Source organism: Chrysosporum bergii ANA360D, assembly GCF_029891735.1.
Taxonomy (GTDB): Bacteria; Cyanobacteriota; Cyanobacteriia; order Cyanobacteriales; family Nostocaceae; genus Umezakia; species Umezakia bergii.
Map to the genome: position 1 here is coordinate 1 of NZ_JANQDH010000078.1, position 57,671 is coordinate 57,671.

General features: G+C 41.4%; 47 protein-coding genes, 1 tRNA gene and 1 pseudogene (1 of these 49 running past the window's edge). 19 read left to right on the forward strand and 30 right to left on the reverse strand.

Going from position 1 to position 57,671, the window contains the following annotated elements; translation table 11 throughout:
* From NWP17_RS11715 to NWP17_RS11740, 6 genes are all read left to right on the forward strand, one after another.
* Nucleotides 1-462: VWA domain-containing protein (locus tag NWP17_RS11715; RefSeq protein ID WP_280655087.1), on the forward strand; the 462-nt coding region annotated here is incomplete at its 5' end.
* Between the two features lie 83 nt (nucleotides 463-545).
* Nucleotides 546-941 carry a salt stress protein, Slr1339 family gene (locus NWP17_RS11720; protein ID WP_280655088.1) on the forward strand — a complete coding sequence of 132 codons (396 nt, stop codon included), beginning with the start codon at nucleotides 546-548 and terminating at the stop codon, nucleotides 939-941.
* A gap of 109 nt (nucleotides 942-1,050) precedes the next feature.
* Nucleotides 1,051-1,554, forward strand: coding sequence for a 2TM domain-containing protein (locus tag NWP17_RS11725; RefSeq protein ID WP_280655089.1), 504 nt, complete (start codon nucleotides 1,051-1,053; stop codon nucleotides 1,552-1,554).
* A gap of 72 nt (nucleotides 1,555-1,626) precedes the next feature.
* The gene (locus NWP17_RS11730) at nucleotides 1,627-1,860 is read left to right on the forward strand and encodes an SDR family oxidoreductase (protein ID WP_280655090.1); all 234 of its coding nucleotides are present in this window, start codon (nucleotides 1,627-1,629) and stop codon (nucleotides 1,858-1,860) included.
* Nucleotides 1,861-1,963: 103 nt separating this feature from the next.
* A complete protein-coding gene (gene purH / locus NWP17_RS11735) occupies nucleotides 1,964-3,502 on the forward strand; it encodes a bifunctional phosphoribosylaminoimidazolecarboxamide formyltransferase/IMP cyclohydrolase (protein ID WP_280655091.1) in 1,539 nt (512 codons plus the stop codon).
* 239 nt (nucleotides 3,503-3,741) lie between these two features.
* The gene (locus tag NWP17_RS11740; protein ID WP_280655092.1) at nucleotides 3,742-4,500 is read left to right on the forward strand and encodes a thioesterase II family protein; all 759 of its coding nucleotides are present in this window, start codon (nucleotides 3,742-3,744) and stop codon (nucleotides 4,498-4,500) included.
* 72 nt (nucleotides 4,501-4,572) lie between these two features.
* Here the strand turns inward: NWP17_RS11740 and NWP17_RS11745 are convergent, their stop codons facing one another.
* The 3 genes from NWP17_RS11745 to NWP17_RS11755 form a co-directional block, all read right to left on the reverse strand.
* Entirely contained in the window at nucleotides 4,573-5,259 is a 687-nt protein-coding gene (locus NWP17_RS11745) for a manganese catalase family protein (protein ID WP_280655093.1), read from the reverse strand.
* A 213-nt stretch (nucleotides 5,260-5,472) separates the two neighbouring features.
* A complete protein-coding gene (gene hemN, locus NWP17_RS11750; protein WP_280655136.1) occupies nucleotides 5,473-6,855 on the reverse strand; it encodes an oxygen-independent coproporphyrinogen III oxidase in 1,383 nt (460 codons plus the stop codon).
* Between the two features lie 361 nt (nucleotides 6,856-7,216).
* On the reverse strand, nucleotides 7,217-8,059 hold the full coding sequence (locus tag NWP17_RS11755) for a DNA adenine methylase (RefSeq protein WP_280655094.1): 843 nt from the start codon (nucleotides 8,057-8,059) through the stop codon (nucleotides 7,217-7,219).
* A gap of 196 nt (nucleotides 8,060-8,255) precedes the next feature.
* Between NWP17_RS11755 and acsF the strand changes: the two genes are divergently transcribed.
* Both acsF and NWP17_RS11765 read left to right on the forward strand, forming a co-directional pair.
* The gene (gene acsF / locus NWP17_RS11760; protein WP_280655095.1) at nucleotides 8,256-9,332 is read left to right on the forward strand and encodes a magnesium-protoporphyrin IX monomethyl ester (oxidative) cyclase; all 1,077 of its coding nucleotides are present in this window, start codon (nucleotides 8,256-8,258) and stop codon (nucleotides 9,330-9,332) included.
* Between the two features lie 137 nt (nucleotides 9,333-9,469).
* A complete protein-coding gene (locus NWP17_RS11765; RefSeq protein WP_280655096.1) occupies nucleotides 9,470-11,503 on the forward strand; it encodes a monovalent cation:proton antiporter family protein in 2,034 nt (677 codons plus the stop codon).
* Here the strand turns inward: NWP17_RS11765 and NWP17_RS11770 are convergent.
* A complete protein-coding gene (locus tag NWP17_RS11770; RefSeq protein WP_280655097.1) occupies nucleotides 11,495-11,710 on the reverse strand; it encodes an Hfq-related RNA-binding protein in 216 nt (71 codons plus the stop codon). The two genes, NWP17_RS11765 and NWP17_RS11770, sit on opposite strands and share 9 nt — an antisense overlap.
* A 144-nt stretch (nucleotides 11,711-11,854) precedes the next feature.
* On the opposite strand from NWP17_RS11770, the gene dapF reads away from it, so the two are divergent.
* Nucleotides 11,855-12,694 (forward strand): diaminopimelate epimerase, encoded by an 840-nt coding sequence (dapF, locus tag NWP17_RS11775; protein WP_280655137.1) that lies wholly within the window; start codon nucleotides 11,855-11,857, stop codon nucleotides 12,692-12,694.
* A 147-nt stretch (nucleotides 12,695-12,841) separates the two neighbouring features.
* Here dapF and ychF read toward each other — a convergent pair whose 3' ends face one another.
* The 8 genes and pseudogenes from ychF to NWP17_RS11815 form a co-directional block, all read right to left on the reverse strand.
* A complete protein-coding gene (gene ychF / locus NWP17_RS11780; protein WP_280655098.1) occupies nucleotides 12,842-13,933 on the reverse strand; it encodes a redox-regulated ATPase YchF in 1,092 nt (363 codons plus the stop codon).
* Between the two features lie 215 nt (nucleotides 13,934-14,148).
* Nucleotides 14,149-14,760, reverse strand: a pseudogene (locus tag NWP17_RS11785) (hypothetical protein).
* 96 nt (nucleotides 14,761-14,856) lie between these two features.
* On the reverse strand, nucleotides 14,857-16,260 hold the full coding sequence (locus NWP17_RS11790; RefSeq protein ID WP_280655099.1) for a serine hydrolase: 1,404 nt from the start codon (nucleotides 16,258-16,260) through the stop codon (nucleotides 14,857-14,859).
* Between the two features lie 193 nt (nucleotides 16,261-16,453).
* Nucleotides 16,454-17,194, reverse strand: coding sequence for an RNA methyltransferase (locus NWP17_RS11795; protein ID WP_280655138.1), 741 nt, complete (start codon nucleotides 17,192-17,194; stop codon nucleotides 16,454-16,456).
* A 224-nt stretch (nucleotides 17,195-17,418) separates the two neighbouring features.
* Nucleotides 17,419-17,850, reverse strand: a complete 432-nt coding sequence (locus NWP17_RS11800; RefSeq protein WP_280655100.1) for a thioesterase domain-containing protein — start codon at nucleotides 17,848-17,850, stop codon at nucleotides 17,419-17,421.
* A 221-nt stretch (nucleotides 17,851-18,071) separates the two neighbouring features.
* Nucleotides 18,072-19,067, reverse strand: coding sequence for a DnaJ C-terminal domain-containing protein (locus tag NWP17_RS11805; protein WP_280655101.1), 996 nt, complete (start codon nucleotides 19,065-19,067; stop codon nucleotides 18,072-18,074).
* A 70-nt stretch (nucleotides 19,068-19,137) separates the two neighbouring features.
* Nucleotides 19,138-21,219 (reverse strand): molecular chaperone DnaK, encoded by a 2,082-nt coding sequence (dnaK, locus tag NWP17_RS11810; RefSeq protein ID WP_280655102.1) that lies wholly within the window; start codon nucleotides 21,217-21,219, stop codon nucleotides 19,138-19,140.
* A gap of 532 nt (nucleotides 21,220-21,751) precedes the next feature.
* Nucleotides 21,752-22,807 carry an NAD(P)/FAD-dependent oxidoreductase gene (locus tag NWP17_RS11815; protein WP_280655103.1) on the reverse strand — a complete coding sequence of 352 codons (1,056 nt, stop codon included), beginning with the start codon at nucleotides 22,805-22,807 and terminating at the stop codon, nucleotides 21,752-21,754.
* A gap of 113 nt (nucleotides 22,808-22,920) precedes the next feature.
* Here NWP17_RS11815 and NWP17_RS11820 point away from each other — a divergent pair, with 113 nt between their 5' ends.
* From NWP17_RS11820 to NWP17_RS11830, 3 genes are all read left to right on the forward strand, one after another.
* A complete protein-coding gene (locus NWP17_RS11820; protein WP_280655139.1) occupies nucleotides 22,921-23,763 on the forward strand; it encodes a YaaW family protein in 843 nt (280 codons plus the stop codon).
* Complete coding sequence (locus NWP17_RS11825; RefSeq protein WP_280655104.1) at nucleotides 23,760-25,064, forward strand: O-antigen ligase family protein; 1,305 nt, start codon at nucleotides 23,760-23,762, stop codon at nucleotides 25,062-25,064. The genes NWP17_RS11820 and NWP17_RS11825 overlap by 4 nt, the downstream gene beginning before the upstream one ends.
* A gap of 233 nt (nucleotides 25,065-25,297) precedes the next feature.
* Nucleotides 25,298-25,969 (forward strand): hypothetical protein, encoded by a 672-nt coding sequence (locus NWP17_RS11830; protein ID WP_280655105.1) that lies wholly within the window; start codon nucleotides 25,298-25,300, stop codon nucleotides 25,967-25,969.
* 434 nt (nucleotides 25,970-26,403) lie between these two features.
* Here NWP17_RS11830 and NWP17_RS11835 read toward each other — a convergent pair whose 3' ends face one another.
* From NWP17_RS11835 to NWP17_RS11850, 4 genes are all read right to left on the reverse strand, one after another.
* Nucleotides 26,404-28,296: a hybrid sensor histidine kinase/response regulator gene (locus tag NWP17_RS11835; RefSeq protein WP_280655106.1), complete on the reverse strand. Its 1,893-nt coding sequence runs from the start codon at nucleotides 28,294-28,296 to the stop codon at nucleotides 26,404-26,406.
* Nucleotides 28,297-28,751: 455 nt separating this feature from the next.
* On the reverse strand, nucleotides 28,752-29,297 hold the full coding sequence (gene pyrR, locus NWP17_RS11840; RefSeq protein WP_280655107.1) for a bifunctional pyr operon transcriptional regulator/uracil phosphoribosyltransferase PyrR: 546 nt from the start codon (nucleotides 29,295-29,297) through the stop codon (nucleotides 28,752-28,754).
* Nucleotides 29,298-29,313: 16 nt separating this feature from the next.
* On the reverse strand, nucleotides 29,314-30,285 hold the full coding sequence (cbiB, locus tag NWP17_RS11845) for an adenosylcobinamide-phosphate synthase CbiB (RefSeq protein WP_280655108.1): 972 nt from the start codon (nucleotides 30,283-30,285) through the stop codon (nucleotides 29,314-29,316).
* A 45-nt stretch (nucleotides 30,286-30,330) separates the two neighbouring features.
* Nucleotides 30,331-30,774, reverse strand: a complete 444-nt coding sequence (locus NWP17_RS11850; RefSeq protein ID WP_280655109.1) for an Rrf2 family transcriptional regulator — start codon at nucleotides 30,772-30,774, stop codon at nucleotides 30,331-30,333.
* A 473-nt stretch (nucleotides 30,775-31,247) separates the two neighbouring features.
* Here NWP17_RS11850 and NWP17_RS11855 point away from each other — a divergent pair, with 473 nt between their 5' ends.
* Both NWP17_RS11855 and NWP17_RS11860 read left to right on the forward strand, forming a co-directional pair.
* On the forward strand, nucleotides 31,248-31,661 hold the full coding sequence (locus tag NWP17_RS11855; protein WP_280655110.1) for an AbrB family transcriptional regulator: 414 nt from the start codon (nucleotides 31,248-31,250) through the stop codon (nucleotides 31,659-31,661).
* 194 nt (nucleotides 31,662-31,855) lie between these two features.
* The gene (locus NWP17_RS11860; protein WP_280655111.1) at nucleotides 31,856-32,227 is read left to right on the forward strand and encodes a hypothetical protein; all 372 of its coding nucleotides are present in this window, start codon (nucleotides 31,856-31,858) and stop codon (nucleotides 32,225-32,227) included.
* A 300-nt stretch (nucleotides 32,228-32,527) separates the two neighbouring features.
* Here the strand turns inward: NWP17_RS11860 and NWP17_RS11865 are convergent, their stop codons facing one another.
* From NWP17_RS11865 to NWP17_RS11875, 3 genes are all read right to left on the reverse strand, one after another.
* Nucleotides 32,528-32,821, reverse strand: coding sequence for a HigA family addiction module antitoxin (locus NWP17_RS11865; RefSeq protein WP_280655112.1), 294 nt, complete (start codon nucleotides 32,819-32,821; stop codon nucleotides 32,528-32,530).
* The gene (locus tag NWP17_RS11870) at nucleotides 32,814-33,143 is read right to left on the reverse strand and encodes a type II toxin-antitoxin system RelE/ParE family toxin (RefSeq protein WP_280655113.1); all 330 of its coding nucleotides are present in this window, start codon (nucleotides 33,141-33,143) and stop codon (nucleotides 32,814-32,816) included. Before NWP17_RS11870 ends, NWP17_RS11865 begins: the two co-directional genes overlap by 8 nt.
* 403 nt (nucleotides 33,144-33,546) lie before the next feature.
* Nucleotides 33,547-33,618 (reverse strand) — tRNA-Cys (locus NWP17_RS11875).
* 511 nt (nucleotides 33,619-34,129) lie between these two features.
* Between NWP17_RS11875 and NWP17_RS11880 the strand changes: the two genes are divergently transcribed.
* Complete coding sequence (locus NWP17_RS11880; protein WP_280655114.1) at nucleotides 34,130-34,927, forward strand: phosphodiesterase; 798 nt, start codon at nucleotides 34,130-34,132, stop codon at nucleotides 34,925-34,927.
* A gap of 4 nt (nucleotides 34,928-34,931) precedes the next feature.
* Here NWP17_RS11880 and NWP17_RS11885 read toward each other — a convergent pair whose 3' ends face one another.
* On the reverse strand, nucleotides 34,932-35,522 hold the full coding sequence (locus NWP17_RS11885) for a chromophore lyase CpcT/CpeT (RefSeq protein WP_280655115.1): 591 nt from the start codon (nucleotides 35,520-35,522) through the stop codon (nucleotides 34,932-34,934).
* Nucleotides 35,523-35,661: 139 nt separating this feature from the next.
* On the opposite strand from NWP17_RS11885, the gene NWP17_RS11890 reads away from it, so the two are divergent.
* Nucleotides 35,662-36,867 (forward strand): tetratricopeptide repeat protein, encoded by a 1,206-nt coding sequence (locus tag NWP17_RS11890; protein WP_280655116.1) that lies wholly within the window; start codon nucleotides 35,662-35,664, stop codon nucleotides 36,865-36,867.
* Between the two features lie 7 nt (nucleotides 36,868-36,874).
* On the opposite strand, the gene NWP17_RS11895 is transcribed toward NWP17_RS11890, so the two are convergent.
* The 4 genes from NWP17_RS11895 to NWP17_RS11910 form a co-directional block, all read right to left on the reverse strand.
* Nucleotides 36,875-37,246, reverse strand: a complete 372-nt coding sequence (locus NWP17_RS11895; protein WP_280655117.1) for a type I restriction endonuclease — start codon at nucleotides 37,244-37,246, stop codon at nucleotides 36,875-36,877.
* 250 nt (nucleotides 37,247-37,496) lie between these two features.
* Nucleotides 37,497-40,139, reverse strand: a complete 2,643-nt coding sequence (alaS, locus tag NWP17_RS11900) for an alanine--tRNA ligase (protein ID WP_280655118.1) — start codon at nucleotides 40,137-40,139, stop codon at nucleotides 37,497-37,499.
* Between the two features lie 415 nt (nucleotides 40,140-40,554).
* Nucleotides 40,555-43,635, reverse strand: a complete 3,081-nt coding sequence (gene ppc, locus NWP17_RS11905) for a phosphoenolpyruvate carboxylase (protein ID WP_280655119.1) — start codon at nucleotides 43,633-43,635, stop codon at nucleotides 40,555-40,557.
* A gap of 77 nt (nucleotides 43,636-43,712) precedes the next feature.
* Nucleotides 43,713-43,979, reverse strand: coding sequence for a hypothetical protein (locus NWP17_RS11910; RefSeq protein WP_280655140.1), 267 nt, complete (start codon nucleotides 43,977-43,979; stop codon nucleotides 43,713-43,715).
* 271 nt (nucleotides 43,980-44,250) lie between these two features.
* Here NWP17_RS11910 and NWP17_RS11915 point away from each other — a divergent pair, with 271 nt between their 5' ends.
* Both NWP17_RS11915 and NWP17_RS11920 read left to right on the forward strand, forming a co-directional pair.
* A complete protein-coding gene (locus tag NWP17_RS11915; RefSeq protein WP_280655120.1) occupies nucleotides 44,251-47,277 on the forward strand; it encodes a DUF1574 domain-containing protein in 3,027 nt (1,008 codons plus the stop codon).
* Between the two features lie 15 nt (nucleotides 47,278-47,292).
* Entirely contained in the window at nucleotides 47,293-48,798 is a 1,506-nt protein-coding gene (locus NWP17_RS11920; RefSeq protein WP_280655121.1) for an MBOAT family O-acyltransferase, read from the forward strand.
* 37 nt (nucleotides 48,799-48,835) lie between these two features.
* Here the strand turns inward: NWP17_RS11920 and NWP17_RS11925 are convergent, their stop codons facing one another.
* From NWP17_RS11925 to NWP17_RS11945, 5 genes are all read right to left on the reverse strand, one after another.
* Nucleotides 48,836-49,576: a cobalt-precorrin-6A reductase gene (locus NWP17_RS11925; protein ID WP_280655122.1), complete on the reverse strand. Its 741-nt coding sequence runs from the start codon at nucleotides 49,574-49,576 to the stop codon at nucleotides 48,836-48,838.
* Between the two features lie 28 nt (nucleotides 49,577-49,604).
* On the reverse strand, nucleotides 49,605-50,612 hold the full coding sequence (gene hemB, locus NWP17_RS11930; protein ID WP_280655123.1) for a porphobilinogen synthase: 1,008 nt from the start codon (nucleotides 50,610-50,612) through the stop codon (nucleotides 49,605-49,607).
* 101 nt (nucleotides 50,613-50,713) lie between these two features.
* Nucleotides 50,714-51,208 carry a hypothetical protein gene (locus tag NWP17_RS11935; protein WP_280655124.1) on the reverse strand — a complete coding sequence of 165 codons (495 nt, stop codon included), beginning with the start codon at nucleotides 51,206-51,208 and terminating at the stop codon, nucleotides 50,714-50,716.
* A 102-nt stretch (nucleotides 51,209-51,310) separates the two neighbouring features.
* A complete protein-coding gene (locus NWP17_RS11940; RefSeq protein ID WP_280655125.1) occupies nucleotides 51,311-53,458 on the reverse strand; it encodes a pentapeptide repeat-containing protein in 2,148 nt (715 codons plus the stop codon).
* A 65-nt stretch (nucleotides 53,459-53,523) separates the two neighbouring features.
* The gene (locus NWP17_RS11945; RefSeq protein WP_280655126.1) at nucleotides 53,524-53,868 is read right to left on the reverse strand and encodes a hypothetical protein; all 345 of its coding nucleotides are present in this window, start codon (nucleotides 53,866-53,868) and stop codon (nucleotides 53,524-53,526) included.
* A gap of 164 nt (nucleotides 53,869-54,032) precedes the next feature.
* Here NWP17_RS11945 and NWP17_RS11950 point away from each other — a divergent pair, with 164 nt between their 5' ends.
* Nucleotides 54,033-54,473: a hypothetical protein gene (locus NWP17_RS11950; RefSeq protein ID WP_280655127.1), complete on the forward strand. Its 441-nt coding sequence runs from the start codon at nucleotides 54,033-54,035 to the stop codon at nucleotides 54,471-54,473.
* 186 nt (nucleotides 54,474-54,659) lie between these two features.
* On the opposite strand, the gene NWP17_RS11955 is transcribed toward NWP17_RS11950, so the two are convergent.
* Nucleotides 54,660-57,671: the 3' portion of a PAS domain S-box protein gene (locus tag NWP17_RS11955; protein WP_280655128.1), read on the reverse strand. Its footprint extends 474 nt past the window's final position; 3,012 of the gene's 3,486 nt are visible here — the last part of the coding sequence; its start codon lies beyond the right edge, outside the window; it ends in the stop codon at nucleotides 54,660-54,662.

Consider the following 57,671-nt stretch of genomic DNA (forward strand, 5'->3'; position numbering starts at 1 on the left):
GACGGCATAACAGTATATTTATTTTCCGGCAGATTCAAACGTTATGACAACGTTACATCTCATAAAGTAACACAGATATTTCAAGAAAACGACCCATCAGGTTCCACAGACCTAGCATCCGTCTTGCAAAATGCAACCGATAATTACTTTCAACGCAAAAGCGCCGGTCAAACTAAGCCTAATGGTGAAATCATCTTAGTAGTCACTGATGGCGAACCAGACGATCGCAAAGCCGTCATGAAAGTAATTATTGAAGCTTCCCGCCGCATTGATCAAGAAGAAGAACTAGGTATTTCCTTCATTCAAGTAGGTACAGACCCACAAGCTACCCGCTTTTTAAAACTCTTAGACGACGAACTGCAAAGCGCAGGCGCTAAATTTGACATATGCGATACAGTCACCATGGACGATATGGAAGACATGACTTTAACCGACGTGCTACGTAATGCCATTACGGACTAGCAAGGGCTTTTTTAGTAGTAGGATTTTGAACTTTTTTAATTTTTATCGCTCCCCATTTACACCGTGACTCACTAGTAAAAAAAATGGATTCTGTAGATAAGCTGCTAGAACAAATCAAAGCTGAATATGGTCAGCCCCAAGCCGCAAAAACACAGCCTGAGAAAAACGCAGCCAAGTCATTTAGTCCGCAACCAGCTAAATCTTCATCTATAGTAGATAGCCTTTTGGCAGAAGTTGCAGCAGATTTTGCAGCACAAGATGAAAAAGAAGAATTAAGAAAACAGCAAAAACTAGAACAGGAAAGAATTAGACAGGCGGAAATTAAAGCCGAACAATTAAAAGCTTTGAAAATGCAAGCAGAAGCATGGTTAAAGAAATTAGATCCGTTTTCTGCGGAAGGTCTTTGGTTTGAAAAATTTGCCCAAACTTACCCATCAAAATTAGATGCAGCTGTTGAATATTTACAAAGCAACCAGTAAGAGCGGGTAAGATGGCCAATTGATCAGAAAAACGACAATTTTTCTGATCACCAAACCCAATCTGAATAATAATCTAAAATCTAAAATCTAAAATCTAAAATCTAAAATTATGACACCATTAGAACCGCAAAACCTTAGTTACTATAGCCAAGAAGATGTGCAGCGAATTCTACAATTAGCGATCGCTCGTCAAGTTAATGAGCAAAATAAGGAATTTTCTTATGAGCAACTGTTGGAAATTGCCAAAGAATTAGATATATCACCCCAGGATGTAAATATAGCAGAAAATGAGTGGCGATCGCAGCATAGCGAAATACAACAGAAACAAGCTTTTAATGCTTACCGCCTGGGAAAATTTAAAAAACGTGTGGGCAATTATGCAATTATTAACAGTTTTTTGATGCTACTGGATCTAGTGGGTGGTGGTGGGCTTACTTGGTCATTGTATTTTTTACTATTGTGTGGATTGACACTAGGCCTAGATATTTGGAATACATTTGAAACTAAAGGTGAAGAATACGAAATAGCTTTTAAAAAATGGCATCGTCAACATCAAATTAAACAAACCATTAACACAGTAATAAACAAATGGTTTAAAGCCTTACAAATTTGAAGTAGAAAAATTGTTTTACAAATGTAAATGATCGTCTTGTAGCATAAAAGAAGAGGCTAAGGGTAATTAACCATGCAACTAAAGCCAATTAATCAACGTACTGATGAGGCGAAGTCAGCAGATGCACCAGACAATGTTTTTACAGCCGTTACGGATTATGACAAAATAGAGGGGGATTTTAAAAACCTAACAGTACCCAGTTTCTTGGATTGGTGGGATATGAATCCTAAATTTAAATGGGGGGCTGTGGTCCTGGGGGTTTTGAGTGTTGCAGTGTTTCTGGCTGGGGGGCGAAGGATTAGCTAATGAACTACAGTTTTTTAGTTGATTGTTTGGTCTTGAAGTGAACCCGTCCTTGTGTAAAACTGGGGATCTTTCGCTTCACAGGTAATATTTGAGGAAGTAAAACATGGCGCGTCTAGCACTGCTGAGTGTATCTAATAAAATTGGTATTGTTGACCTAGCTCGTTGCTTGGTGGAAGAATTTGACTTTGAATTAATCAGCAGTGGGGGAACTGCCCAAATTCTCAAGGATGGAGGGCTACCAGTGACGAAAGTGGCTGATTACACAGGTTCACCGGAAATTTTAGGTGGTCGAGTCAAAACTTTACATCCTCGCATTCATGGGGGAATTTTAGCCCGGAGGGATGTTAGCGAAGATTTGACAGATTTAGAAAATAACCAAATTCGCCCAATTGATTTAGTGGTAGTTAATCTTTATCCGTTTGAGGAAACTATTACTAAACCAGGGGTAACATTATCTGAGGCTGTGGAACAAATTGATATTGGTGGACCGGCCATGTTACGGGCTGCATCGAAAAATTTTACCCATCTGACTATGTTGTGTGACCCGGCATACTATGGGGAGTATTTACAGGAGTTGCGGCAAAATAAAGGCACTACATCTTTGCAGTTTCGCCAAAAATGTGCTTTAAAGGGTTTTTCCCATACGGCTAGTTACGACCAAGCGATCGCAGCTTACCTAAGTAAAGAATTTCAAGATACCCTACCCCAACAATATCATCTTTCCGGCGGTCAATTACAATCTTTACGTTATGGTGAAAATCCCCATCAACCAGCAGCCTGGTATCAAACTGGTACTACTACCACGGGATGGGCTGCTGCCACCAAATTACAAGGCAAAGAACTGAGTTACAATAATTTGGTTGATTTAGAAGCCGCCCGCAGCATTATTGCTGAGTTTACCGACACCCCAGCAGCAACGGTGATTAAACACACAAACCCCTGTGGTGTAGCGGTGGGAAGTACCCTAGTGGAAGCATATCAAAAAGCTTTTAACGCTGATTCTGTTTCGGCTTTTGGTGGCATTGTGGCACTTAATCGCCCCATTGATGCAGCCACAGCCCAGGAGTTAACAAAGACATTTTTAGAATGTGTTGTTGCACCTGGTTGTGAAACTCAAGCCCAAGAAATTTTGGCGGCTAAATCTAAACTGCGGATCTTGACCTTAGCAGATTTAACTACTGGACCTAAAGAAACAGTAAAAGCGATCGCTGGCGGTTTTCTCCTCCAAGCAGCTGATGATCTTATGGCTGATACTAGTAAATGGCAAGTAGTCACGGAACGTCAACCCACCTTTGAGGAGTTAGCCGAGTTACTGTTTGCTTGGAGAGTTTGTAAACACGTCAAATCTAATGCCATTGTGATTACAAACCATGGCACTACCCTGGGTGTGGGTGCTGGTCAAATGAATCGCGTTGGTTCAGTGAAAATTGCCTTAGAACAAGCCGGGACAAAAGCCCAAGGTGCAATTCTCGCCAGTGATGGATTTTTCCCTTTTGATGATTCTGTTAAAACAGCCGCAGATGCCGGTATTACTGCCATTGTCCAACCAGGGGGCAGTTTGCGTGACCAAGATTCTATCAAGGCTGCCAATCAACTGGGTTTAGTAATGGTGTTAACTGGTGTCCGCCACTTCCTACACTAATATTTGATTTTTACGGCTGAAATTGTGACAATTAAGAAACTGTCACATATTAGACTTGCTTTTTGAGTCAACAACACTATATTCTATTGATGTGTGAGGAGCAAGTTAAAAGTAAAAAGCGTTTGGGGTGGAAACACGGCAACACTCCCAGGCGCTTTTTAATTCTTGTCTACCTCCGTAGCAATCAGGGGATAATACATTTATATTAATATTACAATATTACAATATTACAATCTGATATGAACTCTACTAAAAATCAAAATCCCTGGCTAGTATTGCCTCGACCCAATCCTCAAGCAAAATTACGTTTATTTTGCTTTGCTTATTCCGGAGGAGGAGCTTCGATTTTTCGGCAATGGTATCAGCAGTTAAACCCACAAGTAGAAATCTATGGAGTGCAGTTACCGGGAAGAGAAACTAGGTTAATGGAAACACCTTTTAATCGTCTCACACCTTTAATCAATGCACTGGTACAAGCAATATTGCCAAGTTTAAATCAACCATTTGCTTTTTTTGGTCATAGTCTGGGTGGTTTAGTATGCTTTGAGTTAGCACGTTATTTGCGCCTAGTTTATCGTTTAAATCCATTACATTTGTTTGTCTCTGGTACCAGCGCCCCTCATGTTCGTGATACAGACCCACCCATTCATAATTTACCCCAGTTAGAGTTTATAGAAGAGTTACGCCGTTTAAACGGTACACCAGAAGAAGTATTAGCAAGTCCAGAGTTACTAGAACTGATATTACCAACTTTAAGGGCGGATTTTGCCGTTTCCGAAACTTACACTTATACCAAATCTGCCCCATTATCCTGTTCTATTACCGCATTTGGAGGTCAGGAAGATACAGAAGTTAGTCAAGAGAAGTTAGCAGCTTGGCAAGAACTAACAACTGGTGAGTTTTCCATGGAAATACTACCGGGAAACCATTTCTTTATTCATTCACATCGCCAAGAATTATTAAGTTTACTATCAAAATATATGGCGGGTTACATCTAACTGATATCCACAGCCCCAGCTATGACAAAGGCTGTGTAATATCTAAGATATCTTAAGATATCTTAAGTTATCTTAAGATTTGCTTTTTAGGGGGTTAGCAATGTATTTGAATGGTGGCTCTGAGTTCCACGGACCGCGCTCATCTTTGCCGTTGGTAGATAAGTTATAATAAATATCAACGGTTTCATCAGGCTGAATACTACCAAACAATGGCTCAGTTAATTTACCCAATGAATCTAAAGCTTTCATAAACATCCGAGTATGAGAAACTTCTCTGGTTAAGAGATGAACCAAAGTCTCTTTAGTTCCTTTATCTGTGGTCAGCTTAATTAGTTCTTCGTAAGTTTGACGTGCGCCGGCTTCAGCTGCAATATTAGCTCTCAAATCCCGCACTACATCTCCACCTTCATTCAAATAATTTGCTGTCCAAGCAGTTCCTTGACTATCTAGAAAGTGAGGTCCCTTACCTCTAACAGCAAAGAGAGTGCTTTTATATGCCTCTGTTTGATCAACATTTTTAGTATGAGCTTCAATCAGTTTACCAACCATTTCTAGATGGCTAAATTCCTCCAGAGCAATGTCTTGGAGCATATCTCGAATTCCGGCATTTTCCACATGAAATGATTGTACCCAATATTGCAATGCTGCTGATAGCTCTCCAGTAGCTCCGCCAAACTGCTCTAGCAGTAATTGAGCAAAACGAGGGTTAGGCTCAGAAATATTGACAGGGTGAATGGGTTCTTTTTGGTGGTAAAACATAATATACCTCTGAGAAAAATAGTCTCAGCAAGAGATGCGTCATTGTGTACTAAATTAGCAGTGCTTCTCTACGAATATTTCCCCCACAGGAAAGATTCATTAAACCCAAAAGGGAGAAAAAATTTTATGTTGTCATTTTATGAGTTTATAGTTTATAATATATCTAATCAATACCTAATTAAATGGGGGGCAATTTCAGTTGCCCTCGATTTCTCAAATTGTCCTGGAAAATCGCTGCTGTGTGGTTTGATGATAACTATCAAATATAACAGCAATGTTTCTGACTAGAAGCCTACCGATATCTGTCACTTGGATCTGGTTAGTTGATATCTGAAGGAGTTGATCGGCTGCTGGTGTTGCTAATGCTTTTAGCTCATGGCTAAAATATTCGTCGAAACAAATATGATATTTATCTTCAATATCTTGCTTGTTGAGATGAAAGTGAGACATAATCGACATGATGACATCTCTTCTGATCATGTCGTCTTGACTAAGTTTAATACCCTTACTAATGGGTAAAATATCAGTTGCGATCGCCTGATAATAATTCTTTAATGGCTTGTGGTTCTGCACATAAGCATCATTTAGCATACTGATGGATGTAGCACCAAAACCTAATAGTTCTGTTCCCCCGTGGGTGGTGTATCCCTGAAAGTTACGCTGGAGGGTGCGATTTTGTTGGGCGATGGCTAGTTCATCATTATGTTTGGCAAAATGATCCATACCAATAAATAAGTATTTATTACTGGTTAGTTCCTCAATGGTCATTTTGAGAATTTCTAACTTTTCCTGGGGTTGAGGTAATGCTGCTTGGGGAATATTTTTTTGGGCTGGCTTCATCCAAGGTACATAGGCAAAGTTAAAGACAACAATTCGGTTAGGATCTAATTGAATGGTTTTTTTAACTGTTTCTTGAAATGTCTGGAGAGTTTGATGAGGTAAGCCATAAATTAAGTCTACATTTACACTGTCAAATTTGGCTGCTTTAATCCAACTCATGACATTAAATAACTGTTCTTCTGGCTGGAGGCGATTCACAGCTAGTTGTACTTGGTGGTTAAAATCCTGAATCCCAAAACTAATGCGGTTAAACCCTAACTGGCGGAGAAATAAAATATATTCTTGATCAACATAACTGGGATTAATCTCAATGGAAATTTCAGCTTGTGGATGAATGTTGAAGTTTTTAGTGATATTTTCCCACAAGAATTTGATTTGATGATGGTCTAAATAGTTGGGTGTACCACCACCCCAGTGAACTTGTAATACTTGTCTATGTGGATCAATCAAGGTTACCATGTGCTTGATTTCTCTGATTAAATGCTCTAAGTAAGGTTTGGCAATATTCTTGTTTTGGGATATTACTGTGTTACAGCCGCAGAAGTAGCAAGCAGTTTCACAAAAGGGAATATGGAAATATAAAGACAGGGGGGATTTTCGGTAATTAGAGGCGGCGATCGCCGCGTGAAAATCAGTTACAGTAAATTCTGTATTTAACTCTGTGGCGGGTGGATAACTCGTGTATCTGGGTGCAGGAGTATCATATTTTTTGATCATATCCAGATCAAATTTAACACCAGGCAAGACAAAAACCATCAAAACCTCCAAGAAACTGCGATCCGCTTTATGCAGCGTGGCGGAAATCAAACTGCCAATAAATTATAATCTTGCTGTTGTCTAGTATAGAGAGTAGCGGATGTGGATGATGTGTTTACCCCAACCAAATAGGTTAAATGATCTGAAATGGTCGGACTTTTTTCGGTTTGCCCTGCTCTCACAATATCATTTAACTATCAATATTTGTATAACTAGAATTTTATTAAGTTTTCTTTAGGTTTATCTGATTTATACCCCAATATATTTACTCATTGTTTAAAGATAAATTTTGTTAAGTTGTTGTGCAGCTAACTTCAATAATCTGTATTTCCTAAAATCAAACCAAGTTTTAACCTTCCCCTCACACCACTTCCATGATTGGATGCAAATTGTATGATTCAACAGGATAGTTAGTGATAAAAAGCTCCTTGCCTTTTTCTGCCTTCTCCTGTTTGTAATTGTTCATCCCGTATTGCAACTCCCATTTATAAATATAGGCAAAAGAAAAGTGATGCTGCACTTGTTCACAGTTATCGTAAGTAATCAACCATTTATGTGAACACTCCGACATCAGTTTGGCAAAGCGAGAATGGTCAAAACAGGTATGCAAATCACCTCTCTTACCATAGAGCTTAGATTGAGTTTTGCTGAGATAAGGTGGATCTAGAAAAATAAATACATCTTCCCCAGGTTCAGTAAGTAGGGTGCTGTAGTCGAAGTTAGTCACACTGGTATTAACAAAGCAACCATCCAAAGCTGCTAATCGCTCAATCGAAGAGTCTGTAAACCGACCTGTGAAGGAAGCACCAGAGTAACCGCCACTCTCAATGGTTCCGGAAAAGGTGATCCGGTTAAGAACAAAGAACCGCACAGCCCGCTCAAGTGGAGTCATATTACTCGGATCTGCGGCGGCGAGAGATTTAAACAAGGCGCGTCCATCTGTTGTCTGATTTTTTACTTTCCAGACTGACTCAACTAGCTCTGGTAGATTAATTTTGACCTGATGCCAAAAGTAATACAGTTCTGGGTTGAGATCATTTACCCAGCAGGGCATACTAGGGTACTTCTGTAAAACATGAAAAAATACAGCACCTCCACCAACGAAAGGTTCACGGAATTCCTTAAATGTAGGAGGTAGATAGTGAGCAATTTGAGGAATTGCCTTTTGCTTACCGCCAGGATAACGTAATGGACTTTTAAACATAGGTCATTAGGTTAAATGCACATGGCTAGTACGTGGAAAAAATAGCCGATCATTTTAAATGGACTCCACAAATATCCAAGTGTTTGGTAGTAAAAATCATTTTTTGTAAATTAATTTTCATTAATTTAACTGATGTATTATTATGATAATTTATGCTTAGATAAATATAAAAAGGTTAAACATTGTAAGCGGACTCATGGTTAAGTCTCTCGAAACTTCCGACCCTCAATTACTGAAGCCGGGAATAAAAGCACCTGTTCAGGAAACATTGTTAACACCTAGGTTTTACACTACTGATTTTGAAGCAGTGGCAAATTGGGAAATTTCCGCCAATGAGACTGAGTTGCAAGCGGTGGTGCAAGAGTTACGTGCTGACTATAACCGCCATCACTTTGTCCGCGATGAAGAGTTCCAACAAGGTTGGGATCACGTTGATGGGGAAAAACGTCAGGCTTTTATTGATTTTTTAGAGCGTTCATGCACTTCAGAGTTTTCTGGGTTTTTGCTGTTTAAAGAATTATCCCGGCGACTGAAAGCTAAAAATCCTCTCTTGGCTGATGCTTTTAATTATATGGCTAGGGATGAAGCACGCCATGCGGGATTTCTGAATAAATCCATGGCAGATTTTAATCTGTCTCTAGATTTAAGCTATTTAACCAAACATCGCACATATACTTTTTTTCCGCCAGAATGGGTAATTTACACAGTTTACCTATCGGAGAAAATTGGTTATTGGCGTTATATTTTAATTCATCGCCATATCCAGAAACATCCGGAATATCAATTTTATCCTTTGTTCCGTAAATTTGAGAGTTGGTGTCAGGACGAAAATCGACATGGGGATTTCTTTAAAGCATTACTGCGATCGCAACCAAAATTATGGAACAATTGGAAAGCGCGGTTGTGGGTGCGGTTCTTTTTGTTAACTGTATTTGTTACCCACACCGTCACAGTGTTTGAACGAGCAATGTTTTATCAAGCCATTGGTATACATCCGCGCAAATACAACAACAGCGTAATTCAAGAGACCAATAACACTTCCGCCAGAGCATTTCCCATCATTTTGGATACTAATCACCCGGCGTTTTTCTGGCGACTAGAACAATGTTTCATCCATACCCAGAGACTGACAGAAATTAAAGAAAGTAGAGGTTTCTCATTGGTCAAATTCTGGCAAAAAATACCCCCCATTTGTGGGATTATTTACCATATGTTGCGGCTATACCTAATCAAGCCCATTGATGCTGAATCAATCCGCGCCACGGTTCGTTAAACATAAAATGGCTTGTACTTTCTCAGATTCCCGACGAGTCGGGAATCTTCCGGGAAAAAATCATCAGCGCTCACTCCCCTGTTGATGTAAAAACTTTGTATCCTAAATTCAATGGGGTTTAGTTTTTTGAAAAATTTGTGCAGGAAGATTTTAGACTAATCGTTGATTTAGTTTCAGTTCTCGCCGTCGCCGCTTGTGGTGGACTGTTGGCTTCTCTTTTACGCCAACCTGTACTGCTAGGCTATCTCATGGGCGGGATGATTGTGGGACCGGCTGGACTGGGAGTGATTAAAGAGGTTATTCAAGTAGAAACTCTAGCTCAGTTCGGGGTTGCTTTTTTATTATTTGCTTTGGGGGTGGAGTTTTCTTTTGCAGAACTCAGGAAAGTTAAGGCCATCGCTCTGGGGGGTGGTGGGTTACAAATTGCTTTAACTATTTTATTTACCGTTGTGGTGTGCGGAATCATAGGTACTGGGGAAGAACTACCGGCTAAAGGTGTGTTTTTAGGAGCTATTTTATCTTTATCTTCCACAGCCGTAGTCCTCAAGTGTTTAATGGAACGCAACGAAACAGAAACCCCCCACGGACAAGTAATGCTGGGGATCTTGGTAGTCCAGGATTTAGCATTGGGATTGATGATTGCTGTATTACCAGCCCTACATCAACCAGGGGAAACTATTGTTATGGCTGTGGTGACAGCGTTACTGCGGTTGGCTTTATTTGCTGGAGGAGCAGTAGTAGCGGGGATTTGGCTGATACCGCCTTTGTTACGAATTCTGGCCCGCACTGAAAGCCGAGAATTATTTTTATTAGGGGTGGTAACCCTGTGTTTAGGTATTGCTCTACTGACGGAACATTTAGGGCTATCTATTGAGATGGGGGCGTTTGTCGCTGGTTTAATGATTTCAGAGGTGGAATATGCTGACCAAACTCTAACTTATGTGGAACCAGTGCGAGATATTTTCGCCAGTTTATTTTTTGCGGCTATTGGGATGTTAATTGACCCGGTGTTTTTGTGGAAGAATCTAGAATTGATTTTGGTATTGGTGGCGCTGGTATTTGTTGGTAAGTTTTTAATTATTACTCCTTTAGTAAAATTGTTTCGCTACCCCTTGAAAACAGCCTTGATTGCTGGGTTAGGACTAGCTCAAATTGGGGAATTTTCCTTTGTGCTGGCTAGTGAAGGACAGGCTTTAGGATTAGTTTCTCGGCGGGTATATTTGCTGATTTTGGGAACTACAGCAGTTACACTAATGCTGACTCCCTTTCTGTTGCGATTAGTACCATTTTTATTTAACTTTGCTGAATCAATACCCTGGCTGCAACCATATTTAGAAGAAATTTATCCCCGAGATGTCTCAGACAATGTACCTTCAAAAAGTCATGTGGTGGTTTGTGGTTATGGGCGAGTAGGTAAGAATTTGGTGAAGTTATTACAAAAACATAATTTCCCTGTGGTAGTTATTGATCAGTCAGAAAGAAGAATACAGCAGTTACGGGAAGAAGGTGTACCTTATGTGATTGGTAATTGTGTGAGTCTTCATGTTTTGGAAACCGCCGGGGTTAACAATGCTAAAGGTATGGCCATCGCCCTTCCTGACCCCATGAGTACCCGTCTGACTCTCAAACGTGCTTTGGAATTGTGTCCGGAGTTAGATTTGGTGGTGCGGGCTACCCACAATAAAGATATTGAGGTGCTTTATCAGTTGGGGGCGAAGGAAGTAGTTCAACCAGAATTTGAAGCAAGTTTGGAAATGGCAAACCATTTATTAACTAGTTTGGGGTTTTTATCGTTTGTGGTGGAACAGGAAATGAAGCAAATCCGCAATGATCATTATTTAGCGTTGCGACCAGAACAAACTCCATTAGAAGTTTCTCGGAATTTGCAAAAAGCTACCCGTGATTTAAATCGCCGTTGGTATACTCTACCATCTGGTTCACCCCTGATTGATATGAGTCTAGCAGAAGCGGATATTCGCTACTTAACGGGGGCAAGTTTGATGGCTATTCGTCGTGCTAATGGCGAAGAGATAGATTATCCTAATGGACAAACTAAATTAGAAGAGGGCGATCGCTTGCTGGTAGTGGGAGTATCTCAGGAAATAGCCGCCTTAGAAGAACTTGCTCAAGGAAGGGTGGCTGTTCCTAGGGGAAACAACGCTTTATTGTGAGTGGAAGTAGGCGATGGCTTGTTTCCAAATGGTTATTTGCTGATTTTGCTCATTGACAATACAAACACAGTTGTGATCTTGCCAGCAAATCTTTCCTTTGAGTAGATCACCGTTGACTAGTTTCCACTCTACCACTGTTTTTTGTTTAATTAGTTCTTGTAGTTGTTTAATGCTGGGTAGTGAGGTGTCAAATTCAGTTGTAGCCATTTTTAGTAATGATGGAATAATTAAAAAAGTAGTAAATCAGATTTGGTATCGGGTGGGGACTAGGGAAGAGTTTTCACAAATAGTCCATACCTAATACAACGGTCAATGCTATGCTCTAATCATTAATAATTCATCATGGCAAAAATGACAATTGAATTTACTAAATATCATGGCTTAGGCAACGATTTTATTTTAGTTGACAATCGCGCTTCCTCATCACCAGTGTTAACTCCACTGCAAGCTGTCCAGTTGTGCGATCGCCACTTTGGTGTTGGTGCTGATGGTGTGATTTTTGCCTTACCTGGAGAAAACGGTACTGATTATACCATGCGGATTTTTAATTCTGATGGTTCAGAGCCAGAAATGTGTGGTAATGGCATTCGCTGTTTGGCAAAATTTCTGGCAGACTTGGAAGGAGAATCGAGAAATCAGAACTCATATCGCATTCATACTTTAGCTGGTGTGATCACACCTCAACTCATGGCTGATGGTCAAGTTAAGGTAGATATGGGTTTACCTAAATTACTAGCTGGGGAAATTCCCACAACTGTCACTGCTGGTGATACCAAAGTAGTTAATCAACCTTTAGAGGTAGCGGGAAAAATTTGGGAAGTTACCTGTGTTAGTATGGGTAACCCTCACTGTATAACTTTTGTGGAGGACTTGTCCGCTATTGCTTTAGAAACTATCGGGTCTAAGTTTGAACATCATCCAGTTTTTCCTCAACGTACAAATACGGAATTTATTCAAGTGGTTAGCCGAGAGTATTTGAAAATGCGGGTGTGGGAACGAGGCGCGGGAAGTACATTAGCTTGTGGTACGGGTGCTTGTGCTGCGTTGGTGGCTGGTGTATTAACTGGAAAATGCGATCGCGTGGCGACGGTGGAGTTACCTGGTGGTTGTTTGCAAATTGAATGGTCAGAATCAGACCAACGAATTTACATGACAGGACCAGCCCAAAAAGTATTTACAGGTAATTTGTAAAACTTTATTGGCTTTCCGATAGTACATTCCATGATTTTGAACTAGTAACTATAACTAATTTTCTTCCTTAGTGCGACGGTTTTGGGGCTGTGTTAAAAAAAAAGCCGTCCTTTTGGGACGGTTTTTAAAGACCCGTCCTTCTGGGAACTATACATTAAAGCGAAATAACATCACATCCCCTTCTTGTACAATATATTCTTTGCCCTCACTGCGAACTAAGCCTTTTTCCTTAGCAGCATTTAAGGAACCATGTGTAACTAAATCCTCATAAGCAATGGTTTCAGCGCGAATAAATCCCCGTTCAAAGTCCGAGTGAATCACCCCAGCAGCTTGGGGCGCAGACATTCCGGCTTGAATTGTCCAAGCACGGGTTTCTTTTGCTCCAGAGGTAAAATATGTCCGCAAACCCAACAGAGTGTAAGTAGCACGAATCAAAGATTTTAAACCGCCTTCCTCCACACCTAAAGATGCGAGAAAATCAGCCTTATCTGCTTCTGGTAATTCCACTAATTCTGCTTCCACTTGTGCGGAAACAATCACAACTTGGGCATTTTCAACGGCTGCAACTTGCTGGACTTGTTGGACAAATTCATTACCTGTTGCTAATTCATCCTCAGACACGTTAGCAGCGTAAATAATCGGTTTATTGGTTAGTAGTTCCCATCCCTTGATTATCTCTGCTTCTTCTGGAGATAAACTCACCTGACGGACTGATTTACCTTCATTTAAAGCAGCAGCTAATTTTTCTAACACTGTGATTTCAAACTGTGCATCTTTGCTGGTACGGGCTTGTTTACGGGTCCGTTCAATTCGCCGTTCAATTTGCGCCAAGTCAGATAAACCCAGTTCTAAATTAATGATTTCCATATCTCGCACTGGGTCAATGGAACCGGCGACGTGGATAATATCGTCATTTTCAAAACAGCGCACCACATGGACAATTGCATCAACTTGGCGGATGTGGGACAAAAATTGATTACCTAGTCCCTCTCCTTGACTTGCACCTTTAACCAAGCCGGCGATATCCACAAACTCAACCCGCGCTGGTATAATTTGTGCAGAAATAGAAATTTTAGCCAAAACATTTAAGCGCTCGTCCGGTACTGAGACAACGCCCACATTCGGTTCAATGGTGCAGAAAGGAAAGTTAGCAGCTTCTGCTTTGGCGTTAGCAACTACAGCATTAAATAAGGTAGATTTTCCAACGTTGGGAAGTCCGACAATTCCGGCTCTTAGCATTTTCGATAGGAAAGAATGGTAAGGTACTAGTTAATTTAAACAGGTTTGGGTATGGTTTGGGCAATGGGGGCTGGTAGTGGTCTAGAAATAGTAGTAACCATTATAGCGGTTTTCAGGCTGATTTTGGCGCATCATTAGCAAGCGGGACCTGTACTGAGCGCAGTCGAAGTATGCTCGCGCTACAATACGATCATTTACATTTGTATCTCAGGTGTTTAATAAATGCTATAACCCTGAATTCCTTGATACAAAATAGCTAAAATTTTGTTTAATTCCTTAATGTAATAATTGTTTAAATCAATAAATATAGCTGTTTTTTCTAATTTTAAAAACTTCCAAATATCTCCGGTTGTTACTGCTCCATAAATTGTTGTAATTTCATTACCTTCCTGTTCATTAAACAACTGGGCTGCTAACATGGCGGCTGCACATTGACCTAATCCACCTTTAATATTTTCATTTTTAGCTTCTACTATTATAATTACTGGGGCGTTAATTGTTAACTGTTCTTTAGAAAGACTGATAACAAAATCACAATAACCATTTAAGCCTTTTTCAACATCAACATTAAAATCTGTACCGGAAAATAAACTAATTTCATAATTGGCTTTACGCCTTAATTCTAATAAAATTGGTGTAATAATCATTTCGGAACGGGCTTTTTCAGTGTTGATTGCTAATGCCAATCCGGTAGTTTATTTTAAAGTGTTGGTTAATTGCTCGGTGATTACTATCGGCTCTACAGTAGCAAATAAGTCTGTTTGTTCATCAATTGTAATGTTAAAGTTTTTCCTAAATTTAGTTAAGCTAAAATCGCTATAAGCCATTTTTATTACCTCGATTTTCAGGAATAGATAGGGAATTTATAGGCTCAAAGTTGCTTGAATAAATTATTCTAAAAAAATCAACTAATTCACTAGAACTTATCTTGAGGTAAAACTGCCGATGTTTTGAGATGTGGGTGGGTTCATAACCGGATTAGGGGGAGTATTCTGGCTGAATTGTTCATAAGCAGCGCGAGAAATAGAGCTAATTAATTTTTCTGCTTGGGGGTCATTGTTAGAGCGTTGTATCATCACAGCAGCGATGTAGCGCTTACCAGTGGGGATATCAATTAAACCCACATCAGCCAGCATGGTGGCAATATCACCTGTTTTATGGTGTATTCTTGCACCTGCACCCAAACCAGAAGGTAACAGATGATTTCGCTCGGTGCGGCGCATAATATCTAAGATTAAATCACGCGATCGCATACTGACTAAATTACCTTGATTGACCATAGCCACCAAACTTGCCAATTCTTTGGGGCTAGTGGTGTTTGTTCCTGCTAAATCTGGCAGAGGATTGCGAATAGCTGTGGCTGAAAGTCCCCAGGTTTGAAAACGTTGATTCAGTGCTTCTATACCTCCTAGTCGAGCAATGAGCATATTAGTTGCTGTGTTATCGCTGGTGGTACTCATGAGTGTAGCCACTTCCAAGGCGCTGTACTGAGTACCAACTTGTTGGTATTGCAGATTTCCTGACCCACTAGCCACCATATTTTTTTCCATGGTTAGCATTTCATCTAGGCGCACTTTACCGCCATCCACATCTTGGAAAAAAGCCATGAGAATCGGCACTTTAATTGTACTAGCCGCAGAGAAATTGGCGGAGCCATTCACATCTATATAGCCACCAGTATCTAAATCTACCAAAAAAACGCCTGGTGTGACATTGGGGTTTGCAGTTGCCAAATTTTGTACAGCATTTTTCAATGGGGTAATTTCCTGGGTTAAATATATGCCCGGAGCATTAGGGATAACTTGTGGCTGATGTTGCCCTAAATTATGTGATTGTGCCGGGGAATTACCAGACATACGAGTAGCAGGGTCGAACACTGACAACATTGTGCCGACGATGGCACCAAGACCAACTCCCACAATTAATAAGCGCAGTGTATATAACATGGTTCTGGCCATTGGCTTTAAGCGGGTTTTACGGGAAACTCGCCTGACCAGTTTTGGTGCTGCTTGTTTCTGTACCTGCACGGTTCTCAGCTTGGCTGTATTGGCATTCCCTGGCTGTTTAGTTCCATTCACATACCGAAGGGGTTTGACAGATGCCGGCATCACCAGCCCTGATTTTGACTTCCCTAACCGGGTAGGAGGCTGGGGGGGCTTTATGTTATCGTTCAGCCGGGTTAAAGCTGTTTCTTTGCTAACAGGACGCTGGTTTGGTGGTACTTTTACTTTTTTCTTGCCCACTCTTTGGCGTTGACTGCGACGCTGACGGGGATTTGTGGGTTGACCCGGTGAGAAATTTCTGAGTTTTTTACTTGACTCTGACACTGTTACTCCTTGTGAATTACTGATACATTTATTTATGCGATACACAGCGATAATATATCGCTTTGTGCAACAATAATTAGTATCACTTGTGAAAGTGATATAGGTATCCCAAAGCACCATTAAAGTTGAGTAACTTTTTTGTGTTTAGTTTAGGCCATATTAACTATTTTGGCAGGGATATTTAAAGCATGAATCATAAGTTGTCATGATTACCCTGACTTTTCAATGCCCATTGTATTTGTCGCAAAATTCCCCGCAGCATGGCTACTTCCTGGGTTTGCAGGTGAGCGCGATTGTACAATTGCCGAAATTTAGCCATGCGACTAAAGGCCGTCTGGGGATACAGATAACCAATATCTAGTAGTAAAGATTCTAATTGCTGGTAGTAGGTTTCTACAATATCCAAAGATGCCAGTTCAGTTCGGCTGGGGGGTGGGGTTGTTGGTGGTGTTGTCTGTTGTGCTAGTTCATAGCAGCAGATCCCCACGGCTGAAGCTAAATTCAACGATGGATAATTGTCACTGGTGGGAATGCGAACAAATCGCTGGGCATAATTTAATTCCTCATTGCTTAAACCCCGGTCTTCTCTACCAAAAATTAATGCCCCTGGTTCATCAGGTGACTCTAGTAACCAAGGTAAGGCCGTGCGGGGATGTTCTAACGGTGTTTCCCCATCACGTACACGAGCCGTAGTGGCGATCGCTCGGATACATCCCTGTAATGCTTGTGGTAATGTAGTTACTAATACTGCCGATTCTAAAATTTCCTTGGCATGAACTGCCATTTTCAACGCTTCTTCCGCCTGTGGACTGCATCGGGGATTGACTAATACTAAATTATGTAAACCAAAATTTTTCATTACCCTAGCAATTGACCCCAGGTTAATAGGGCCTGCTGGTTCCACTAACACAATTCTTAACTCAGCCAATCCCATTTTTGCCTCCATTTCCACCTAAAAATAGTTTATCTTTTATGTTGGGCAAAAAATATCGAGAAAGTGCATATTCTAAATTATATTACAGGGGTAGTCAGTCATAAGCTGTTACGAATTTAAGTGGTATAACCGTAGCAGGGAAAACTTGTACTGAGCGTAGCCATAGTATACCCCCCCCACAAGAGTTTTATCATTTATATCCGGCATTAACAGCTTAACCCTATTTAACCCCCCTGTGCTTGGTGGAGAGATGCTCTCAGGTGTTGAGCCAGAACCTGAACATGAGGCTCACGCATTATAGAAATGTGATTACCAGGAACAGTATGGATTTCCACCTCTCCATCAGCAAACTGATTCCAACCCCATCCTTGACTCCGGGAAGAATCATCTTCCATCTGAGGATCTACCTCCTCAGCTAGGAACAGAGTAATTGGTGTGGGAGAATTATGTTGTGGTAGGTAGTTAATTTGACATTGTGTTTTATAAACTTGTAACAAGCCACGAAGTAATTTTGTATCTGTTTGACCAGGGAACAAGCCAACTACTTCTAACTGTTGTTGCATATAGTTAATTTGCTCCTCTGGTGAGAGACCAACTAAAGCCTGGTGAGATATTTCTATATTTACTCCAAAAGCTTCCCCAAAATAACTACTCAACAGCACTGTGGAAAGAGTTTAGTTTTGTGAAAGAATTAAATTCACACCCTTGTCAGTCTGCAACTGAAAGAGTATGGCAAGCAATCCAGAGATTTGCATAAAATTGCCCAGAATCGCTGATGTGGGCTACGCTTAAACTGGCGATCGCCTCCATCAACTTGCCACATTAAGTAAATTTATTTATATTTATGTATAAATATGTAAGATTATAGTCACTATACTTAACCTATTAAATCAGCCCGGGGTTTAAAGGATTCTATTTCCCGCAATTTTTGATAAAGTTCCCGTTCTTCAGAGGTGAGATTTTTGGGAGTGACAATTTGAATTTCTACTAATTGATCGCCACGTTGACCGTTGTCGTTGGGGTAACCTTTATTTGCTAAACGCAGTCTTTGACCAGTCCTTACTCCTGGGGGGATAGTCATTTTTACTGGACCATCTAAAGTAGGTGCTTCTACTTGTCCCCCTAAAACTGCTTCACAGGGAGTCACCGGCACTTGGCAATATATATTCAGACCATCTAATTTAAATAAAGGATGGGGTTCTACGGTAATTTTCAAATACAGGTCACCACCATTAATACCTTGATTGCGTAAGCGGATAGTTTGACCCGTCACCATACCTGGAGGCATATTAACTTCTAGCGATCGCCCATCTTCTAGGCGAATACGTTCTTTGCCCCCTTGATAAGCTTTTTCCAATGGTAGAGTTAATCTAGCTTCAATATCCCTGCGGGGTGTGCGCGGTGGGTTTTTAGGAACTGTATATTCCACCCTAGTTTTAGGAGAACGAAATGGGTCTGTATTAGTGCTAGTACCCTCATTTCTACCATCTTTGCGATTGCCTATACCAACAACTTGATTAATAAAGCTTTCAAAATCAGAAAATTGACCCGGATCTACATCCTTAGTGCTAGCACCACCATTTCCAGAACCAGACCAGCTTTTTGATTTAGGTGTTTTGTTACCCACAAAGCCTTTTTGCTTCCAGTAGCGGCTAAACTGGTCATACTGCGATCGCTTGGCAGCATCAGAAAGAACCTCGTAAGCCTCACCGATATCTTTAAATTTTTCCTCTGCTGCTTTATTCCCGGGATTGAGGTCTGGGTGATATTGCCTTGCTAACCGCCGATAGACCTTTTTAATTTCTTCTCCGGTAGCATTTTTAGGTACTCCTAAAATTTCATAGTAATCGCGAAAATTCTGCAAATTTTGCATAGTTCAGTTATTAAACTTTAATTTTAGATGTTGGTAATGGAAAAACAAAAAAAATCACCATCAGCAATGACTACAACCAATCATCGTCATTATCATCCCAGTTATCTTGATAACTGGGTCGAGTAGGTTGGCGAGAAGAACGGTTGTCGTAGTTAGGGGAACGGCTATTTCTGCCGTAATCCCTATCGTAATTTCTGTTGTAGTTTCTGTTGTAGTCTTTGCCATAGGAATCACGTTCACGATATGTATCACGGGAAAAATCGCCTTCCCGTTCCCTGTCACCTCCCGTAAAAATGTCACGAATTGCCCCAAACAGGTCTTCATCTTCGTCATCAGCGTAATACTCACGCACTTCCCGATTTAGCTGATATAAAGCATCTTGTAGGTCTGCGTAGGCTTGGTCAATGCCGCGATCTTCATTTTCTTGTAGACTTTCACGCAGTTCCCGACAAATACTATCAATTCGCTGGCGGCGACTACGGGCAAACTGCATACCAAATTCCAATCCCACTTCTCTCAGTTGGCGTTCTGCTTGTAAAATTAGAGCCTCAGACCGGGTACGCTTTTCTACTCTTTCTTTGCGTTCTCGGTCAATATCCGCGTATTTTTGAGCATCCTGAATCATGCGATTAACTTCTGATTCGCTCAAAGTGGAAGCGCCTTGAATGGTGATGCTTTGTTCTCTTCCGGTGGTTCTATCTAAAGCTGTTACCTGCAAAATACCGTTAGCATCAATATCAAAAGATACCTGTATTTGAGGTATTCCTCGCGGTGCTGGGGGGATGCCATAGAGCTTAAACCGTCCCAGTGACTTGTTATTCACAGCCATTTCCCGTTCCCCCTGGACTACGTGAATTTCCACAGTATTTTGGTTATTTTCTGACGTAGAAAAAATATCAGAACGACGCACTGGGATAGTAGTGTTACGGGGGATCAGTTTTTTCATCACACCGCCAATAGTTTCCAATCCTAAAGATAATGGTGTAACGTCCAAAAGCAGCACATCTTTGAGTTCACCTGCCAGAATACCCGCCTGAATAGCTGCCCCTATTGCTACCACTTCATCAGGATTGACATTTTCGTTGGGTTCTATACCAATCAAGTCTCGTACCAACTGCTTTACCATCGGCATTCGTGTAGAACCGCCAACTAGCACCACTTCTTCAATATCTGCCGGAGAAAGTCCAGAATCTTTAAGTGCCCGCTTCACTGGTGTACGTACACGTCCCAGCAAATCAACACACAAACCTTCAAATTGAGAACGAGTGAGGCGAGTTTCCAGATGTTTAGGACCATCTTCTGTGGCTGTGATGAAGGGTAAGTTAATCTCCGTGACACTGACAGCTGAAAGTTCAATTTTTGCCTTTTCTGCTGCTTCCATGAGGCGTTGTAGAGATTGTCTTTCCCGTCTTAAGTCCACCCCTTCAGCCTCCAAAAATTGCTCTGCCAACCAATCTACTATTTTTTTATCAAATTCATTACCACCTAATTGTGTATCTCCACTAGTGGCTTTAACTTCAAAAATGCCATCACCCACCTCCAAAATTGACACATCAAAGGTTCCACCCCCCAAGTCAAATACCAGGATGGTTTCAGTTGTACCCCGGTCTAATCCATAAGCCAAGGATGCGGCGGTGGGTTCATTGAGAATCCGCAACACTTCCAAACCAGCAATTCTGCCAGCGTCGCGGGTGGCTTGTCGTTGAGAATCATTAAAATACGCGGGAACTGTAATTACTGCCCCTGTTACTGGTTCCCCCAAATAGCGGCTGGCATCGTCCACTAATTTTTTCAACACCATGGCTGAAATTTCTTCTGGGGCGAAATCCTTTTTCATGCGGGGACAGGGAATATTAATATTACCTAATTCGTTTTTGCGGATAGTATAAGGCACACGCTTTGATTCTGGGGTCAATTCACCATACTGCCGCCCAATAAAGCGTTTAACTGCAAAAAATGTATTTTGTGGGTTAAGAACCGTTTGCCGCCTTGCCATTTGGCCAACCACTCTTTCACCCTCTTTGCTGAAGCCAACAACAGAGGGGGTTGTTCGCATTCCTTCTGCATTGGCAATCACCACCGGCTTGCCACCCTCCATTACGGCGACTACTGAGTTGGTTGTACCCAAGTCGATGCCGACTACCTTGCCCATGCGTTACTCTTCTCCTAGCGTGTCTTGTACTTTGATTATGATTATGCAGGACTACTTCTAGCTGTTGGCTATGTTATGAAAACACCTCTATGGTATGATAATCATGGTTACGGTTAAAAGTAGAGGAGTTCCAGCTTGAGGAGCTAGTTGCAATACTAGGATAGCATTTTGACATACTCACCGATCTAGAAGGTCGGTAATTCTTGACGGTTCACTGCAACTTGCTACCGAAGTAGTCTGACATTCGCTCCCCGTCTGTTTAAAGTCGTGCCGATGCCCCATGCAGACTAGTCTCGCATTATAACACACTAAAAAGCCGTCCTTCTAGGACGAGCTTCTAATCCCATTCTTTTGGTCAACGGTAAGTGTTTCCAAGTAGCCTCTAATCTTGTCTGGCAAATAATTGGCTTAACCGTTTCTACAAGTTAGGAAATCCGCCCTCGTCAATAAAGGGAACAGGGAACAGGAAAAAATCAATAATTAATATAAATTAACCTAAATTAACCTAAATTAACCAAGTTTTGTTCAAAAATCAAATAGGATTGCTATAGATGAAATCATCCGCTAAAGTTTCTCCAAAATCCAGATCAGGTAGAGGTAGTTGGGCTAGGTGATGATTAATTTCCACAGATGCAGCCAGCCCAGAAATGATTGCGTCTTCCACGAGATAACCACCACACCAATCACCACAACACACTAAAGGCGGAGAAGTTTTACCCGATAATACAGAATTAGTCCAGGGACGGCTAGGAAAAGCGTAACGCCAACGATGTACCTGCATCCATTCTGGTGTTGTTAGCCAGGGAAGGGCTAAAATCTGGGCTGCTTGTTGCAACATATCTTGTGCAACTAATTCTAAATCTGATGATTCTAAATGAAGTTGGGCAAAATTAGCGCTACTTTGCAACACAAACACAGGTTGCTGAGGATGGGGACGTTTGCTGCTATCTAAGCCAATCCATCGTAAAATAGGATCATCGGGAAATTTTTGATCTTGCCAATGTGGTAAAAGCTGGGATGTGGCAGGACATCCAACCATGGCACTAATACAGGCAGAAAATTCCACAGCACTCAGATTTTCTAGAAAACCTTGATCTAATACACTTCCCCCCAAGGGTGCTAAGAGCGTCAAAGCTTGGGGGGCTGGGATGGCCATAACCAGGGCTTTAGCTGTTAACTCTTCCTGACTTTCCAGAGTCAGACACCAACTATTTTCTAATGTGTGGTTAATAGCTGTGACACGTTGATGCAGTTGGATTTGTAAACCTTGGGCGAGAAACTTGGCGATGGCGCTCATCCCCCCAGGTGCAATATAACGGGGTGCTGATTGGGGTTGAGTCTGATTGTTCCACACCTGTAGAATATGGCGATCGCATAACAAATCCACCAAATTTCGGAATAATTCACCTTTAGGCTTTAAATAACAAGCCCCATGATCTGCCCAAGTTCCATATAAACGGCGGGTGGCGACTCTTCCCCCCAAACCACGGGATTTTTCCACAACTAACACCGAATATCCAGCTTTAGTTAACCGTTGGGCGCAGATTAAACCTGCCACGCCGGCACCAATTATTGCAATATCAGTCATAATTTATTCGTGATTATCAAGTAGACAGGCGATTCATAACTAATGACCAATAACCAATGACTGCTAATAGTAGAATAAAGTACATAAAAGCTGCACAAAGGGAGGAAAGTCAATTGGATGAGCTGAGGGCGGCACTAGAATTAGCAACAGAAGAAGAATTACAGGACTTAACAGCAATTTTGTTTAGTCGTAAATTCAATCCCCTTGATTATATTCGCACACCTGAACCGATTGAAGTGCAAAGCCAAAATCACAAGGCTTGGCTAGATACATTAGAAAATCGTTTTCGGTTTTTAGCAGCAGATGGGATAACTGTATTGCGGGGACGTACCAGTCAGGTAACTTATCGTCAAGCGTTAATTCAAGTATGTAAATATTTGAAGATTCCCTACTCTACCGCACTGACAACCGTTGATTTAGAGGCAGAGTTATTTTTACATCTGTTAGGACAGGTGTGGAAAAAATTGCCAGAATATGAAAAGCAAAAATTAAATCAGCAGATACAACGTCAACTTTCCCAGTCACAATTTCCACAACCACTACCACTTTTACTACAGCGAGATTCCGTTGAATTACTAGTTAAAGGTGGTAGTGCCTTGGCATTTACTTCTATTATTCAGCCATTAGTACTGCAACAAATAGCCCGTCAATTTGCGATCCAATTTGCTAAATATCAATTAGCTAAACAAGCAGTAATTGCAGGTTCTCAAGCAGCTACTACCCAACTTAAAGGCTATGTAGCACTACAAATGGCGCAACGGGGTATGATGATCAATGCCGCTCGTTATGGGGCAGTTCGCAGTATTTTTACTTTAATTGGACCAATCATGTGGACTTGGTTTTTTGCAGATTTAGGATGGAGAGCGATCGCCACTAACTACGGTCGCATTATCCCCACCATATTTGCTTTAGCGCAAATTCGTCTCACCCGTGCTGAATATTGGGAGCCAGCTTGAAATTAGCTTTTAACCATCCCAATCCTCGCTTACAAACCCCTTGGAATCTTACCCAAATTGGACTCCTGATTTTTCCCCTGAGTCCATTTGTAGGGGGTGTCAGTATATTTTTGGCAGTATTAATCACCTGCCAGAAACAATACCGCATAATTATCCAGCGTCCACTTAACTGGGGATTTGCTCTATTAACTGTATTACTGCTCATTAGTTCTAGCTTTGCCTATGACAAAACACAGGCTTTTTTGGGCTTATTTAATTTCATACCATTCTTTTTCGCCTTTGCAGGTCTGGGTACTCTAATTCAGACAACCGTCCAATTACAGCAAATAGCTAGTATTTTCGTCATTGGTTCTGTACCAGTGGTGATTATGGGCTTTGGGCAAATGTTTTTGGGTTGGAGTTTTCAGGTACAGGTTTTGTGGATTTTGTTAGATTTAGGCATTACTCCCGGCGGATCTCCCCCAGGACGCATGGCTTCTATCTTTATGCACGCCAATCTCTTAGCTGCTTATTTAGCCATCACTTTGACCCTGGGATTAGGGTTGTGGTTACAGCAATCTTGCTCAATCAATAAAAACACACACAAAAAACCTGATTTTTTATTTTCAACAATATTACTAATCACAATCTTTATCGCGCTGATTTTAACTAACTCACGCAATGGGTGGGTGCTGGCTATACTTGCTTGTTTGGCTTACGCACTTTACCTGGGTTGGTATCTTATTGTGGGTAGTGTTATTAGTGTAATTACTAGCATACTTTTAGCAGCATTCGCTCCGTCACCAATTGCTCAAACTTTGCGCCGATTTGTTCCGGCTTACTTTTGGGCAAGGTTAAATGATCAAATGTATTCAGATAGACCCCTAGCCTTAATGCGAACCACTCAGTGGGAATTTGCTTGGTCTTTAACTCAGCAGCAGCCCTGGACAGGGTGGGGCTTACGCAGTTTCAGTCCCATCTACAAAGCTGAGATGCACATTGATTTAGGTCATCCCCATAACTTATTTTTGATGCTGTCAGCTGAAACTGGTTTACCTAGCGCACTTTTATTTTTTGCCTGTCTGGCTTGGATCTGGTTTACAGGGGTGCAATTCTGGCGAAACTCCCAATGTTTAGCCAAAGGAGATAAATTGATATTTTTTAGTTATCTTGTGGTTATGGCACAATGGGTAATATTCAATACTGTAGATGTAAGTATTTTTGATTTGCGGGTCAATACAATTTCCTGGTTATTATTTTCCGCACTGTGGGGAGTGACCCATTACAACACTGAGAAACAGCTAACCAAAAATCACCAATGACCAATGACTAACTAAAGCGAAGCGACCATTGTTCCCTGTTCCCCCTATTTTGACCAAAAGAATGGGATGAGAGCTAGGTCCTTCTAGGGCCGCTTTTTAGTGTGTTATAATGCAGGAGTAGTCGGCATAGAGCATCGGCACGACTTTAAACGGACGGGGAGCGACTGTCAGACTACTTCAGTAGCAAGTTGCAGTGAACCGTCAAGAATCACCGATCTTCTAGGTCGGTGATTATGTCAATAGAGGGGAAAAGTCTGAAAGTCATGATAGAACACAATCAGAGCCTAGGAAATAAGCCGAACCAAGTCAAAGAGACAAATATTCAATCCCGACTTATTGGTAGTTCAAAGATTTTTATCTGTCTGCTGACTCGTCATCCAGGGTTATTGTTAACTGGGTTATTAACAATGACTATGGGAACTGCGGCTTTAGCTGTATATAGCTTGAGTTACGTTGGCGATGTTAGTAAACCAGAACCGGAAGAAGTCCCAGTTATAGTAGAAAAACCAATCATAACATCCTCTGAGAATAGCAATCCTACACCCTTATGGCTAGTAGTTGCCATTGCTCTCAGTTGTGCTAGTGGTTGCTTAATCATTTTTCGGTTAGTCAATTCACCTGATCAATATCAACCACCAGGGAAACCCATCAAAAGTAATAGCCCTTCAAGACGCTTAAGAGCAACTTATCAGCCGGAATTGAAACCGGAGAGTTTAAATAGTTCGCCGGTTTTTGTACCATTGCAACCGCTAAAGCCCGTAGTCAGCACAGCCAAGTTAGAGTCCCGGGTCAGGGTTACATCACCAGAACATAGACACAGAGTAGATAAAACTCAAGAAACCTTGGCAGATTTAATGGATATTCGTAAAAAAAGTTCTTTGTCTACAATTCTACAAAAACATTAATGTGTTCTGAAAAATGCAACAATGGTGCAAGTTTCAGTCACTAGCCATGAGAAAAATTGAAAAACCTGCCAAAATGGCAACCACATTGAAATTAAGTGAGTTAAATTGTAGAAGACAAAAAACAACCAGGTTTTTCTTCAAAGAAATAACCAATAACTGATTAATCTTGATTAATGATCAACAATCAGTGGTTAGATAATTAATTGGGCTTGGTATTTGTCGCACCAGGAGTATTAAATCCATACAAGTGTTGTCATTGACATACACATTAGCCCCCTAACTAAAGGACAACGCTTGTAGATATTCCTGATCACTACAGTGACAAATACCGGAGTGAGAGGTTAAAGGCGCTTGATATGCCTCCTCTCACTCTTTTTTTTTGATAAAAAATTGGTCTTTTGCAAAAATTCCACGACAAGGGATAATTACGAATACTAACCGCCATTGTTGACAGCGCTAATCGTTTGCAAGAGTTGATTAGCTGTGTAAGGTTTAGACAAAAAAGCTTTAATGCCAATATCTTGAGCATTTTTGATTATATCACTTGTGGGCAATCCACTTACAGCAACAATTTTTACATCTGGGTTAATTTTTTTCAATGTTCTAATAGTTGTCATCCCATCCATAACAGGCATCACCATATCAGTTAACACCAAAGATATTTGAGGTCGATTTTCCACATACAAAGCTATAGCTTCAATACCATCACTGGCTGTGATTGCTTGGTAATTATAATTTTCTAGGGACGTTTTGGTAATTTCACGAATAGCAGGCTCATCATCTACAACTAAAATCAGTTCTCCATGACCTTGGGGTAAACTTTGTTCTACTTCTGCTTTGGTTTCTGTAGTTTCTTGTGCGGGCAAGTATACCTGGAATTGGCTACCGTGTCCTGGCTTACTTTGTACATTTACAAAACCACCGTGGCTTTTAACAATCCCCATAACTGTAGACAGACCCAGCCCAGTACCTTGACCAGTTTGTTTAGTGCTGAAAAAAGGTTCAAATATACGATCTAACACCTCTGGGGGAATACCCGTTCCTGTATCAATCACAGTAACGACTACATAAGAGCCTATCTTAGCATCAATGTTCATTCTGGCGTAATTCTCATCCACTAAGAAATTTTCCGCCAGTATTGTTAAAGTACCCCCATCTGGCATGGCATCGCGAGCATTAACACACAAATTCATCAACACCTGGTGTAGTTGTGTAGCATCACCAGATACAGTCCACAGATTTGGGGGGATTCGGATCATAACTTCTATGGATCTGGGAAAGGTTTCTTTAATAATTTGCTGAATTTCTATAATTAAATGCTTTAATTGTAAGACAGTACGCTCTCCTTCCAGTCCACGAGTAAATGATAATACTTGGTTAACTAAGTTAGCCCCACGTTTGGCGTTGGAGATTAACATCGGTAACAACTTCCGCGATCGCTCATCTTGCATTTGCGATTCTAAAAGCTGTGCTGTCATCATAATTGGAGCTAGAACATTATTCAGATCATGAGCGATACCGCTGGCTAAAGTGCCAATACTTTCTAACCTTTGGGCGCGCAGAAATTGAGCTTCCAGTTGTTTTTTTTCGGTAATATCAGTATTAACAACTAAAATAGATTGGGGTGTATTACCAAAGTTTTTTACTAATGTCCAGCGGCTTTCCACAATAATTTCTCGCCCTGACTTGGTGGTTTGATGTAGTTCTCCCTCCCATGAGCCGTGTTCCATAAGATGGTTTAATGCTTCCTGTAATAGCGACTCGTTCTTCTCACACCACAACTCTTGAGTTTTCCTACCAATTGCTTCTGCTCGGCTCCAACCGTATAAACCCTCAGATGCTCTGTTCCAAAATAAAATAGGATCATCTAAATCATGTACAAAAATTGCATCTGTGGCCACATCTAGTAAAGCTGCTTGTTGGCGGATTTTCTGTGCTGTTTGTTTGCGTTCTAAAGCATAACAGATGGAACGCTCCAGTAAAGGTGCATTTAACTTGCTTTTTTCCAAATAATCTGCTGCGCCGGCTTTCATAGCCTCTAGGTCTATTTCCCTGGTTCCCTGACCCGTGAGTAAAATCATCGGGGATGAGCAACCTTTGGCCATTGCTTGACGCAATAGCTCTAACCCATTAAAACTTCCTAAGACATAATCTACCAGATAAATATCATAATTGTTATGGGCAATGGCATTTTCTGCTTGTTGATAATTATCTATCCATTCCAACTGACAGCCAACCATCTGAAACTCACTAAACCAATCACGAGTTAAAATATAATCATTTTCATCATCATCAACTAACAAAACTCTGATTGGGTTATCGTTCATTTCTTTCTCCCCAGACATTTAGTTGCAGTTGCAATATTTCAAACCATAATTTCACCTTAACTTTGTTAATTTAACCCAAGCAGGCAAATATCACTGGTTTAGTGATGAAGGAATTTACACCATTTCAGACAAATATGAGAAGTATAGTTATGTCAATTACCGTATCAATATATATCTGTTAAATTAGAGGATGACATTTTATAGCTTTTTAGTAATCTCTCTCCAGGAATAATCACTGTCCATTACCATTAATTAGCAATGTAATCTAAAACTGTGCGGGTTTTTCTATTGCTGCAATTACTCCTAGAGACAGGAAACAGGATAAAATAAATAAAGAGTGCGAATTTTTGGTTAAAAATTAAATAGGATTGCTATAGCAATCCTAAATGATAGATGATAGAGTGCAGAGTTTACTAAACACGTGAGATACATTAGTATAATCTATGAGATTTGGCTTAAACTGTGACAACCCCCATCAACTCAACTGCATCTTTGCCATCCCAATCTTGTAAGTAAACTTTAACTATCTCTTCCTTAGCCGTAGGTAGTTGCTTACCAATAAAATCTGGGTGAATAGGTACTTCTCGATGACCCCTATCCACTAAAACAGCTAAACGAATTACTTCAGGTCTACCATACTCCGTCACAGCATTTAAAGCAGCCCGAACCGTCCGACCTTTAAAAATCACATCATCTACTAATACAACTGTTTTACCTGTCAGATCCAAAGGAATATTAGTTTTTGCTGGTGTCCTTAACCCAATTTTGTCTAGATCATCTCGATAGAATGTAATGTCCAATGCTCCCACAGGGACTCTCACACCTTCGAGGGTTTCAATTTGACGTGCTAATAACTCCGCTAATGGCACTCCCCTAGTATAAATGCCTATGAGTACTAGTTGGGATAAATCACGAGATTTTTCCACGATCTGAGAACCTAAGCGAGTTACAGTACGACGCAGGTCTTCCGAAGAAAGAATTTCAACTACTTTGCTAGACATAGTTTTAGATGAGAACCTACCATACTCTATTTCCTATGAATAATAAAGCGATCGCCAAGCCTAACCACAATAAAAAAGAATATCGAGTTAGTAACAAAGCTGTTTGAATTGAACCGGGGGTAATAGGATAAATAGCATCTCCCAGCCGTGGTTTTTCTTTAGGGACTCCCCCGTACCAATTCGTTCCCCCCATTTGCACGCCCAAAATAGCCGCATAAGCACACTCACTCCAGCCTGAATTGGGACTTGGATCTTTAATAGCATCCCGGCAACAGATTCCCCAAACATATCGGGGTTTACCTGATATTAATGCCAAGGTAATCACTGTTAACCGACAAGGTAGCCAAGTTAAGTAATCTTCTAACCTAGCGCTAAACCACCCTAAATAAGTATAGGGGGCTTGCCGATAACCAACCATTGAATCCAGGGTACTACTAGCTTTGTATCCTAAAGCCAGAGGAATTGAACCCACACCCGGTACGCAAGCACCGACAATGGCATAAAACAATGGAGCCATAACCCCATCTGTAGCATTTTCTGTGACAGTTTCCAACACAGCACGGAAAATTTCTGCTTCTGAGAGATTTTGTGTATCTCTACCCACATAATTACTTAACATCTTCCGGGCTGAATCTAAATCCCCTGCTGCTAATAGTTTACATACACAATCTGCTGCCGTGCGTAGACTTTTTAAGGCAAAACAACTAGCTAAAACAATAGTTTCTAAGACAATTCTCCACAATGGATGCAGCCATTGGGCGGTTACCATTATTAACCAACCCACATAGCCACTACCAATGATTAAAATCAAGCCTAAAACAATTCCCCCTATGCGTTGTGTTATGGCATTTTGACATAGTGAGATCAAAAATTTAGTCAAGCGAGAAATTACCCAGCCCATGACTTGCACGGGATGAAGCCAACCCCAGGGATCACCAATGAAGTAATCTAATAGTGCGGCGCAGATCAAAACTACAGATGGCGTCATTTGTCTTGTGTCGGAAAAAGAATGACCATTCACTAATAACTAAAACTAAACAACAAAACTAGCTTCTTCACCGAGAGAAGCTTGCCAACTACGAGCATCATAATAGAGATCAGCGAGAGTAATAGTGTACAAAGCCTCTTTTAACTTTTGGTTGAGTCTTTGCCAAAGAGTGAATGTTACCCAATCTTCAGTTTGTGCCGGCGTTGGCGTATGATGTGGTAAACGAGTAATAGTCTCCCCCACAGCTTCCAAAATTTGACCTATAGAAATTTGTCCCGGCTTTAACGCTAGTTGATATCCGCCAATGCTACCTCGAATTGATTTGACTAATCCAGCCCGACGCATTGCTATTAGCAACTTTTCTAAATAAGGAGCTGGGATCTTTTGCCGCAGGGCGATCGCTTTCACTGATACCGGGCCATAATTTGGCTGTAGACTTAAATCTAGTAATGCTTTGACACTGTAATGTCCTTTGGTAGTTAGTTTCATCCTGGCAAGTTTTGTTTATTTATCAGTTCTCAGTTATTTTGTTGCCACTAGTGACCAGTGAATAATTACTCATTGTAATGAATAAAGCAGCAGTTTTAATGATCAAGCTGACCGAGTGTGCAACCGGTGGGAAGGGTTCAGGAGACTTATAACATTTCTTCAACACATTACATACAAATGTACATAATCGCCTGGTGGCGCGAGCATCTTGCTTGCTAAGGATGTACCTCAATTGGGCAACATTGGCTATAAACAAAATACTAGTAGTGATTCACCAAGTAAATATAGTTATGAGCATTCTCAACAATAGCTTATTTTGACAAGATTCGGAATTGTGCAACAATTTCACATGAAAGTGTAATATACTTAGCAAAGTTGACATCAAAACTAAAGGATTGTGTTCTTAATAGCTCAATCTCAGCTAGACTAAACTTGATTCAACGAGTTCAATCATTCATTTTTCACCTAAGTTGATGCCTAAACAAAAAAAGATAGAACCCCTAGAGGGTGAAGAACTTCTGACAAAGGTCAAAGAGCTAGACTGCTTGAGTAAAGAAAAAAAAGCCAGGTTGTGTGGGTATTACACCGTTAACAAAAATGGTGTAGAGCGTGTCAATATGATGAAATTTTTGAATGCCCTTATTGATGCTGAAGGCATTGATTTAGACGGTTCAACCGGCGGGAATGGACGTAGCGGACGCAATGCAGGCTATAAAGTTAGCGTACAATCAAACGGTAATTTACTCATCGGTTCAGCCTACACAAAACAGATGAATCTTAAACCAGGAGATGAATTTATCATCTCCCTAGGTAAAAAACATATTCATCTGAAACAAGTAGAAGAACATCAGCAAAAAGACATGGAAGCCATAGCAGCTACAGCTTAATAAATTTCACGTGTTAGGTGTCAGTAGTCAGGTGTTAATTTTTTTCACTGGACACTGACCATACCTTAACCATAGGCTATGGTTGGCAAAAAAATACAAAAGTGATTTTTACAGTGATTTCGACTCAATGTTTTGCCAAAATATAAGATAGCTATAGTTAGAGAGTGAGTCAATGGAATAAATGGACGACGTAGATGAATATACACACCTTTGATAATCATTTTGTTGCGTGCCCAATTTGTCAAAGAAACCTTAAGCAAAGATTAGCCGATTCACACATTGGCTTGTTTACCTGTCCCTATTGTCACCAAAGGCTAGTAGTTTCTCACAGTGGGCACTATGTGCGTGATCCGTTTATACTCAAACAAATCATGCTTTGTTCATCGCTGCGTCGTCAAAGCAGTCCTTTAGCTAGAATTATCCGAGATTTTATTTTAATCAGGCGTCCTATATTAAGTTTAGCCCTGGGTGTAGCTATTTTATTAAGTATAATCACTATTACTCAGCAAAATACTAATTATGATCCACAACTTCCCAATACGGAAAAAAATACAGGAGGAAAATAAAAATATACCTCACTTAAACAAAATTAAACAAAATTAAACAACATTTACTAAAGATTTTTGTTCAAGCTCGGGTCACCCAACACCAATATTCAACAAAGTTTATGAGCAAAACAATAGGAACGAATATCAAACCCGTTCCTATATAAATACTCGGTCTTGGGGTGCTTGTCCAAGGCGACACCCGGACTTGAACCGGGGGATAAAGGTTTTGCAGACCTTTACTAACCATTGCTTTACAAGCATTTCTGAATTTGTGGCTAAATTTTATCCCAATTTTACCCGAATTAATTACCATGGTGATCAATATATTTTACCACGCTCCTCCTCATCCTTTCTCGCCAAAGCAGCACGATATTGGGCTTCACGTCTGAGCCAAAATGCTGCGGTACTGCCTAAAACTCGTTCTAACTTCAATGCCGTTTCTTCATTAATAGGTGCTTTGCCATTAATGAGTAAACTTATATGTTGTGTGGTGTAGCCTAAACGCTCTGCTAATTCTGTTTGTGTCCAATCACGTTCTTCTAGTACATCAGCAATGGTATCACCGGGAGGAGATACCCAATCTGGAGTAAAGGGACGGGTTGTCTTAGTCATGGTAATCTCCAATGAAAACAATACAAACAGCAGTAACCTTCGACCAATCAATGCTTCCATCCTCATTTAAAGGAATGGGGTTGTTATCTGGTTTAAATACAAGTCGTTTACCTCCTTCTAGGTCTACTGCAAACTCACCAGCCCGATCTCCTTTTAAGGGATGGGGACGACCTGCAAATAATTCTGTGACACAATTAAGAGCATCAAGATCAGCCAATGGGGCTGCCAATTTCTTAGCACAGTTTGCACCTAATTTTCTTTGTGCTAGTTTTGGTTGCTCGCATAGGTTTTGCAGTTTGTCGTCAGCGAAGGAAATTTCCATGCGTTAGTAGACTAATACAAGTTTACCATTTTGGTAAAGAAATTTGTTATATTCCAGGACAGATATAGCAACCGCCAAGGTAATTTAAGCATAAACTACAAGTAATCCCTTTTCATGTGAAGCGATCGCTTGCTACAGGTATATGCCCAATTCGTACAGTTACGAGCTTCTTGATACTCCCCACGGCTAAAAGCCGGGGTATTCTTGAATAGTCCACAAACGAACCTTCAAAGGTGCTATCAAAGACACCCTACTGGTTCCACTTAGGTCTAGACCTAGCTTTATGGCTGCTTTAATAACTATGCCAAACTAGCCGAATTTACCCCAAACTTACCCCAAAAAAATAGGAACGAATATCAAACCCGTTCCTGTATAAATACTCGGTCTTGGGGGTGCTTGTCCAAGGCGACACCCGGATTTGAACCGGGGGATAAAGGTTTTGCAGACCTCTGCCTTACCGCTTGGCTATGTCGCCACTTTGTTATTTTGCCATAATAACATATGTCAGCTTAACTTGCATCCCCTGGGGAAAAAATTTATTGAATTGAGTGAGTTACTCCCACAGTAACACTCCACGACAAGGCCACATAAAGATTTGTGGGTATCGTGTGAGGAATTGATGAATTTTTAGTGAAGATGAGTGACGTAAAATACAAAAAAAAATACATTCTCACTCTTAAGATGGATGAAATTCACATTTCTAGGGCATTAAAGGTCTTGTAACACAAGCATCCTGCTTGTTAATGATTTACTTCGCTGAAGCGAAAACCGCCAAAAAAGCCTTGTAACACAAGCATCCTGCTTGTTAATGATTTACTTCGCTGAAGCGAAAACCGCCAAAAAAGCCTTGTAACACAAGCATCCTGCTTGTTAATGATTTACTTCGTAGACATCTTGTACTAGGAGCATCCCCCTCCCTGGTTAACACATCTAGTTTCCCTAGCCAGAATTTAGATATTAAATTGCACAAATGAGCATTAGTGAAAATGAAACAAGTCTCTCCTATATCAATTGCTCACATCACAGATATACATCTGTTCGCGTCAGAAGATGAAAAAATGCTGCTTATACCCACTAGAGAATCTTTTGAAGCAGTGGTAGAAAGATTAAAAGCCCTCAGCAGTGAAATAGATATACTACTGCTAACAGGAGATTTGTCTGGTGATGGTAAACCAGAATCTTATGATCATCTGCAAAGTATTCTCAATTCCCTAAAAATACCTGTTTACTGTCTACCCGGAAATCATGACCACACCGGGATTATGTCTGACATTTTCAATATGGGTATGGTTTCCCGACGTAAGTCTTTTCAACGCGGGGGCTGGAATTTTATTTTACTGGACTCTTCCCAGCCTGGTTGTGTACATGGTTATCTCAACGGGAAAACTCTCGATTGGCTCAACTATGAATTAAAAATGCTGGGGGAGTCTCCTACTTTAATAGCTCTACATCACCCGCCCTGTGCAGTTAACTCTCTCTGGTTAGATAGTATCAGTTTAAAAAATCCCCAGGAATTTTTGACCATTATTGACCGCCATCCCCAGGTGAAATTGGTTTTGTTTGGTCACATCCATCAAGAATTTCAACATCAGCGCCACCAAGTCCATTATCTCAGCAGTCCCTCAACTGGAGTACAGTTTCGCTCCTCAACTGCAACTCTGACCATTGACAAACAATATCCCGGTTTTCGGTTGTTAAAACTATATCCCAATGGTATGTGGGAAACTGCTGTTGAACGAGTTCCTTATTTTCATCCTTTGCAGTTAACCGCTCAAGCTGGTTAACTAACTATACCGTCTCCGATGGTATAACTTCATCTGCAAAACTACTGCGTCGCACAAAGTGAAAAGGTCCAGCCACAGACCCCCAAATATGCTGATCAGTTTCCAAATCACGCCCCCGGTCAAGACTGATAAAGTTTTCGGCGCTGATTTCAAATTCACTATCTAAATAGGTTTTTTGTCCCTTACGAACCACAATACAACCTTTACCGGGTTCTACCTGACCTTTAAACCTATCACCACACCATATTACATTCATGTTACATCCTGGTAGCTGCTCCAAATCACCGGCGGTTAAACCACTCAACCGGTGGGGGTCACGGGATGCGCCATAATAATTTTGCTCTTGTTTAACAGTGTAGTTGATAATTTGGATTTTGTCGCCTGCATTTACCAATTTTAACACCCGCACCCGATAAGGGTCATTGAGCATATAATCATAAGCCTGTTCTACAAACAAACTAATTCCTGATAATAGCTCTATGGCTAGAGGACGCATACACACGCGAATATGAGCAAAAAAAGGCGGATTTTCAAATGCTTGAGCTTGATTACTAAAGTCAGCTGCCATCCAGCGAGCTAAAGTGGTAATATCCATATTAGTTTGTAGGTTTGGGAATCAAAAGTAATGGGGTTGTCACTCCCCGGCGCAAACGCATAAAGTAATGGCAGTTAAAATCTGTGAGTATGATGATTATACTACTATACTCTAAGCTCGTTTCTCAGGACAGCTAATTATGATCAGACGCTTATGTGTTATTGTGGCTATTTTGTTTCAGGTTAACGGTTCTTTAACTTTGGCAGAAACCAAACAGATAAAACTAAAAGACAAGTTTCCATCTAACCCCCTGGAAATTACCACACCAGACCCACTGTTACCACCCTCAGCTGAACAGCGCCAGTTAAGTTGGTCAGAATTGCAAAGCCTGGAACAAGCCTTAGAGCAGTTAAACCAAGAAGCCACAGCCAAACTGCAAAGCGGAGACCAAAAAGCTGCATTTGCCATTTGGAACCGGGAAGCACGGCTGCGGCGCTATTTGGGGTACTTGGCAGAATTACAAGCATTATCCCGCTTTGCTGCCATTGCTTTTAGTCAAAATGCCACAGAACAAGTTAAATATATTACAGAAAGACTGCAAACTATTCAAAAGCAACAAAACTTTAATCTTAATGATGTAGAATTGATGCGATCGCTCGGTGAAGCTTACCAACAAGTGCGATCGCCCCAACTTGCCTTACCAGTGTATAATCAGTTGTTAACACTAGTGCAACAGCGACAAGATCCACAAGCCATATTAGCAACCCTGAGTACCATTGCCCAAGTACATTTAAATTGGTTTGACTATCCCCAAGCTGCTGTAACTTATGAAAAATTATTAAACTTAACTGCTAATCAAGGTGATGAAAATCAGGAGTTAGCATATTTAGAACAACTCAGTTATATATACCAGCAGACCAAACAAGCCCAACCAGCTATAGATGTTTTGAATAGAATGGCAGAAATTCACCAACAAAAAAATAACTTGCTGAAAATACCAGGATTAAAATTAGCCATTGGCTCCAACTATCAATCCCTAGCCCAGGAAAATCCTAGCCTACTGTCACAAGCATTTAATAACTATGAACAAGCTTATATTATGGCCACGCGATCGCGCCGATATGTTATTGCTGGGGAAGCCTTACAAAAGTTAATTAATTTATATCGTAGCCAAGAACAGATAGATGAAGCTTTACAAACTAGCCAAATTCTCATAGACACACAACAGCAAGCCGTCAATTATTATGGTATGATGGAAGCATATGACCAAATGGGGCAATTATACTTACAGCGTCAACAATACCCCCAAGCCCTCGCAGCCTTTGAAAAAGGATTAGAAATAGCCCAACAACTCAAACATGAAGAAACATACTTTTCTGAGCAGATCAAAAAAACTTCACCATAATTATTATTTAAGTAAATACTTCGGCTTGTTCTAATACTAGTTCTGTGGCTAGGGCTTGCATATCAGGGGGATAGTCATATTCCCGTAGTAAACGTTTGACGAGGTAGGTATGGAAAATTGCGTTATGATTAATTAAGTCAGAAGCGGTTATGTTGGTGATGGTGCGTTGTGCTTGTTTTCTAGCTTCTGGGGGGATGTGGGGATTAATGGTATTGATGGCCTGTGTGAGGCGGTTTTTGAGGATGACATCACTATAGTTTTGTCTTTCTGCTTGGGGACTGTCGGGGGCGATGTCGCGGGCGTATTGGTATTTATAGCCAATATTTTGTAGTAGTTTTAGGGTGAATTGTTCTATAGAGTCTTCGTTTAGTTTATTCATGGTTGGAATTGAGTAAGTATTTAGAAAGTGGTAAGTTTTGACTGTGGTTGAGGGTTCTTGAGGTATTTATTTTTATCTGCGCCTAAAGAATAAAGTATAAAGATAATGCTACCAAATCAATCATAAAATCAAAACTGTTGTATCCTCAAAAATTGTAGCTCCTAGGGTTTAATTCTTCCTTGGAGTTGATATATTTGAACAGAATTTATTGTCCAGGCAGGCATCTTGCCTGCCCTACAAAAGAATACAATTATGCCAGTGCTGATTTTAAATCACTCTTAGCCTTGGCTAACGCCTCTGGTAACTTACTGGCCTCCCGTCCCCCCGCTTGGGCTAAATTCGGTCTACCACCACCACCACCACCGCAAATTTTAGCGATCGCACCCACAAATTTACCAGCTTGCAGTCCTTTTTTATTCACCTCTGGGCTAAAGGCTGCAACTATACTTACTTTTCCGACTTCAGGAACAGAACCCAGCACCACCGCACCGTTACTAATTTTTTGTAGTAATCTTTCAGCCGCAGTTTTCAATGATTCCGGGTCAACCTCTTCCATTTGCGCCACCAGAACTTGATAGTCCCCCACAGATACCACTGTTGGTAATAAACTATCAGACTTAGCCATGGCTAACTGTGATTTCAGACTTGCCAATTGTTTTTCACTGTTTCTCAGTTCAGTTTGCAGACTGGTAATTCTCTCTGGTAATTCTTCCGGTTTTACCTTAAAGCGATCGCTCAAATCTTTAACTACTTTATCCCGCACATTGAGATAATCCAATATTGCCGGGCCTGACACAGCCTCAATGCGTCGCACACCAGAAGCCACACCAGCCTCAGAAATAATCTTAAATATGCCAATTTCAGCAGTATTATTTACGTGCGTACCGCCACAAAGTTCCATTGACACCCCAGGAAAATCAATCACCCGCACTTCTTCGCCGTATTTTTCCCCAAACATAGCCACAGCACCCCTAGCTTTTGCTTCTGCTAAAGGTAATATTTGCACATGGGCGGTGTGTGCTTCAGCAACCCATGTATTAACTTGTTCCTCAACCTGCTGCACCTCTGCTGCTGTCAATGCACGGGGACAGTTAAAATCAAAGCGTAATCTATCAAAAGAAACCAAAGAACCGGCTTGAGATATGCCGTCATCAACTATTTTTTTTAATGCTGCTTGTAATAAATGGGTAGCTGTATGATTAGCTTGGGCGCGACGGCGACAAGCGCGATCAATTTGAGCAGAGACAGTATCTCCTACTCGGATTGTACCCCGTTCCATGCGTCCAAAGTGAACAAAGAAATCTGATTCTTTTTTCACATCTTCCACCCTTACCAGCACCCCATCACCAGTGATGTAACCGCGATCGCCTATTTGTCCCCCAGATTCCGCATAAAATGGAGTTTGATTGAGAACAATTTGCACTTCTGTTCCCGCTTCTGCCTCTTCTTGGTAAATTCCATCTACTAATATAGCTTCCACTTTAGCATTAGTCGCAGGTTGGGTATAACCTAAAAACTCCGTAGCCTGGATACGTTCAGCTAATTTATCTAGAGAACCTTGCACAGTTAAATCAATGGTTTCATGGGCTGCTTTGGCCCGTTCCACCTGCTTTTGCATTTGGGCATTAAATCCCGCTTCATCAACTGTGAGGTGATTTTCTGCGGCAATTTCTTGGGTTAGTTCCAACGGGAAACCGAAGGTATCATATAAATTAAAAGCACTTTCACCGCTAATTTGGGTTTGATTTTCTCCTTTGACTACTTGGATGATTTCCGCCAGTAGTTTTTCCCCTCTATCCAAAGTTCTCAAGAAATTAGCTTCTTCTCGTTGTAACTCTGCTTTAATAGCCGTTTCCCGCCGGCGCACATTGGGGTAAGCTGATTCAGAAAGAGCCATAGCCGTTTCCGCCACCTGGGTGATAAACTCCCCAGTAATACCAATTAACCGCCCATGACGCACCGCCCGGCGAATTAATCGCCGCAGTACATAACCCCTTCCCACATTAGAAGCCCGAATTTCATCAGCAATCATGTGGACTACGGAACGCACATGATCACCAATAACTTTCAGGGAAACTTTGGTGTTTTCCTCGCTACTGTGGTAGTTAATGCCGGCCATTTGGGCTGCTGTCTCGATAATGGGGAAAATTAAATCAGTTTCGTAGTTATTCGGTACTTGTTGCAGGATTTGCGCCATCCTTTCCAAACCCATACCAGTGTCAATATTTTTACTTTGCAATGGCGTTAAATTGCCCGACACATCCCGGTTATATTGCATGAAAACCAGATTATAAAACTCAATAAACCGGCTATCATCTTCTAAATCAATATTTTCATCCCCTAATTCCGGGTGAAAATCATAATAAATTTCTGAACAGGGACCACAAGGCCCAGTGGGCCCAGACACCCAGAAATTATCTTCTTCCCCCATGCGCTTAATTCTGGCTGCTGGTACACCGATATCATTGCGCCATATGTCATAAGCTTCATCATCTTCTTTAAACACACTCACCACCAAACGTTCTGGAGGTAAGCCAAAAATTTGGGTGGATAACTCCCACCCCCAGGCAATAGCCTGTGATTTAAAATAATCCCCAAAGCTGAAGTTACCCAGCATCTCAAAGAAGGTATGATGGCGTTTGGTGCGGCCGACATTTTCAATGTCGTTGGTGCGGATGCACTTCTGGGAAGTAGTAGCCCGATGAAATTCTGGCGATCGCTGCCCCAGGAATATAGGTTTAAATGGTAGCATCCCGGCGATGGTCAGCAGTACTGTGGGGTCTTCTGGAACGAGAGAAGCGCTAGGCAGAATTTGGTGTCCTCGTTCAGCAAAGAAGTTAAGGAACAGGTTGCGAATTTGGTTACCACTGAGTTTCTGGGGATGAGAAGGCATGAGTTGAAAAAAATAATTTTAATAATCGCTTTTACAGAAAAAGTATGCAACAGAGCAGGGTATCTGTGCCATAAGTAGTTTGTTATATGTATTTTGGCATCTTATTTTAGCTTACTGCCAGTTATGTGCTGCTAAATTCAATCATCTGTATTTCATCAACATTTCATCAACATTTTATCAACATATGGTGCGACTCCTTCTCTCTAAATGAGTATAAATACTCAAGGATGGGAGATAAGGCTGGGTAAAACCAGATTCTTACCACAAAGAAAGCCAATGATGGAAGTCTTACAGGTATTCATGATAAGAAACATACCACTGAGGAGCCGTGTTATGTGAAAGCCTCACGTACGGTTTTGGAAACGAGTCGGTCAGTCACGTGACTGACCGACTCAGTTTAATACAGCTTACCTAATCAACCTGTATTTCTCATTCCTGCGGCAATACCGTTAATGGTTAACAGTGCGCCTCGCAGCAGTTCACCTTTGCTGTAACGAGAGTGAATTACTCCCGATGTAGCTGTAGTGTTGCGGGATTCTCGCAAGCGTTTGAGTAGGGAAACTTGGATAAATCCTAATGGTACAATTGTTCTATTACGTAGTTGTACTGAACGTTGTAAAACAGGATCACCGTCTAAAAGCCTGGTGTGACCAGTGATTTTTAAAACTAAATCTCTGCTGAGATAAAACTCACGGGCAATTTGCTCAAATACTTTTTCTAAGCGGGGTTTGTCTTCAGGATTAGCCAACTCTTGGACATAATGATGTGCCATTTGCATATCTACTTTGGCTAGGGTCATTTCCGCCTTAGAAATCACCATTTTGAAGAAAGGCCACTTGAGATAAAAGTAACGTAGTAACTTGAGGTGTTCTTCTGTTTCTTCCTTTAAGAATCCTTGTAAAGCTGTGCCGATACCATACCAAGAAGGCAGCAAAAATCTGGTTTGTGTCCAGCTAAATACCCAAGGTATGGCTCGTAAGCTGCTTAAATCTTTTTTCCCTGATGGTCGCCGGGCTGGACGAGAACTAATTTGCAGTTGGCTAATTTCTTCAATGGGGGTGACTTGGTGGAAAAAGTCGATAAAGTCTGGCTGCTCGTAAATTAACTGGCGGTAGTGTTGACGCGATCGCGCTGCTAGTTCTTCCATAATCTCATTCCAAGGCTCGATATCATCAAACCCTGTCCGCAGCAAACTAGCTTGAATCACCGCAGTGGTGATAGTTTCAAGGTTATACAGTGCTAAATCTAGCAAAGAGTATTTAGAAGCTAGAACTTCCCCTTGTTCAGTAATTTTGATGCGTCCATTAATACTATGTCCCGGTTGAGCCAAAATCGCCTCATAAGCCGGACCACCACCTCTTCCCACCGAACCCCCGCGCCCGTGGAATATACGTAAACTCAGACCATATTCCTCAGCAATTCTCTGGAGAGATTTTTGGGCTTTATGAATTTCCCAGTTGCTGCTTAAAAAACCAGAGTCTTTATTACTATCAGAATACCCCAGCATCACTTCTTGGAGATTGAGAGTGAGGCCAGAAGCAGTAGAGGTAATGGTGGAAGATATATTTTCTGGAGTGTAGCCACCCGCTAACAAAGCGCGATATAAAGGTAACTCAAACAATTCCCGCATGACACTTTGGGATCTTTGTAAGTCCTCCACAGTCTCAAATAAAGGAACAACTTGAACAGTTCCCACAGCTGTTACTGGGTCAAACAGTCCCGATTCCTTAGCTAGTAGCAAAACTTCCAGCACATCGCTCACTTGGCGGCACATACTGATAATGTAAGTCTGACAGATGTTAACGCCAAATTCTTGCTGTAGCGATCGAAGCACACGGAAAGTTTGAATAACGTCATTAGTTTTGGGAGAAAATGGCAATTCTGCGGGAATTAGTGGACGACGGGTTTGTAGTTCCACTGTCAGCCAAGCTACTCGCTGTTCTTCCGACAGTTCATTATAAGACTGGGGTAGTATTTGCAGATATTCCAGAATCTCGTTTACAGCATCTGAGTGTCTGGTTGACTCCTGGCGGATATCCAACTTAGTTAAATTAAAGTCAAAAATTTCCACTTGACTAATCAGAGTTTCTAGTTCCTGACAAGTTAAACCTGTTTCCGTTAAATTACGTTGAATCAACCGCAATTCTGCCAAAAATTCCGTCCCAGAACGATACATGGGTTTATCCTGTTCTATAGTTGGACTGGGTAAAGTATGGCTGAGGTTAGGGCGAATATTAATTGATTGTTCCAGATTATACAAAGATAAGTTACGCTGGCGGGTATTTTCTAACCTTCTGAGTATGTAAGCCAGTTTCAGTCTGTAAGGTTCTTGGCGATAACGCAGCGCCAGCGCATCATAGACATCACTTAACTGGGACTGGTCCATCTCTAAAGACTCCAGCAAATCTGGTAACACATCGCTCCAGTGCATTGACACACTCAATAATTCAATCAAATGTTTAACCGATTTAATATATCTATCCAGTACCAAATTACGCTGATAGCAGGCTGTTTGCCAGGTAATTTCCGGTGTCACTGATGGGTTACCGTCCCTGTCTGACCCTACCCAAGAGCCAAAGGAGCAAAAGTTTTTCTGAGGCGGTTCTAACCAACTAAAAGTTTGACCCAGGGCATATTTTAGCCGCTTGTATAATTGAGGTACACCATCAAATAATACTTCTTGGAAGTAATGTAAAGCATAATCTACCTCATCTAAAACCGTGGGTTTAAATTGGTGCAGTTCATCTGTACGCCACCATAGGCGTATTTCTTCCAGCAACTTTCCTCTCAATTCCGTTGCTTCCCAAGGATATCCTGTTAGCGTCCCGTGGCTGGCGTTTTCTACTAAGTCTAATTTTTGCAGCAGATCGACTATTTTTCTCTGTTTGTGGCGGATGGTGTGACGAACTATTTCTGTGGGGTGGGCTGTAAATACCAAGCGCACATCTAGTTGGGAAATCAGGCGTTGAATTTGTTGGGGAGGGACATTGAGGTTGAATAGGTGGGGAAATAAGGCCGTAAAAGTACCTTTTTGTTTTTCCGTTGATTTGGTAATCCAACTTTGTGCTAGGTCTATTTTCATTTCTTTTTCCGGAGAAATAGAACCATCTTCCCCTTGGTTGCAGGATTGGGAGGAGACTGTTTCTGCTTCCCCTTCAGAATAGCGGGTCAATTGCTGACGCTGTTCATGTTCCTGCTCTATGATGTTGATCAACTGAAAATATAAAGCAAAAGCACGAGCAGCCCGGATTGCCTCATTAATATTTAATTCTTCAATCAAATTAACAGCCTCAGCGGCTTGATGGTTGGTTGTTTGTCCTTCAGGGGAACACAAATCACGCAGTTGGCGCAATAGATCCACCATTGCTTGGCCACATTCCTGTCGCAAGACCAATTCCCACAATTCCTCTACTACTTGAAGACGATGACGCAAAAATAATTCTGATGCAGGATAGAAATTCGTCCCATGAGAGACAGTGTATAAAAAAGAATCCATATTGTATGCTGTTGTCAAGATGATTACTGTTTACGTTTTCTCCGGCTAAAAACAAACTAAAAACAAATATATTTTTTTTAATCTCTTTCCTTGTTGTTGGTGTTTGTCTGGAAAGTATTGTCGCTTGGTGCATCTGGGAAGGGGAGAATAGGCAGGCGATCGCCTCGAAACAATTCCTCACTGGCTTGTCCCATAGATTCTAGAAGCTCTTTTGTAGCTTTTTGTGTGGTGAGCAGCAATAGTATAGAAGCTGTACCTATTTGTAAGAGGCAAGATTGGGGAATACTAAACAAAGGCAGATGGAATCCGGTATGGTCTGAGGATTGTTGGCTAGTAGGAGTCATCGCTAAATCTTGGTTGGTTGACAAATGAGTAAAACGAAATGCGTCCATTCAATATTTGTAAGACTTTCAAACCCATATGTCTATCTTGTCGGATTTTGTCAGCCTACAAAGTAACAAAATTGTTAAAAAAAAACTGCAAACTGTGATAGACCTATGTTTCTAGTTTACAAGGACGGGAATACTATTTCCAGTGGTAAGTACAGATGTGATTCATCCCCTCTCTACCAACAAGCCCTGATAACCAATGACCAATGACTCCAATTAACTGCTCATGAAAACAGCATTGCTAGATAGTCACAAATCACTAGTAGAGTGGGTAAGCCAAGCAACAGGAATTAACTCCCTTGGGGTAAAAGTCCGATTGCGGGGAAATGACCTACACATTCTTTGTGAAGGTTCAAAGCCCCCGGCACGCTCCAGCACCCTCTCAGACTTGCTTTATGCCCTACAAAAAACAGACTTGGATCTTTTAACAAGTAGCGAACAACCATCAATATACCAGGTATTCGTCTATGGGCGGAAGAAAGGGGAATATCGCCCCCAATGGTGTCATCGTGTTCATTTAAACCAACTGGAACGGCATTTAGAACAGGTAAATCAAGCCGTAGGAGACCCGGAAAAACCTGCTCCTGTGGGTGGAAAACTGATTATTTCTAATGAAAGTTTAGCACGTCGGGGAGACCCCCATGCCATTGCCCGTTATCTCAGTGAAACCCTCAGTCTGTTGGGTGTGTCGGTACAGGTAAAAACCAAGCAGTATCAACCAAAAAATAGTCATCAACCAGCAGTTAATCGTCTGTGGATCTTTTGTCACTCCAGCTATAGCCCTGATTCATCTCTATTAGCAGAACCAGTAGCCCAGCAGTTACGGCAACTAAAACTAGCAGGTTACCAAGATGCAATCATTGTTTCTCAAGTTAGGGGTGAAGCAACATTTGATTGGCGGTTGAGAGTAGACCTGCGACCTCCAGAAATGATGCTGAAGGACTGGGCTAGGTGGGGAGATATACAGGCAATTACCAGGCTGTTAAGGTCGATATTGTCAGAATTAAAACTTGCTATACAAGTTTCTCTCAAAGAATCAACCCTGCATATCTTTTGTACCCCCAGTGAACCCTCAGAAACTGCCCCAGCACCGGATAAGCAGCAATGTAAGAGGATGATTTCACGCTTGTTAGAAGAAATCGCCCCCCAGGGTATTCTAGCGGCCAGTGTTTACGGACAAAAAGCTTTAGACCAGCAACCAGTGTGGATTGACTGGCTAACTTTACCTGCTACACAGCACCCTGCTTTAGCGCCATTACCTTTTGAGTTGGCTAGAGATGGTGATGAACCAGCAATTATTTTTCTACTAGAGCGCTTACTCAATTTGGATCTGAATTGGCGTTTAAAAACAGGTGGTATTCGTGTTTTGCTCTTACGCAAAGGTGACTTGTTACACATTATGTGTGATGCACCCGTTTGCCCCCCTAAGTCACAAGTAGCTAATAAAGTTACTCAGTTTTTGCGACAGTTAAAAATACCCGGTGTTACGGGAGTGCGGGTCTACGGTCGCACTGCTGGTAACAAAGAGCCATTTTGGTATCATGGCTTAGATTTATTACCACGCCAAGTTTTACTTCCAGAAGCTACCCCTGAATTTGCTACTACCGCTGAATATGTTGCTGAACTTGTCACCACTGAAAACAATCAATTAGTTAAAATTCATGATTTAACTTCTTCTGAAGTTAACAATTTTGTTCCGGGGGTAACACCAGACTGGACAACCACTCTGATTACCACAGCCAAAAAGTGGCTGATAGAAACCCAGATATTTACTGAAACTAGTGATTCAGTACCACAAAATCCTGATGGTCAATTGCTGAAGGTGGCTTTAGTTTGGGGTATGTTGGGTTTATTGCTAACAGTGCAAACTGATTGGATTTTGAATTATATAATTACCCTACCTACACCAACTTCACCAGCAGTAAATAATGTTTCACCATCATCACCAGCCCAGCCGCCAGTATTGGTTTCTGAGGCACAGGAAAGTGATAAAACAGTACTTTTGACTAACAACTATGTTAAACCAACTTCGGAAAATCAAGGTAATCCATTTAACACTTCTGGATTTACCCAAAATGAAGGGCAAGATAGAACCTTAACAGCTAATCCCTTGAAGGAAAAAGCTAATTTGGCAGCTATGTTATTATCTGCGCGATCGCCAATGCCCAGTTTTAATTCTCGGCAATTAAACGAACAACTAGCATTGTATAAACAACGAATTGCCAGAAACGCTAAAGCAGCAGATGTATTAATTATTGGTTCTTCCCGCGCTTTGAGAGGAATTGACCCCGTGGCACTTTCTCAGGCTTTGGCACATCAGGGTTATGCTAATATTGAGGTTTTTAATTTGGGAATTAACGGTGCTACGGCTCAAGTTGTGGATTTCATGGTTCGTCAGGTGCTTGAGCCTTGGGAACTACCGCAATTAATTCTCTGGGCTGATGGTTCCCGTGCTTTTAATAGTAATCGGGAAGATACGACTTTTAACACCATTACAGCTTCCCAGGGCTATGAGCAGGTATTGCAGAAAACACTCACAGCCAACAATAATAATGAATCCCTGACCAATTCCCAGAATGACACTAGTCAGGGACAATTCTCACTAAAACCAAACATCAATAATTATCAAGCAGCCAATAAGTTGCTAAATCAAGGATTAGCTAAATTTTATATTAGCTACCAAAACCGTAATCAAATTCAATCTTTTCTGCATAATAAACTGCTGGAACTGCCTATACTAAAAACCACCAAGCTAATAACATCACCAACAGAATTACAACCGGATAAACTAGACACAAATACTACCCCCCATGCTGTAGATTTTGATGGTTTTTTAGCTATCTCTGATCGCTTCGACCCGGAAAAATACTATCAAAACCATCCTAAAGTTAAAGGCATTTACGACAATGATTATAGAGATTTCCAAATAGAAGGGGAACAAAATGTAGCTTTACAAAATATTCTCCAATTTACCCAAGCCCGCAATATTTATTTAGTGTTTGTCAATATGCCCCTGACCTCTGATTATTTAGATCCACTCCGCCAAAAATATGAGGGAGAATTTCAGCAACATATGTTATCCCTAGCCAACAATCCCAACTTTATATATAGAGACTTCAGCCAACTGTGGTTAAGAAATAATGATTACTTTTCTGACCCCAGTCACCTCAACCGCTTTGGCGCATATGCAGTATCAAAAAAATTGGCTAACGATCCAATGATTCCTTGGACAACAAAGCAAAGGGCTGAATAGGAGAATGAATAAAATATGAATTTTATATCACCTTTATATGCAGTTTTTTTGCTGAGTGTACTGGTAATTTACTGGTCTGTACCTAACGAAAAGTTGCGGTGGTGGACTGTGCTGATTGCTAGTCTGGTTTTTTATGGCTCTTTGGATATTAAATATATCCCCTTATTATTGGTACTGACTGGGATTAACTTTCGTCTGGGGCTAGAAATTGGCAGCAACACCACACAAGGAGAATATGTTATTGACTGGCAACTTTCTAACCAAGAGTGGCTATTTGCCCAAGCTGACTGGAATCGTCGCCGACTGAAATTATTGTGGCTGGGTGTCAGTCTAAATGTTTTATTGTTACTCAGTTTTAAATATCTGTCAGGTTTGTTGAAAGATATTTTTCATCTAGATATTACTTCACCGGATTCTGGATTTAAATTAATTGCCCCTTTGGGGATTTCATTTTTTACTTTTGAATGTATCGCTTATTTAGTAGATGTCTATCGCGGTGCTACAGCTAGTACACAATTTCTCAAGTTTGCTACCTATAAATTATTCTTTCCTAAACTCATTTCTGGACCAATTACCCGTTATCATAGTTTGGCATCTCAATTTTATAAACTACAATTTCCCTCTGTTGAGAAAGTGACAGAAGCATTATGGTTAATTTCTCAGGGGGCAGTTAAAAAGGGAATTTTGGCGGATAATTTAGGAATTTTCGTTGATTTATGTTTTGGCAATTTGCAACGGGCGGGTAGTGTTGATTTGTGGTTGGCTACATTTGCCTACGGCTTGCAGTTGTATTTAGACTTTAGTGGTTATGTAGACATAGCTAGGGGAACTGCTTTACTATTTGGCTTGGTTTTACCAGAAAACTTTGACTTTCCCTACTTCAGCACTAGCATTGCTGAATTTTGGCGACGGTGGCACATGACTTTAGGCGATTGGTTACGAAACTATCTCTATTTTCCTCTGGGTGGTTCCCGTCAAGGCTTGGTTCGCACTTGCTGGAATTTATTTATTGTTATGCTTATTGCTGGTATTTGGCACGGTTCAGCCTGGGGTTTTATTGTTTGGGGTGTATTTCACGGTTTAGCCTTGGGGGTGCATCGACTGACAGAGGCCATGGGTAATCGCTTGGGTGAAAAATTCTGGGTACATTTCTGGCAGAATCCTTTTGGTATATTTACGGCTTGGGTTTTAACTCAATTGATGATTTTCACTGCTTGGATTTGGTTCCGCCTCCCCAATCTCCAAGACTCTGCTTGGGTATTTCAGCACCTGTGGGGTCATGCAGCCGATGTACAGTTTGTAGAAAAAGTTTATGTAGAAGCCTTAAATATACAGCCCTATCAACTTACTTGCTTGCTGGGAATTTTAGCTATAGTCATGAGTGTCATCTATCTGTTTAAAGCCAAGCTACAATTAGAGTTTAATTGGCCGGTTAAGCTGGTTTTTGTGCCGTTATGTTTCTACGCAGTGTGGATATTAGCCCCTGAAGGCGGCTTACCTTATATTTACTTTGATTTTTGAGGGGTGCAACCCCAGAAATCATAAAATCTTTGCTGATTTAACGATACTGTAAGCAGCCCACCACAGCTTGATCTATAGTTGTGACTTGCTCTCCTGGAGGTAGAGGAGGACGCTTGACCATGACAACCTTTAGTTTTAGTTCTCGTGCGGCGATGATTTTGGCATAAGTGGCATCACCACCGCTATTTTTGCTGACTATAGTATCAATTTGATGGTGAATCAGGATCTCCCTCTCATCATCAAGGTGAAAAGGACCGCGATCGCACAATAATCTCCCCGGTGGAACTGCGGTATTTGACTCAGGGGGGTCAATCATCCGCATCAAAAACCAAATTTGATGAAGGTGAGCAAAAGCACCTATTTCTTGCCTACCAACAGTTAAAAAAACCCGTTTTGCTTGATGTTCTAGCACAGTTGCTGCGGATTTTATATTATCAACTTCGAGCCAGCGATCGCCCGGTACTTGTTGCCAAGGCGGGCGGATCAACTTGATCCGGGGTATATTAACTGTCGTAGCCGCATTAGCGGCATTTAAAGCCATCTGAGTAGCGAAGGGATGGGTAGCATCTATCAGTAAATCAATTTTCATCTCATACAGATAGTTAGCTAGTCCCGCCACACCACCAAAACCCCCAATTCGCACATCCCCTAAAGGTACTGAAGGTTTACGGGTGCGACCTGCTAAAGATGTGATCACCTCAACTCCCTGGATATTGGCTAATTTGGCAACCAATTCTGCCGCTTCTCCGGTTCCACCCAGAATCAAAACTCGCATCATCTGATTTCCTCTGGGTACACCAAGCAAGTTAAGCCAACATCAAAGCTACTTCTTTAGCGAAATAAGTCAAAATCAAATCAGCACCAGCCCGTTTCATACTGGTTAAAGTTTCTAAAATTATCTTTTTCTCATCAATCCAACCCAACCGTGCAGCAGCTTTAATCATGGCGTATTCACCACTGACGTTATATGCAGCCACTGGCAGATGTGTAGTGTTGCGGATTTGGTGAATTATATCAAGATAGGCCAGAGCAGGTTTCACCATCACCATATCTGCCCCCTCGATAATATCTAATTCCACTTCCTTCAAAGCTTCTCTGCTATTAGCTGCATCCATTTGATAAGTTTTTTTATCACCAAATTTTGGTGCAGAATCTAAGGCATCTCGGAACGGTCCATAATAGGCAGAAGCATACTTAGCAGAGTATGCCAAAATTCCCACATCAGTGTAACCCTCTGCATCTAAAGCGCGACGAATTGCGCCCACTCTCCCATCCATCATGTCGGAAGGTGCAACAAAACTTGTGCCCGCTGCGGCTTGAGAAACTGCCATTTTCACCAACACTTCTACAGTGGGGTCATTTAAAATAGTACCCTGTTGATCAATTAAACCGTCATGCCCGTGACTGGTGAAGGGATCAAGAGCAACATCAGTGATGATGATTATTTCTGGAACTGCTTGTTTGATAGCTTTTACAGTTCTTTGTACCAATCCATTGGGGTTGTAGCTTTCAGTACCATTATCATCTTTTATTTTTTCGGGAATTACTGGAAACAGAGCGATCGCATTAATTCCCAAATCATAAACTTGCTTAACTTCCTTTAACAATAAATCTAAGGAGTAGCGATAACAATCAGGCATAGAAGCAATTTCTACTTTTTGCCCTTCTCCCTCAGTGACAAACATGGGATAAATTAAATCGTTAACAGTGAGAGTTGTTTCCCTGACCATTCGTCGTAAAGCTTCAGTCCGCCGCAGACGACGGGGACGGTAACGAAGTACATCGGTTAGATCAGAAGAATTGACAGATGTCATAATCAGGCACTAGATCATTGAGATAAGATTTATTATGACGATTATACTCTGACCAAGATCAATTCTGAATATGACATCCTGAGAAAGTTGCAGTGAACCGTTCAAAATCTATAGCCAAAACCACCTTGTAGAGAGACAGCTGTACCTCCATTGTCACGGTCAGCATCAAAAGCAATGATGGCGTTACCAAAAATTACAGTATTACTATTAGGAACAACATAGTCAATTCCTGGTTGTAGGGCAAAACTAATTTTGTTACCCACAGGAGAGGAACTATCACCACTAGCCAACACCACACCAGCGCCCAGGTAAGCATCAGTTTGCCAGTTGAGGGGGATATCGTAGGAAACTGTGGGTACAACTGCGGTGTTTTTACCAACTAAGGCTTGAGCGCGGAAAGAAATTGGTGATTCTAGAATTTTGTAACGAAAAGCTACAACACCCCCAACTTGAGCATCATCAATTAAACCCACAGTTGGTCCTACACCAATATAGCTACCATATGCTACCTGGGCTTGTGCTGCTTGGCTACTAATAGCCAGACTCAAAATAGAGCTAACCGCTAAAACCGGGACTGAATAAGAAAGACGTTTCATTACCGATGCCTCACACCATCTTGAATTTTACAAGTTATTTTCAATACTTATATTATCGCGATTACAGTTGAATTAGGTAATCTGTCGTCCTTCCTGGCAATCCTACGGACAGCTAGAATGTAGACCCCCTTGGGTGCAAATGTAAGCTATTTGCTTAGAATCTAAATTTTTGGCTTGAGAAAAATCAACTCCTTGAACTACAGCCGAAATCGAGCCTAAATCTGGCATTTGAACAAATTGATCGGCGGGGTTTTGTGGAACAGGAGCAAGAACTGTTCCTTTAAAATCAGCACCTGCTACATTTGCTCCTCGTAAATCCACAAAACTTAGGTCAGCATTTTGCAAGTTAGCATTTTCCAATTTAGCAGAGCGTAAAACAGCGCCAGTTAGTCTGGTGGCGCTGAGATTAGCATTGCTGAGATTAGCTCGATCTAAATAGGCTCCTGATAAGTCTGCCCCTCGCCAATCAGTGTTAGCTAAGTTGGCATAGGATAAATGTGTGCCGATAGCAATAACGCGACTTAAACGAGCCGCATATAAATTAGCTTCGTTGAATTTAGCATCACCTATGTCAGCCCCGGTTAAACTGGCTTTTTCTAGAAATGCACCCCGCAAATTAGCCCCTACTAATTGGGTACTGCTGAGGTCAGCGCCAATTAAACGTGCATAGGATAAATTAGCCCTGTTGAGGGTAGCGCGGCTTAAGTCGCTACGGTTCATGATCACGCGACTGAGATTAGCATCGCTAAAATTGGCTTGCTTCATTTGAGCTTGACTGAAATCAGCGATGGTATCGTCATAAGTGTCCCAGCGTCCATCCTCACCAGTTCCCCGGAAGATACTACCTTTAAAACTTGCTTGGTGAATATTTGCCGATTTAAAGTTAATTCCTGACAAATCAAGGTTATCTAAGACCAAGTTAAAAAATGAACTTTCAGGAGTGCCGCTTTGACCCAATTCAGACCGACTGAGGTCAACACCTGCGGTTTGAGTGCTATGGACACTGAGAATTTTGTTAATTGTCTGCTGATTAATATGTAACTGCTGTTGTCTCCCTTCCCGTTGGTCGGAAGCATTGCTACCCAAAGACCGGAGTTCGCCTGCTAAAAATTGATTTTTGTTTTTTAATTCAGGAATAGCTTTGAGTCCCACAGTAGCTAAAGCTTGTTGAATTGTATTCAGGAGGGTGGGGTTAGTTTCTGTAACTAAAAGGTCGGCCAGAAATTGAATAGACTGGGGATCATTGAGACCACCAATGGCGAGAATTATACTTTGGCGTTCCTGTGTGGTAGCACCAGAGTCAGGACTCAATGTTTTTACCAGTGCCAGAAACTTTTGACTGTTGATTTGCTTGGTTTCTCTGCGGGTTTGCTGAGTTTGGATATAAACTTGGGTGGCTACTAAAGTGCCTAGTACAGCTATCATACTGACCAGTGTTACCCCAAACAAGGTGCGACTTGGGTTTTGCCGCATCTGTCGCCACAGGTTAGGAGTATTTGTAGTTTCACCGGTGAGTTTTGACATTGAGATGGGGGTTAATTCTTCCTCTAACTGGGGTGATTGGGATTGATTATCTTGGTCTGAGGATGGCAACGGGCGAGTGGCATCTATTGTATATGTACCTGCTAACCAGTCATGAAGTGGGCGACGACCGCGACGTGAGGGTAAAGCTATTCCTTCTCCTAGCACCATGAATACTGCCAACAATGTAAACAGTCCTAAATTAGGAAAAGCAAAACTATACCGCCAAACAATATAGGCCATGGATATGGGTACAGTCCATCGACCAATTCCTTCTCGTGCCACGGCTGCTACTAAACCGGGGGGTTTGCCTATTTCGTTGACAACTTCTACGCCCAATTTCCGTTTGGGAATAGTACTACCTGTTTTACCTAGTAGGTATAATTGCCAAGATGACACGGTGACAGGGGCTAATAACGCGATGATCCATAAAAAATTAGTGGGGGCGGCGACGTTGCGAATACCAGAACTAACAGGTAGCGCCAAGGGTCGAGCGATCGCTCTTTCTGTCACTACTAATACTGGGTGGAGTGGTACTCGGTTAACATCGCTTCTAGAATTGGCATAAACACCAAGACCAAAGGGAATTACCCCACTCACAACCACTAAGGTGATTTCAGTTGCCCATGCAGCCAAGCGCCTGGTGTTGAATGGCAGTGACTTAGCTTTTTCGGGTTGGTCTGACTGGCTAGATTGATTGGTACTTCTCCTCACCATTGGGGTGGCCATTGCGTAATTCCTTTTAATTTATTTTATAATTGGCTCTGGGCGCGGTTAAAATCGGTTAGAATAGGCTATTGGTTTTTGTCCAAGCTACCAGATACAAAAAATTTGTAACCAAGATACACTAATAATGCCAAGAGTGCCACACTGATTAAAGATGCCACCAGTTTCGCCACTGCTTGTAGCATTGCAAACCCCAACACCAACCCCACACCTACAACTATCAGCTTGGCTGGTGTGTTTAAGTTTTTAAACCAAAGCTGTAATTGTCCTAAACGAGGTTTGAAGTTGAGAGAGGTGGATGGGGATTTCTGGTTTTTCTCTCTTGGCTCTTCAAAATCTACAGATGTAGAGTTGATTTCTGCTTCTATTTGTTGCAGGCGACGTTGCCAGTCTTCTTCAGGTTGAGGATTCATCTATCTTTTAAACTTCACTTTAGGTCATTAGTTCCACAACCAACTTAGCAAATCCTGGAAATGATCAAATGAACCGGGAACATGAACAGATTAGCTTCGTCTATAATCTTCAGACTGTTTAGATAAATATCCGTAAAAAAAAATGGTCGCCAGCACTAATGATTATGAAGACTAGTCGGATACTGAAAGTTGTTCCCCCAGCTTTGGTAATGAGTTGGCTACTGACTGAGGCTAGTTTAGCTCAAGTACCACGGTTGCACATTGAAGCCAATTTAAAATCAGAACCACTGGTTTTAAATGGCATATCAGGCGGAGCAGTTTTCAGCACTTGCGGCAATATTTCTAATACACCCAATCAAATTATCCACTTAACAAAACCACTGCCTTACTTACGCTTAACAGTGGACGGTTCTGGACAGCCAACACTGCTTATTGATGGACCGGGGGGACGTTTTTGTGTTCTAGCAGATAATTACTCGGAAAGCAAGCCAGAACTTGCTGGTTACTTTATGCCTGGAGAATACTTATTATACATCGGTCAGTTATCTCCAGGTCAGCATGACTATAACCTGTTAATTTCCCAACAAAAGAAGCCTATCAAGTAATTAGGGTTGGCTGAAAAATTTATTGGTCAGGATTAGGGAGTAGTGGTTGACATACTCACGGACCTTGAAGGTCGGTGATTCTTGACAGTTCACAGTAACTCGCTGCCGAAACAGTCTTACAGTCACTCCCTGTCCATTTTAGGTCGTGCCGATGCCCCATGCCGACTAATCACACATCATAACACACTAAAAAGCCGTCCTAGAAGGAGGGGCTTCTAATCCCATTCTGTTGGTCAGTATATGGTGCAGGCTATATAATAAATCTGGCGTTGTGTAGGGCTTGGAAAGAACTAGAGTAATATTTGCATTTGCCAAAGCTTCCTGAGAGTTAATGCCGCTACAGGCAATGATTAGCACCTGCTGGTTCATTTTTTGTAAGGTGCGAATGGCAGTGATGCCATCCATTTCCGGCATCATAATATCCATTAAAACCACGCTGATATCCTGTTTGTACTGGGCATAAAGTGCGATCGCTTCAATGCCATTACTAGCAGTGAGGATTCTATAATTATGTTTTTCTAAGACAATTTTGGCAATCTCGCGAATTTCAGCTTCATCATCCACAAATAAAATAAGCTCTCCGTTACCAGGAAATATTTCCAAATTATTAATTTCCAGTGATTCGGTGACTTCCACCGCAGGTAAGAACAACTCAAATTTACTGCCTTGCTGGACTATGCTAGATACATTAATAAAACCACCGTGGCTTTTAATAATTCCCAGCACCGTTGACAGCCCCAAACCTGTACCTTTGCCCACTGGTTTGGTAGTAAAAAAAGGATCAAAAATTTTATCTAATATTTCTGGTGGTATCCCCATTCCCGTGTCGGCAACAGTCATGACAACATAATAGCCCACTTGGGCATCAAGATTCATTCTGGCATAGGCTTCATCAATAAGCATATTTTTTGCAGAAATAGTGACCATACCACCTGTCGGCATAGCATCACGGGCATTAACTACCAAGTTCATGAGTACTTGATGCAGTTGTGTCGCATCTCCTAAAACAGCCCATAGGTCCTTCGGTATGGTGATGGCAAATTTAATAGATTTGGGAAATGTTTGTTGAGCTATCTGAGTAATTTCGGTAATTATGTGTTTAAGTTGAACTATGGTAGGTTCTCCCCTAAATCCTCGGGCAAAAGACAAAACTTGTTTCACTAAAGCCGCTCCCCGTTTAGTGTTGCTTTCGATAATTGCTAGTAAATTGTGATAATGTTCTTTATTTTGAGGACATTTCATCTGTAGTAGTTGAGATGCTGCCAAAATTGGTGTCAAGATATTGTTCAGGTCGTGAGCAATTCCACCTGCTAAAGTGCCCAAGCTTTCCAATCTTTGAGCGCGTAAAAACTGATCTTCCAGTTGTTTTTTTTCTGTAACGTCAGTATCAACAGAAAGTATGGATGTTGGTTGTCCTGCTGGATCATACATCAAAGTCCAACGGCTTTCCACAATAATTTCTTGTCCAGACTGGGTAAATCTAGTTAACTCACCCTGCCATGAGCCAGACTCGGTTAAAGTTTGTAGGGCAGTTTTTAGGGCTGCTTTCAGTTGCGGTGAAGTTTTTTTGTAAAAAAGATCCTCGGGTTTTTTGCCTACAGCCTCTTGTGCCTGCCAACCATATATACGTTCTGCACCTTTGTTCCAGAATAAGATTGTACTTTCAAAATCTATAACTAAAATGGCATCAGTAGCAATATCGAGCAAGGCCGCCTGCTGGCGAATTTTCTCTTGGGCTTGTTTGGGTTCGTCGATGCGCTTAGTTGTACCAATTAACCGTATTGGCTGACCTAATTCGTTAAAAAACACCTTACCTTTTTCACGTAGCCAGTGAATACTGCCATCAGGCCAAACAATGCGAAATTCGCACTTGTATTCATTTGTTTCCTCAATACTGCGAGCTATCACCCCGGACAAATATTCTCCGTCTTCAGGGTGAATTAATTTGAAGAAGTCCTCTATGGTTTCAGAATCCACACTACCGGGCAAACCATACATCAGCGCCATATTAGGAGAGCATACTATTTGATTAGTGAGAAAATCCCAGTCCCAAATACCCATTTCCGCAGCCTCCAGAGCTAAACTTAGTCGCGCTTCACCCTCTCGCAGTGAATCTTCTATTTGCTTGCGTTCGGTGACATCCCTACCAACCGCCTGCAATTCCACGATCTCTCCCTTTTGATTCTTAATTGCTGTAGCGTTCCATTGCACCCAACGCATACCGTTAACTGTTAACAAACGTTGCTCCTCTGTGATGAAGCAATGGGGTGGGGATATCAAGTGCATGATATTTTCTAAGAATTTGGGCAAGTCATCTGGATGAAAAAACTGAAACATCGACTCACCCAGTAAATTTGCCAATGGCTGACCCAGCGCTTGACTCACTATTGTATTAGCAAAGGTAACTCTTCCCTGCAAATCTAGGCGGATAATCAAGTCGGTTTGAGTTTCCACCATCTGGCGATAAAGTTTCTCGCTTTGCCTCAATGACTCTTCCACACGTTGGCGCTCAGTGATTTCCATGTGCAAAAGCTGGTTGGCTGTGCTTAACTCATTAGTACGTTCTAATACCCGGATTTCTAGCTCTTCACTGGCTTGGCATAATTTCGCTTCTACTTGTTTGCGGGGGGTAATGTCACACAGCAGCCAGCGCCAACCCATCCTCTGACCCTGTGAGTTGTATATTGCCGCTGCTTTGACACTAGCAGGGAAGGGTCGCCCATTCCTGGGCTGGAGGTGAATTTCCCAGTCGTCTACCCGGTCTAAAGTCTGGAGTTGAATAATAAAATTTTGGCGTTCTTGTTCAGCAATAAATAGAATTAACGGTTTACCCACTAGATGATTTTGTTGAACACCTAGCAAGGTGGCTGCTGCATGGTTAGCTTCTTGAATCACACCTGTGGCATCGCTGACTAAGTAGCCATGGGGGGCAAAGTTAAATAAGTCTTGATAGCGCTCTCGCTCTAATTCTGCAATTTCTCTAGCAACCCCCAGTTCTTCGTTTTGTTGACGCAACTCTTCTTCTACCATCTGAAGCTCTTCCAGGGTTTGCTGGAGTTCTTCATTAATTGCCATGAGTTCAGCTGTTTGTGCGTCTAACCATTTTTTTAAATAGGTGTGAGTTTGGCGGCCCATTGGGTCTGATGGCTGATTTGTTGACTCTCCAGTTAGGGGGCAGATTTCTACCAGATTAACCCC

Coding starts and splice junctions, on each gene's coding strand:
- NWP17_RS11795 (WP_280655138.1), bottom strand. CDS start 17,194: ATGGGATTGGCTGAGTTAAGAATTGTGTTAGTGGAACCAGCAGGCCCT.
- NWP17_RS11755 (WP_280655094.1), bottom strand. CDS start 8,059: ATGTTTAAAAGTCCATTACGTTATCCTGGCGGTAAGCAAAAGGCAATT.
- NWP17_RS11925 (WP_280655122.1), bottom strand. CDS start 49,576: ATGATGCGAGTTTTGATTCTGGGTGGAACCGGAGAAGCGGCAGAATTG.
- NWP17_RS11720 (WP_280655088.1), top strand. CDS start 546: ATGGATTCTGTAGATAAGCTGCTAGAACAAATCAAAGCTGAATATGGT.
- NWP17_RS11885 (WP_280655115.1), bottom strand. CDS start 35,522: ATGGATATTACCACTTTAGCTCGCTGGATGGCAGCTGACTTTAGTAAT.
- NWP17_RS11950 (WP_280655127.1), top strand. CDS start 54,033: ATGAAGACTAGTCGGATACTGAAAGTTGTTCCCCCAGCTTTGGTAATG.
- dnaK (WP_280655102.1), bottom strand. CDS start 21,219: ATGGGCAAGGTAGTCGGCATCGACTTGGGTACAACCAACTCAGTAGTC.
- NWP17_RS11935 (WP_280655124.1), bottom strand. CDS start 51,208: ATGAAACGTCTTTCTTATTCAGTCCCGGTTTTAGCGGTTAGCTCTATT.
- NWP17_RS11915 (WP_280655120.1), top strand. CDS start 44,251: ATGAAAACAGCATTGCTAGATAGTCACAAATCACTAGTAGAGTGGGTA.
- acsF (WP_280655095.1), top strand. CDS start 8,256: ATGGTTAAGTCTCTCGAAACTTCCGACCCTCAATTACTGAAGCCGGGA.
- NWP17_RS11725 (WP_280655089.1), top strand. CDS start 1,051: ATGACACCATTAGAACCGCAAAACCTTAGTTACTATAGCCAAGAAGAT.
- NWP17_RS11860 (WP_280655111.1), top strand. CDS start 31,856: ATGAATATACACACCTTTGATAATCATTTTGTTGCGTGCCCAATTTGT.
- NWP17_RS11850 (WP_280655109.1), bottom strand. CDS start 30,774: ATGAAACTAACTACCAAAGGACATTACAGTGTCAAAGCATTACTAGAT.
- NWP17_RS11910 (WP_280655140.1), bottom strand. CDS start 43,979: ATGACTCCTACTAGCCAACAATCCTCAGACCATACCGGATTCCATCTG.
- hemN (WP_280655136.1), bottom strand. CDS start 6,855: ATGGTTTTTGTCTTGCCTGGTGTTAAATTTGATCTGGATATGATCAAA.
- NWP17_RS11730 (WP_280655090.1), top strand. CDS start 1,627: ATGCAACTAAAGCCAATTAATCAACGTACTGATGAGGCGAAGTCAGCA.
- NWP17_RS11870 (WP_280655113.1), bottom strand. CDS start 33,143: ATGGAAATTTCCTTCGCTGACGACAAACTGCAAAACCTATGCGAGCAA.
- NWP17_RS11805 (WP_280655101.1), bottom strand. CDS start 19,067: ATGCAAAATTTGCAGAATTTTCGCGATTACTATGAAATTTTAGGAGTA.
- NWP17_RS11945 (WP_280655126.1), bottom strand. CDS start 53,868: ATGAATCCTCAACCTGAAGAAGACTGGCAACGTCGCCTGCAACAAATA.
- alaS (WP_280655118.1), bottom strand. CDS start 40,139: ATGCCTTCTCATCCCCAGAAACTCAGTGGTAACCAAATTCGCAACCTG.
- cbiB (WP_280655108.1), bottom strand. CDS start 30,285: ATGACGCCATCTGTAGTTTTGATCTGCGCCGCACTATTAGATTACTTC.
- hemB (WP_280655123.1), bottom strand. CDS start 50,612: ATGACATCTGTCAATTCTTCTGATCTAACCGATGTACTTCGTTACCGT.
- NWP17_RS11940 (WP_280655125.1), bottom strand. CDS start 53,458: ATGGCCACCCCAATGGTGAGGAGAAGTACCAATCAATCTAGCCAGTCA.
- NWP17_RS11830 (WP_280655105.1), top strand. CDS start 25,298: ATGTCAATAGAGGGGAAAAGTCTGAAAGTCATGATAGAACACAATCAG.
- NWP17_RS11880 (WP_280655114.1), top strand. CDS start 34,130: ATGAAACAAGTCTCTCCTATATCAATTGCTCACATCACAGATATACAT.
- NWP17_RS11815 (WP_280655103.1), bottom strand. CDS start 22,807: ATGACTGATATTGCAATAATTGGTGCCGGCGTGGCAGGTTTAATCTGC.
- dapF (WP_280655137.1), top strand. CDS start 11,855: ATGACAATTGAATTTACTAAATATCATGGCTTAGGCAACGATTTTATT.
- NWP17_RS11770 (WP_280655097.1), bottom strand. CDS start 11,710: ATGGCTACAACTGAATTTGACACCTCACTACCCAGCATTAAACAACTA.
- pyrR (WP_280655107.1), bottom strand. CDS start 29,297: ATGTCTAGCAAAGTAGTTGAAATTCTTTCTTCGGAAGACCTGCGTCGT.
- NWP17_RS11740 (WP_280655092.1), top strand. CDS start 3,742: ATGAACTCTACTAAAAATCAAAATCCCTGGCTAGTATTGCCTCGACCC.
- NWP17_RS11835 (WP_280655106.1), bottom strand. CDS start 28,296: ATGAACGATAACCCAATCAGAGTTTTGTTAGTTGATGATGATGAAAAT.
- NWP17_RS11865 (WP_280655112.1), bottom strand. CDS start 32,821: ATGACTAAGACAACCCGTCCCTTTACTCCAGATTGGGTATCTCCTCCC.
- ychF (WP_280655098.1), bottom strand. CDS start 13,933: ATGCTAAGAGCCGGAATTGTCGGACTTCCCAACGTTGGAAAATCTACC.
- NWP17_RS11855 (WP_280655110.1), top strand. CDS start 31,248: ATGCCTAAACAAAAAAAGATAGAACCCCTAGAGGGTGAAGAACTTCTG.
- NWP17_RS11895 (WP_280655117.1), bottom strand. CDS start 37,246: ATGAATAAACTAAACGAAGACTCTATAGAACAATTCACCCTAAAACTA.
- NWP17_RS11890 (WP_280655116.1), top strand. CDS start 35,662: ATGATCAGACGCTTATGTGTTATTGTGGCTATTTTGTTTCAGGTTAAC.
- ppc (WP_280655119.1), bottom strand. CDS start 43,635: ATGGATTCTTTTTTATACACTGTCTCTCATGGGACGAATTTCTATCCT.
- NWP17_RS11920 (WP_280655121.1), top strand. CDS start 47,293: ATGAATTTTATATCACCTTTATATGCAGTTTTTTTGCTGAGTGTACTG.
- NWP17_RS11745 (WP_280655093.1), bottom strand. CDS start 5,259: ATGTTTTACCACCAAAAAGAACCCATTCACCCTGTCAATATTTCTGAG.
- purH (WP_280655091.1), top strand. CDS start 1,964: ATGGCGCGTCTAGCACTGCTGAGTGTATCTAATAAAATTGGTATTGTT.